The following is a 57,671-nucleotide window of genomic DNA, read 5'->3' as shown; positions in this document are numbered from 1 at the left end:
GGCATTAATAGGATAAACAGCTTTATCAGTACTGAGGCAAACAACGCGTTTAACTTCATTTACTATTGCCGCTTCAAGAACATTTTCAGTACCAAGAACATTCGTCTTTACTGCTTCCATTGGATGGAATTCACAAGAAGGAACTTGTTTAAGAGCTGCTGCATGGTAAATATAGTCAACTCCACGTGTAGCGTTAAGTATACTGGAGTAGTCGCGGACATCACCAATATAAAACTTTAACTTAGAGTTATGATATTTCTTACGCATATCATCTTGTTTTTTCTCATCACGAGAAAAAATACGAATCTCTTTAATATTCGTATTTAGAAACCTTCTTAATACTGCATTTCCAAAGGAACCTGTACCACCAGTTATTAACAATATTTTATTTTTGAACATATAATAATCTCTTACAACAAATCAAAAAAGTTTTTCCAACTACTAGTTTTTTCTTTGGGTATATTTAAAATAGGAGAGCAAACATCATTAATCTTTAAGCTATATTCATTTAATATTTTTCTACACCAATCATTTTCATTATCAAATATAGCAAATGATACGCCATTATAATTAACTAGAACTTCTCTAGCATAGGGTAAATCACTACAAATTATCTTTTTTCCTAATGATGCAGCCTCTAAAAGAGGCATACCAAATGTTTCGAGATAGCTAGGGAATAAGACAACATCTGATAGAGCATAGTAGTTTATCAGAGATTCATAATCAACATAGCCTAAATACTCAACTTTTCCTGAAAGTCCTAGTTGGCTAACTAATTTGTCAAACTTTAGGTACTTTCCTTTATTAAAAGTGACTTGAAACTTAAAGTTTTCAATAGGTAAAATAGCTAATGCTTTAAGTATTACTAAATGGTTTTTGTATGTCATAGGTGTTGCGGGATATAACAATCGAAAACAATCGCTTTGATCATCTTCTTTACATAAGAGTCTTCTTTTTTTAGGAAGAATAAAATCTGGTCTCATTACATGAATGTTATTTAATTTGACCTTATTATTTTTTTGTAACGCTAGTGCCATCCAATTTGTTTGAACAACAAATATAGTTTCTTTCTTTACATATCTAAATATAAAATAACTATAAAAAATCTTGTACAGAAAGAACTTAAATGAGAAACTATGACGATTTAAAAAATTTATATTGCTAAATGGTATAGATTGATGAAGATAAATGATTTGCCTTTCTTTTACATTTATACTTGTGTTCTGTAATGAGATGATATCACTAAAAAGTATAGATTGATGCTTAATGGTTTTAGGTAAGATATATGAATCCCATAGGATTCTTTTCAACCATCCCATTTTTTTTACTTTGATTAATTGTACATTTTTATAATCATCAAAATCAATATCGTCAGGAACATAGCATATAAACTCTCGGCTAGAAAATTTAGTACCTTCTAAGAATTGTTTCAGTATAGTCAAAGCTCCGCCAGTTGAAAGAGCTGTAGCGTTAACTAAAATCTTTTTATTCATAAATTTCGCTATTATACGCAATTAACTTGAAGATGCAGGAATTAAAGTCTGGAAACTATCTGTCAGTCGGATAGTCAATTCCTGTGCTTTTTCTGGTAATGTAACATGAAAAAAATGATGAAGTGTTTCACGGAAGGTTTTCGCATCCGGGAAATAGACGTTATTTCGCACTTGTTCGTTCACGTATTTCCATAATCGCTCAATGGGATTGAGATTCGGGCTATAAGGCGGCAAATAATGCAACTCAATATTCAGGACTTCTGCGAAAAATTGCACTATTTCAGAGCGATGGTAACCGGCTCCATCCAGAATAATGTGAATTTTTTTGCGAAAGCTGTAGGTTTCCCGTATTGAGCTAAAAAAGACGACACTTTTAGCGTTAATACTCGAATATTCACGAATCATGGTATTTTCAATCCGCGTTAAATTGAGAGCTCCAATCACGTTTAGGCGGGTTTGCCCGCCCGTGGTTTCGACCATTTGGACAGGTTTCTTCCCGGATTTCATCCAGCCGTAGCTTAATTTGGTGGATCGTGAAGGATGTACGGTATCAATAAACAGAGTCGGCTCATTTTCACCTATTTTGTTTTTCAGTGCGTTGTCGTCACCAATAAATTGTTGCTGTTTACCTGCATCGAATTTATAAGGAACGCACATCGGCTTTTTATAACTGAATCCATGACGGTGAAGCCATTTCATCATCCCTGCGACGGTGAAAGTAACCTGCCCCCGTGCCCAGACATAGGCCACAATTTGCGCCGTGGTGTGCATCAAATTTGCCGTCAGATACTCAACCAATTCTGTGGGTTGTTCGGCAAACGGCTTTCAGAACCCCCGTTTTCAGAGGAGAGCTTTTCCTGAGAGAAGTGCTTTTTCAGATGATGGCTCACCGTACTTTCATTAATCCGCAAGATCTGAGCAATCACCTGAGCAGTCCAGCCTTCTGATGCCAAAAGCACGGCCTTGATGCGGTCATATATTCGGCTATCACGAGTCGTATCATGCATCAATTTGAGGGCTTTTTTTGGTCTTCTGTCAGATGAATTTTCATGGTCGCTAGCATGATCTGATTGGGATAAAAAATCAATTATCTTCAATGACGACAGGTATAATTATTGGAGATATGACCGCCGAATATATGTTTGTGATTACCTTTGTCAGAAAATTTATTCATCAACTTGAATTTAGTTGGTGTCCATATAGCTTATTTATAAAAACCATTACCATATTGTAAAGTTTTATCTATAAATTCCATAGACTGAATGGTAAAATAAAAAACAATTAATAATGTTGGTATATTTAAACCTTTATTCCGTTGAGATGAATAATAAAGATATATAAAGAAATGGAATATAAATATTCTATTTGCTCCCGCAATCAAATCGAATATTATCAATATTATTGTTATAAGCAGATAATTTAAATTAATTTTTCTTGTGCAATATATAGATAATAACCATAAAATAAAAAACTTCCAAATATTACCATAATCATTTTCTCCTTGATTATAGTATGCATTTAGTTTGATTATTAAAAAATCCCATGAAAATATAAAAAAAACAACAATTAATGTGATTGCGATGAGTTCTAATTTTGAGACTTTCAATGATGTGATTTTTTTAATGAATGAAGTCAAGTACATTGTAATATAAATAATTAACATTTGTAAATGACCAACAATAGATAATGCCATTAGTAATATGTTTTTTTTATTTGATTCAAACAGAAATGAAAAATATAAAAAAAAGAATATAAAACCGAATTTGAGCCTTTCTGCAGATAAATATAATATTAAAAAGTAATAAGTTGTAGTGACAAGAAAAATTGCTAATATAGGGTGTAAATTTATTGATTTAGAATATCTTAAAAATGAAAATGCCAACACAGTGTTTGCTAAAGAAATGGATAATTCTTTTGATAGCAAGTAGCTTGTTAGTTTAATATAAAAAAAGTAGACTACTTCATATTTATTTAATACTTCAGAGTAATAAGCATAGCTAGATGGGAAGTCAAGTCTTTTTATTTCTTTATACCATAAAATATAATGATATTGGTCTCCATTAATATAGTAAGGAAGAAGAATTGAAGATAGTGTAAAAACGATTATGCAACTTAATGCAACACTAATAAAATAAATTTTTTTGTTTCTGAATGTCATGTGTTATTTAACCTGAATTTCGTTTAAGAAAGGAAAGGAAAAATGAACTAAGTGCCGGAGGCACGATCAAATTTTTATCGCTTTGGGACAAGGCTATGTTAAGAAAACGTTTTTTGCTAGAGACCGTCAATGACCAATTGAAAAATATTTCTCAGATAGAACATTCAAGGCACGGGAGCGTAGTCGGCTTTTTACTGGAGGTTGTATCAGGACTCATTGCTTATACCTTCCAGCCGAAAAAGCCGAGCTTAGGTTTACGTACCCATGAAATTGCGGTGCTTAAACAAAACTGAGGTAAAGTAACCATAGCCTGGGGATCTCCACGATTTTATTTTCTAAGCAAAAACTTTGATCGTGCCTCCGGCACTTAGTTCATTTTTCCCTTCCTTTCTTAAACGAAGTTCAGGTTATTACTGCAATCTTCAACATAATGATTGCCTATCTTTTCAACACGCTTACCTACCTTTATAGGTAAAAATCCATCATCGTTAGGGAATGTATATTCCCTGTGACTCACGATATAAACCTTCATACAATCAATAGCCTTCAGACTTAAAATTAATGCGAATCATCATAATATCAATGAAATAAACATTCACGAACATAACTTTTATTGAAAATAAATTAAGTGATATTAGTTTAAATATAAACATGCAAGAATGTAATTATATTTAAATTCAATCGCCATTTTACTCTGTGCTTTCTAATTTCCAACTTTCACACATTCTTCTAAACATATTTTCGAGATCCATTGATGGTTCCCAACCCAGGTCTCGCAATTTATCTGAATTTAGCTTTAATTTAACTGTGGGAGCGTAGCCATAATTACTCAAATCTTCAGGAATTCTCACTTCAACTTTAATTTTATTGTCTGCTAATTTTTCATTAACCAATCTCGCCATATTAATGATGGTGCTATGATTATGCGCAACATTATAGCTTTGTCCTTTCTCGCCTTTAAATAACAGTAAGAAGATTGCATAGACAGCATCTGCGGTATAACAATAATTCCCTTCAGACTCTCCTGTTGTATGCAGGACAATATTGGTGTCATTGAGCGCGCTCTTCGCAAACTGAGCAAATACGCGATTATCAGAAAAGGGAACTCCAGCCCCAAATGTTTGAGCTAATCTTGCGCTGCACACGCTAAGATCATACTGCGCGGCATAAGCATTACATAAAGATTCACACACTCGCTTACTCTCAGGGTAGCAGCTTCTCGGTTTGTTCAAATCGATGTAACCTAGTTTATCTTCCGTTACATTGCTAAACTCATCAGTAACCTGTCCATAGTATTCCATTGATGATATGTAGACCATTTTACAGTGAGGATGAGCTTTAACATAGTCAAGAAGGTTTTTAGTGCTTTCAAATGCTGTGAACAGCACGCCCGTAGGATTCTCAACCATCTCTTTGGATGCAGTAATACTTGCCGTATGGACAATGAAATCAACTTTCTGCTCAAGATTAATCGGCTCCAGTAAGTTCGCAGTCACAAATTCCAGATTGGTATCGGATATGAAGTCTGTGAAGGTGTTCCTGGCTTTCTCTGTATTACGAACACTTGCCAGCACGTTGATATTTGTGCCTAAAGCTTTATTAGCATATAGCATGCTTTTAACAAGAAATGACCCTACTAAGCCTGTAGCCCCTGTCACCAGTACGGAAGAATTCGAGAAATGGCCACTTTTAAAAATTTTAGCTGCAATAAATTCAAGGTCTTCTAATAAAATGGTGTCTCTAATCATTTTTCATTCTCACGCTTGAAACCATAAAGTTGTTCATCTTCTTCTAAGGAAAACATCGCTTTTGCCAGATAAAAATCTTCCTGAGTTGTAATTTTAATATTTTCAGAACCACATTCTACGATGTGGAAATCAGATTCAGGGAAATAATGCTTCACAATGGCACAAGAATCTACAAACGAAAAATCATTGTCTACAATTGCCTTGTGATGAGCAGATTTTAATAATTTAAGATCGAAAGCCTGAGGCGCTCTGGCTATGTAAGATACTTCGCGTTTTAACACTCCATTGATTTTATTATCTTCAACGGACACTAATGTTTCTTTTGCCTTTACACAAGTAATTGCAATTTTTTTAGTTTGAGCAACAGCAATATTTTCTTTAATTAGCTTACTTGTAATAAACGGACGAACACCGTCATGTACCAACACTACCCCGTCATCTAATTCTCCCAGCCCATTGTAAATAGACTGTTGCCCAGTTTCGCCCCCAGAAACGACCTTTTTGACCTTAGTAATGCGATATTGTTCAAGCAGTTTCTTTAGATAATCTTCCCAACCTTTAATAATTACAACGACAATGTTATCAATAGCATCGCAATTTTCAAAAACTTCTAAGGTATGAATAATAACTGGTTTTCCATAGATTTTTAAAAATTGTTTTGGCAGGTTCCTCGAATTCATGCGAGATCCAGTTCCACCGGCAAAAATAACTGCGTGATTCATATAATCTCCTAATTTTTTATTAACTTTTTTTTATTTGATTTAGTACCGATAAGATAAACATTTCCTTCATAATCAGCAGCATTAAGAAATAACAGATGAAAAACATACTAGCGCTTATCAAGAAAACAATCACCTCGCTATACTGGAGATAATTATTTAAACATATAGAAAATATGCTAGCCAAACCCAGACTTATTATCAGCTTAATATAATTAATTTTGCCAAAAAGTATGTAGCTAAACTTTCTTAAAACATAAATCTGAATTAAAAGAATGCTAAGCTCAGCAATTGCAACTGAAATTGCAGTCCCCACAGCACCTAAGCGGGGAATGAGTACTATATTCAATGCCATATTAATAATGGCGGCCCAAACAACAGAATAGCAGAGGTATTTTTCTTGTTTTAACGGGATCAACATTTGGATTCCCGTTAAATTAGATATGCCGACAATAAATATAATAACAGAAAGGACTTGGAGTGGTACAACAGAACCTTCATAGGCTGAACCGACCAGAATTAGCACTGCTGACTTTGCAAAAAGTATACAAAATACCACAAGAGGCAGTGACATTATAAATATAAACTGCATAGATTTTTCTATTACGTCATTGAATTTATCTTGCATATTATTTTCGACGTAATAGCTTAAACGAGATAAAAGCACAGCTCCAAGCGAGGTAATAATACTCACCATTACGTCTTTTATACGATAAGCAGCACTATAATACCCCACTTCCTCATTACCTTGCATAAAACCTAACAAAGCAACGCTGACATGCACGTAAAAAGCTACAGCTATAGTGATTATAAAAAATATGGCCATTGGCTTAATATGCTTTTTAAGGTCATATTTTGCATAACGTTTAATATGAATTATATTTTTTAAATTATATAAATTAACAACACCTGAACCTACAGTGGCAAAAATGATAATAAATGCATATATGCTATAATCTTCGGGTGATTTAATAAAAGTAAAAATAAGAAAAAATGCAATTAATTTAAAAATAATAGAGCGAATTGTAATATAAAAGTATTGTTCAACACCTTTATATAGCCATTCGACACCAACAATTGTAAATAAAATATTTACACCAGAAATAAGAAACAACTCTTTCTCAACATTCAACTCTGGAACAAAATAAACTCCTGTTAAATAGAGAGCATAGACTATCACCATCAAAAAAATATTAATAGCTAGAATTTCTTGAACTGTTTTGGAGAGTTTTTCCTTGTCATCTCTCACTTGGGCACAAGCCCGAATGCCATAATTTGTCACTCCAAATGCAGCCAAAATTGTGAAGTAAGATACAATAGAATAGGCGAAAGCTACCTTGCCTGTACCAACCGGGCTCAGAACACGCGATACATAAGGAAAAGTAATCAACGGAAACAAAAAGTTCGAAACCGTTAGAAGCATGTTCATTGCAAAATTAAATTTTAACGTTCTTATTCTCATGATTTTTATTTAAATAAATTATCTTTATACTGACCTAATCCATAATAACCCAGGCATAATAGGAAAGGATTGAACTCTGGCGACATTAACTGTGGATCAGTCATTGAGTGAATAAAAATAAATATCAAAACAACACCAAAGTAGTTGTCATTTCGTTTAATAATATCTTTACCAATTTTAGTATAGGCAAGCATTACCAGGAAATAAATAATTTCCCATAAACTAAAAGCAATTGCACGTAAGCTGAGTTAATATAAAATAATTTATTTGTTTTATTTGTTTTATTTGCATCCAATATTGAGACAAATTCAATTAAATTACCAAATGGTTTAATTCCATATAATTCAAACCCCCGGTCATGACATTAATTTATTGAGTCGTGTATAGTATGCCTATTTGGAGAACATTCCGATGGCAAAGATTGATGTGGCCTGCCCATCTTGTTGTGCAGTGAAAGGAATTCATCGAAATGGGCGTTCCCGCTCAGGTCATCAACGTTATCTTTGCCTATCCTGCCGCCATTCTTGTCTTGGCAACTGGAATTTACTTATACCGCCTGTCGCCCTGGTACACATAAGCAAATTGTCGATATGGCGATGAATGGCATGGGATGTCGGGCTACAGCACGTGTCATGGGGATTGGCCTGAATACTGTACTTCGCCACTTAAAAAGCTAAGACCGAAATCCGTCACGGAAGTCATTATTCCCGGCTCCGAAGTCATTGTCTGTTGCGAAATGGATGAACAGTGGTCATATGTGAAATCAAAGAGTCAACCTAGTTGGCTCTTTTATGCCTACGACAGGATAAAACGCAAGGTGATCGCTCATGTTTTTGGCCCAAGAACAAAGAAAACATTGATGCGCCTGCTGGCGTTACTTGCTCCTTTCAAGATTGTGATCTACATGACCGATGGCTGGAAAAGCTATGAGAAAGCGTTAATCGGGAAACTCCATGTGGTCAGCAAACGTTATACTCAACGTATAGAGAGACATAACCTGAACCTTCGCCAGCATTTGGCAAGATTAACCCGCAAAACATTATCTTTTTTAAAATCCATTGAAATGCATGATCGAATTATTGGGCATTATCTGAACATTCACCACTATCAATAAATTGGGAGCATGACCAACGGAAGGGTAGTGTATTCAAAGTGTTGATTGGCCTTAAACGTAATATTTTCTTTCAATGAAAGTGCCAATAATTTTGTCATGCATTTCAGGGGATTTTAAATAACCCAACGTTTTCCGGTTTAATCGCTTAGTGCGATTACGCAGGGTCAGATTTTCACGCTCAATACGTTGTATAAATACAAGCATTAACTTAATAGTAGACATCTAATTAATTCCTAACTTACTTAAGAGTTGAGATGTTGAATTTATATTTTCAAAAGAATTGAAACTTCGGTGCATTTTTTCGATATTCTCTCTATATATCCCAGGTACAAAACCTCTTATAGCGTCATATAATTCTTCAGATGTTTGGCAAACATCAAATCCCCAACTACGAATAGGAGTATAAAATCCCCTTATATCTTCATAGTGTTTAAGATCTGGTGCATACAAGAAGCATGGCTTAGCTAATAAAGAAAAATCCCAAATAGATGAACTGTAATCTGAAATTAACATATCCGAAATTAAAAGTAACTCTTGCATATCAGGATATGTTCTGACGTCACTGAAATTGCAACTTAAATCATTTTTTAATTCCTGACAGTGATGACTCCTTAATAATAAAATAGGTTCTTTATTAAATTTAGCTCTCACTGTTTCCAATATTTTGTTAAAGTCAGGAAATTCATAAATGCTACCATCATCACGCCAAGTTGGTGCGTATAAAATGATATAATATTTTTCGAGTGAATTTTCAAAATTATTTTTTATATTATTTATAAATTTTTCATTTGTTTTATTTCTAAGCAAAAATTCATTTCTCGGCATCCCTGTGTTTAAAATATTATTTTTGTATACTGAGTCCCTGATAAAATAGTCAGTAAAATATTGAGAATTAGAAATAAAATCAGTTATCGTACGATCATGTTCATTATCAAGTAATCTCTGCAATGCGTTTTTATCCTGATTTAACGATCTTCTTTTTTTATAAGCCCCTCCGCCATGCCAGGTCTGAACAAATCTTTGTCCCTTTCTGATAAAAAAGAAATGATTAAAACCATTATTGCTAAAGTAAAATTTACTTGTTATCACAGTATATAAATATCTAATTGAAAGATATTTAACTTTTTTTATTGAGGAATCCAAAAAGTATTTATCCGGTTCTTTAAATACCCAAACTAACTCATAATCATTATGATTGTCCTTAAGGAAATCAGATATATATTTAGGATTACAAGAATATTGCAAACCTGAATAACTCATAAATACAATTCTTTTATTATTTATAGGGAATAAATAAAAAGGTAGCAATATGATCTTTAGCAAATAATTAATTACTATTTTAAGTAAATCTTTCACCATTTTGAATTTCCTCTCGAACTTTGCACTGTAGTTATTAATAAAACGAAATTTTATCTTTATATCAATCCACTTATCGCTATCTGTAAACGAGATTTATTGGATTAAATCATTTTAGATTTCATGCAGTCACTAAGCCTGAAACACAATAAGCATTCGACCACGAATGCAGTTTTATAAAAAAACACGCTACCGCTCTTGGCTTAGCAGCTACCAGCGCTCTGAGTTGTTCCCAAATGTACAGGAGGCCTCGTTAACCCAAACGAGGCTTAAAGGCAATTGTCTTACCAAATGAATCCAGAAACAAGGAAAACTACCACAAAACGGGGTCAAAATTTGGTAGCTAACTTACTGTTATTCCATTATTTATATAATTAAAAACGGCAGTAACATCCTATTAGCGTCAAGTATCGCTGCTCAGAATGTTCACTGCCGCTATCATTTTTGAGTGTTTTAGTTTGAGTTTGATTTTAGGATTGATACTAAATGGGAAAGAAAGTTTTATGAAATATAAATTGTCATACGTAACCAAAGCTACCGCACTAGGTTACGGCTCCCAGAGTGCCTGTTGTGTGTAACAATTTGACTTATCCAATTAATATAAAAGTAATTTTCTGCTTAACAAAAATTAACATATCAACAATTTGTGTTAAGCAGCGACGAGATTAGTCCCTCGCCGCATTGAGGTCAAGTATAATAGATTTTTTCTTTAATTGTTACATCTTGTAACTAACTAAATTTCAAGGCGAAAGCCGCCTATCTTATCTTCCATGCAATGGCAGCCAAATCATCAACCGTAGTCCCCCCAATGGGCTATCTTCTGCTTTCACCCAGCCGCGATGATGGCTGACTGCTGTTTCAACTATCGCCAACCCTAATCCGGTTCCACCGGACTCTCTATCCCGAGCTTCATCCGTTCGATAAAACGGGCGGAAGATATGTTCGCGGTCTTCTGGGCTGACTCCTGGTCCATCATCATCAACGCTAATCGTCACGCCTTGGTTATCTGCCGTAAATGCAACGGCGATATGGTTGCTGGAGTAACGCAGTGCATTGCGGACGATGTTTTCCAGTGCGCTGCCGAGTGCGGCCGGGTTACAGTAAATTATCCAGTTTCCGGGAGGTGATACGATATCCAGCGTCTTGCTCATCTGCTCGGCTTCAAATTTCGCATTTTCCAGGATGTCAGACCATATATCGTGGGCTTTGATATTCTCGCGCAGTAACTCGTTCTTATGTTGATTGCGGGAAAGTACTAGCAGGTCATTAATCATGCCATCTAAACGTTGGGTCTCTGTTTCGATACGCCCCAGCTCTTTGCTTTCACCGTGACGGCGGCGTAGTAAAGCCGTCGCTAATTGTAAGCGGGTAAGTGGTGTACGTAGTTCATGGGAGATATCGGAAATCAGCCGCTGTTGGGCGGTGACCATCCTTTCCAGTGCACTGATCATCTGGTTGAAACTACTGCCGGTCGCTAAAAACTCTTGTGGGCCGGATTCCAGCTCAGGGTGTTGCCGTAAGTTGCCTTTCGCAACGTCATCGGCGGCGTTTTTGAGTTTACGAGCGGGTTTTGCCAGGCTCCATGACAGCCACAAGAGTAATGGCGCACTGATTAACATGGTGGCCGCAGGTAGTAAAAATGGTCGGTCAAACATCAAATTAATAAAATCTGATTGTGGGCTGCCTGCTGGTCTAATGATGTAAAGGTGGTAATGGTCTTCTCCATCACGGACAGAAAAAGGGCCGAGTATTTCCGAACGGCCATATTTTTTCTTTTTAGGGTGATCTGCATTATCGGATTGGCCGATAAAGTTGCGGATCACTTGTTGTTGGTGGGTCGGGGTATTGATGTCACTGATAAGCCCTTCACTGGAGACGAGGATCAGGCGCTGGCCTGGTGGAGTCCACAAGGCAATAGCGCGATCCAGACGTAGCCACCAGAATAGGTCATTCCCAGAGTCGTGTATTAATTCTTCTTCTACTTGTTTTGCCAGTTTTGTTCCCAATTGATATTCACTGTCCAAAAGAGGCGTTAACTGCCGTGAGTCCAGTTTGGGCGCCATTAAGGCGATCATCAGGACAAGTGCGAGCGTGAACCAAAAAATTGCGAATATACGGGCCGTCAAGCTATTGATCATTTTGAGGAAACCATTAAGTATCCACGGCCGCGTAATGTCTTAAACCATGGTAGTCCATCTGTTCTGTTTGGTAATTTACGGCGTAGATTCGAAATATGCATATCAATAGCCCGATCAAAAGGTGTTAAGCGTTTTCCCAATACTTCCTGGCTTAAATGTTCACGGGAAACAACTTGTCCCAAATGTTGTGCGAGTAAATAAAGCAGGGTGAATTCCGTGCCAGTGAGATCTAAAATCGTACCACCAAAACTGGCTTCCTGGCGTCCGGGGTTAAGTTGCAGTTTATCGATCTCCAGTATCGGTGTTCCAACGTCAGCTTGTTGTTCACTCCAGTTGGAACGGCGCAAAATGGCACGTATACGGGCGACCAGTTCACGATCGTTAAACGGTTTGGGGAGATAGTCATCCGCTCCCAGTTCTAATCCCAAAACGCGGTCTAAATCGCTGCCACGAGCCGTTAACATGATAACGGGGGTCTGATGGTATTGCCGTAGCTCTTTCAGCGTCTCAATGCCGTTCTTGCGCGGCATCATGATGTCCAGCAACAATAGGTCAATTGAAGAATCTATGTATTGTAAAGCCTGTTCGCCATCGTAGGCGATGACAACATTGAATCCTTCCATTTCGAGCAATTCTTTTAATAGCGATGTCAGCTCGCGGTCATCATCAACTAATAAGATTTTATGCATTAATTCTTCCTCCAAGAGCAAAATACGATAACAAACTTCGCTATTCCATGACTTTACGTTCTTTTACACGCTCTGACGCTAGTTTGCAGCCGTAGGGTTATAGTTATCCGCACTGAATCGAATGCTGCTGTTCGAGAAAGCGAGGAAATTTAATGCGTAACATAGCAATATTGGCTTTAGCGTCAATGATTGTCGTCGGAACAACGGAAGCTTTAGCTAAAACTGCTGATACGGATCATATTCCTGAGGTTAGTTCCTACACTCCGCACCCATATTGTATGTCATATGGTTATAAGAGGAATTTTAATCATCATCGGGATGGTCAATATAACTATAGTTATATCTTCGGTGGAATAGCGTTAACTGAACAGCAACGTGAACAGATGTGGAATTTAGTCAAACAGCAGCATCAGTATGAGCAGCCGCTGATTGATATGCGAACTGAGCATCGTAAGTTGAATGCGCTTTTGACAGCAGAGGATTTTGATGAAGCTGAGGTTCGTTCGCAGCTTGAAAAAATAGCCGAAAAGAATGTTGCTCTGAATGTAGAAATTGCGCGTGTTAGTAATCAGGTTTATCAACTGTTAACACCCGAGCAGAAAGAGCTGCTAAAAGATCGTCTAAAAAAACGAATACGAATGTGACGCTCGAAAAGTGAACTGACTTTTTGTTACGCCGTAGCAGCAATAACGATTTTCCTTGCCATAGACACCATCCCTGTCTTTCAGCCCCCTTGAGGGGCTTTTTTTTGTCATAAATTACAGTTTACTTGCATAAACTGGCCTTTTTTTATCTAATCCGATGAATGATTTCTACTGACTGTTTTCTCATGAAAAAATTTGTTTTTGTTGCACCTGAATTTCATTCTATTCCCCCAAACTATGCCGCCGCAGTAGAGTGGTGGATTTATAACGTAGCCAAAATCAGTCAGGCTGATAATTTAATTATTTGTAAAGGGGAAAGAACAGAGGAAACAGTAGAGAAAATCAGTGAATATGCCACCATTCACAGAATACACACGAGTGCAATCTATAAACGTTTTTTTAGAAAGTGGTCTCGCTTAGATCCTTACCCTTATGCCAAAAGGGTGATAGATATTGTTATGCGTTATCACAGTCCAGATGATGAGAGGCCGATTCTGATCATTCAAAATTCTATTGCACTTTATAATTCTTTGAAGCAATTTTACCCAGAAAAACTGATGGTACTTCATCTGCATAACAAACATAAAGTGGTTGATTTAGGGTCTGAAACAAAGCTCATTACGCCAAGTCATTTTTTAGCTGATTTTTTTCGTTCAGAAGCGAAGATTGAGAATATCAAAGTAGTTCCGAATGGTATTGATAAGGAATTATATAAACAGGGAGTTAGCTGGAAAAGAGACCGTTTTGGACTAAGAAGTGACGAAACCGTCATCTTGTATGCTGGCCGATTAGATAAGGGTAAAGGTGTTATTGAACTCATGGATGCAGTCAATTTGCTGCACAAAAAAGATCAAAATATCAAGCTGCTTTTGATTGGTGATCATACAACGGTTAAAAAAGGCGAACGCGAAGATTACCGGAAAAAAGTGTTGGATAAAGCCGCAAAAATGGCTGATAGCTGTATTCTTGCAGGGAGTATACCGCCGGCAGAGATGCACCAAGTATATCCACTGGCTGATTTAACGGTGGTTCCCTCATTGGGAGAAGAAGCCTTTTGTATGGTCGCCCTGGAGTCAATGGCATGTGGTGTATCCGTTTTGGTCAGCCCCAGAGGAGGAATAAAAGAGTTTGTGATCCCCGAAAGTATGGGATTTTTACTGCAAGAACCCTTGTCTCCAGAAAGCATTGCCAAAGATATTTCGGATACGTTGTTGCAAGATAATTTAAACATGGTTGCTGAACATGCCAAAGAAACAGTAATAAGCCAATACGATTGGCGTAATGTCAGTGTGTCTTTATCAAAAGCGTTAGCTGAGTGGTTTTAACTATTTTAGCGTCATTTTGGGCTATCCAAAAAATTGAATAGCCCTCAGGGCAGTTAAGCTTTATTCCATCTTTTTGAGCACAATGCGGCCAGTAAGCCAAGGTAAATCCCCAAAATGTTCAAATGAACACTTTCAAAGTTCCCTCTGACAATAAAATATCCAAAGAAAGAGATAAGTAAGATTAGCCCAGCTTGCTTATTGCAGCCGGTGCTTGTGTTCCACTCTTGAACCGATTGTTTCAGATAAAAGTAGATTAAAAATAAAAAGGCGCCTATCCCCAATAGGCCGGCAGAAAACCAAATTGTCAGGAAAATATTATGAGGCCCCAAGGAAGTTTGATATGTCCAATCAGGGTAATTTTTAGCGCTCTCATTATAAATCTGGTCATAGATCTTGTTGCCAGCACCATAGCCTTTGATAGGATTTTCCAGAATTAAGGTAAGTGCTGAACCTTGTGTTCCATTGCTATATCGGTGACTGCTATCAGTTTGCTCCAGCTTGTAAGTCAAAGCAGAACCCTTACCAAGGTAATCAGATTTGATAGCAAATATGGCGGCGCAGATAAAAACAATGCTGGCAATGAACGTTTTCCAATTTTTATTCATGATTATCATCATGAAAAACATCACAAAAACGGCGAGCCATGCCCCTCTGGAAAGCGTTCCCAGTAACACAAAGAGTACGGATAAGATAAGTAACGTTGTCAGTACCAAGCGAACATAATTTTGGGGTTTTTGAAAATGCCAAAGAGCCACTAGTGCGGGAAAGAAGAAGACAATGCCATCTGACACACTGCGGTGATTATAGTTGGTGAATGGCATGATATTGTTCTGATAATCCAGATAAAACAGGTACATTTCTTTCAGCGTAATGAATGACAACCCAAGCAGAAAGGAACCCATAATCATTTTCTGGATTTTAAGTGTATCCGTATGACTTAATGCTAATGTAATGATGATACTGGAGAGAACGACATCTCTGAAAAAAGGTGTTTTTATTTCACTGAAACTAAGTATGGGATCAGGTGAAATAACAATCGAATAGAGATAAGCCAAAGTTAATATTCCCAAAGCCAGTACGATATTGTTCTTCAACGCAGAGAGGCAGCCTTTGGGGTTTTTAATAAGAAAATAGAGTGCGATTAATGCTATCAATGCAAAGAAGAGGTTTTTATAACGCGTGATGCCTGTTACATAAACAAATGCGATGTAACCACCGACGAAAAAAGTACCCCAAGACAAGTGATTTTTGATAGTTTCTTTAAACATGGCCTTACCAGAATGGAAAATGGATTTCTGGCTGGTATTTTGTACCATTTTCACCAGACAGGCACGAATAAAAATACGATGTTACCTGTTGTCGTTCTGGGTAACGCCTTTTTCCCCTTGGGAGGCGGGACTGATGTCGTTGGCAATCACCCTGCTGGGATTTATGGGGGGATTATGTATGTCGGCGATTAAACGAGACAGTGGAGTGAAGGATTTTGGTGGAATAATTGCAGGTCACGGTGGAGTGTTGGATAGAATCGACTCACTTTGCTTTGCCGCCCCTATATTTTTCTATCTGACGCGCTATTTTTATACCTAAGACAGAATAACCGAAAGGTGGTAGTCATGAGTATAAATTATGGGCGATGGGTCAGTTCCGCTGCGTTGGCGGCAACGGTACTGGCGAGTGTATTGTTGATCGTGAAAATTTTTGCCTGGTGGTTGACGGGATCGGTGAGTTTATTGGCGGCGCTGGTGGATTCATTGGTTGATCTGGCTGCGTCTTTGACGAATTTTTTTGTTGTGCGCTATTCACTTCAACCTGCTGATGACGAACACACTTTTGGGCATGGTAAGGCTGAATCACTGGCGGCTTTGGCGCAAAGTATGTTTATTTCCGGTTCGGCAATTTTTTTGTTTTTGACGGGCTTCCAGCATCTTTATTCCCCCCAGCCACTGGAACATGCGGCGATAGGCATATGGGTCATTGTCATTGCTCTGATTTCCACGTTATGTTTAGTCACGTTCCAGAAATGGGTGATCAGTAAAACGCAAAGTCAGGCGATCCGTGCGGATATGTTGCATTATAAGTCCGATCTATTGATGAATGGGGCAATTTTGCTGGCGTTGCTTTTGAGCCTGTATGGTTTTAAACGTGCGGATGCAATCTTTGCCTTGGGTATTGGAGTCACTATCCTCTATAGTGCGTTACGGATGGGCTATGATGCTGTACAGTCTTTACTTGATCGCGCCTTGCCAGATGAAGAGCGACAGGAGATTATTGATATCATCCAAAATTATCCAGGTATAGCGGGTGGGCATGATCTGCGAACCCGTCAATCTGGCCCGACGCGTTTCATTCAGTTCCATCTGGAGATAGCTGATAATTTGCCACTAGTGCAAGCGCATGCTTTGGCCGAAGGGATTGAAAATAAATTGCGGAGTAGATTTCCCGGTGCCGATATTATTATTCACCAAGATCCTTGCTCTGTCGTGTCTGAAGAGCATAAAAACCGCTGGGATTGAAGGGGAATTTATTCATAATCAAAAGAACATCAAAAAACAGGCATAATCTTGATGCAGACTGGGTGTTTTTCCGTATTATAGTTAGAGTTGAATCAATTCAGCTAATGCAGTGACAATCAGGTTTTTCAAATATTATATCTACAAGTCAGAGGTCATCATGATCAACAAGATTAAAAGAATCGGAGTCTTAACGAGTGGCGGTGATGCGCCTGGCATGAACGCCGCTATTCGTGGTGTTGTTCGTGCCGCTTTAACCGAAGGGTTGGAAGTTTATGGCATTTATGATGGCTATCTGGGGTTGTATGAAAACCGCATGAAAAAGCTTGATCGCTTTAGTGTTTCCGACATGATTAACCGTGGTGGTACGTTCTTGGGTTCAGCCCGCTTCCCAGAGTTTAGGGATGATAAGGTTCGGGAAATTGCTATTGAAAACATGCACAAAAATGGGATTGATGCGTTGGTGGTGATTGGAGGAGACGGCTCTTATTTAGGCGCGAAAAAGCTGACCGAAGCGGGTTTCCCTTGCATCGGTTTGCCTGGAACCATTGACAACGATGTTGCGGGTACAGATTACACCATTGGTTATTTCACCGCGCTGGAAACGGTGGTTGAAGCGATTGACCGCTTGCGCGATACGTCAACTTCCCATAAACGAATTTCGATTGTTGAAGTGATGGGGCGTTATTGTGGTGATTTGACCTTATCAGCGGCAATCGCGGGGGGATGTGAATTTATTGTTCTGCCTGAAAATGAAGTTCCATTTGATCGTGAGGAATTGCTGGCTGAAATTCAGGTTGGGATTGAAAAAGGCAAGCGTCACGCGATTGTTGCTATCACTGAGCATGTCTGTGATGTCGCTGAACTGGCGAAATATATTGAGACAGAAACCCACCATGAAACCCGTGCGACGGTATTAGGGCATATCCAGCGTGGCGGTGCGCCTGTTGCTTATGACCGCATTCTGGCTTCCCGTATGGGGGCGTATTCTGTTCAACTCCTGCTGGAAGGACACGGCGGTCGTTGTGTTGGTATCCAGAACGAGAAACTTGTTCATCACGATATTATTGATGCGGTGCAAAATATGCAGCGTGTCTTTAAGAAAGAGTGGCTGGAAACCGCGAAGAAGCTCTACTAATCCTTTCCTACCGGTAAGATCCTCTTTTGGAGACAGCCATATGATTTGGCTGTCCCGTTCCTCATATTCTTCTTATGCATAAGCAGAAATTTAAAATTATTTCTGCGTTATAACGCTTTCTGTCAGTTTTTATGGAGAAATCATAATAACTTAGAGGAAATATTATCGTGGATGCAAGGGGTATAAATAGAGGCCCAAAATGGGCAATGACAAAAGAGTATGTGGTATCGACGTTAGTCTTGGTGGCGTTGGCGATGACACTGATGACTAACAGTGCATGGGCAAAAGAGCGGCAATTATTGAACGTCTCGTATGATCCAACGCGTGAATTTTACCAGCAATATGATGAGGCATTCCGCGAATACTGGCATAACAAAACGGGGGATGATGTAAAAATCCGTCAATCACATGGCGGTTCCGGTAAGCAGGCAACTTCCGTTATTAATGGTCTTCAGGCGGATGTTGTGACGCTGGCCTTGGCTTATGATGTCAATGCCATTGCAGAGCATGGACGCATTGATAAGAATTGGATTCAGCGTCTACCGGATAATTCAGCACCTTATACATCAACCATTGTCTTTTTAGTGAGAAAAGGAAATCCTAAACAGATTAAGGATTGGTCGGATTTGATTCGCCCGGATGTTGCAGTGGTTACGCCGAATCCAAAAACCTCCGGTGGAGCACGTTGGAATTATCTGGCTGCCTGGGGATATGGCCTGGCGCATAACAATCAGGATCAGACTAAAGCCAAAGAATTCGTGAAAGCACTTTATAAAAATGTTGAAGTGCTGGATTCCGGCGCCCGCGGTGCAACGAATACGTTTGTGGAGCGCGGCATTGGCGATGTATTGATTGCCTGGGAAAATGAAGCCTTATTGGCAATTAATGTGTTGGACAAAGGTAAGTTTGAAATTGTGACGCCCGGCATTTCTATTCTGGCAGAGCCAACGGTTTCTGTTGTCGATAAGGTGGTTGATAAACGAGGAACACGCGAACTGGCAACCGAATATCTGAAATATCTTTATTCTCCGGTTGGGCAGGAGATTGCCGCCAGGAACTATTATCGTCCTCGTGATAAAGCAATCGCAGAAAAATACCGCGCGGTTTTTCCTGATTTGACGCTTTTTACGATTGATGAGGTCTTTGGTGGCTGGGATAACGCCCAGAAAGCGCATTTTGCCACAGGCGGAACTTTTGACGACATTATCCGACGTTAATTATTGAGCCGATTGGGGATGAATTGAATAGTCAGAATTAAGTGAGAAACAACCGCCACAAATAGAGCTTTGTGGCGGTTAACTTATTAAAAAATTAAGATTTTTTCGCTTCTGCGGCGGCTTTCACGATAACCGCAAACGCATCGGCTTTCAGTGATGCACCACCGACCAAAGCGCCGTCGATATCCGGCTGGGTGAACAGCTCTGCTGCATTGCTGGCGTTAACCGAGCCACCATATTGAATAATGACCTGTTCAGCGATAGCGGCATCTTGTTTTGCAATATGGTCGCGGATAAATTTATGCACGGCCTGAGCCTGAGCCGGCGTTGCAGATTTGCCGGTGCCGATTGCCCAAACTGGCTCATAAGCAATAACCGTCTCTTTGAATGCTTCGGCACCCAGCGTGTTCAGAACGGCATCGATTTGGCGTGCGCAGACGGATTCAGTCTGACCGGCTTCATTCTCTTGCTCAGTTTCGCCAATGCACAGAACAGGTATCAGGCCTTGCTCTTTCAGAATAGCGAATTTCTCCGCGATGAATTCGTCGCTCTCTTTGTGGTAAGTACGGCGCTCAGAATGACCGATAATGATATATTTGGCCCCGACGTCTTTCAGCATTTCTGCGGATGTTTCGCCAGTGAAGGCACCCGAAAGATTGACACCAACATTTTGCGCACCCAGGGCGATACGGCTACCCGCCAGGGCATTTTTTGCCAGAGAAACATAAACTGTTGGTGGTGCAATAGCGACGCCACAGCCGTCAACGTTGCTCAGTTCTTTACGCAGGCCTGCAATCAGGTCGTTAACCATGTGGGTACTGCCATTTAATTTCCAGTTACCCATAACTAATGGATGTCGCATATTTTTCCCTCCAACCAGAAAATAATCAAATTGCGAAATGAATGAATACTCGTTCTTTGGATGACATTATGGTGATGTCATTCCCCTGTAAGCGGAATCCCGACAGTATAAAGATCATCAACGCGAATAGCTCTGCGCTGTGTCACTAATTTTCATTTGCTGCTGTGTCAGATAACGATAGCTTAATCGGTTCAATTGCGAAGGTCATTATATTTTCGTGGCTGTTTACGATGATATAGCGCATTGCTCCCATTTTTTGACTGAAAGCCGGGCGGTTTTCTGCTGCCCGCAATAGCCTTTCCAATTGAAACCGAGATTGTTCAGCGGAAAGCGTCGGTTCGAATTGGCTGATCAGGGCCGTGATATATTGTTTTGCCAGTATACGGTTTCGTTCATTTTGTTGTTCACTTTGTGATGGCAGCAAGGTAAGTTGCAGGCTTTTAATCTTTTCGCTGCCTCGTTCCAGTACCGCTGAAGAGTAAATATTGTCATTGATTTTACTGGCGGCGCGGATAAAAGGCTGAGAAATATCTTTGCTTGCAATCACCCGATATTCGTACAAGGGAATGTCGGGGTGTCTTTTGTTATATTTTTCCCGAAAGGCAGGGATGGTTTCTTCGAAAGTCGGGGAATCCGGCAGCAGGTAGACTAACGGTGAGTTTATTTCTGGTGTGACAGAAAGCTTATCGGCAGAGGCTGATAATGGCAAACCGATGCCAAAAACGATTAATATGGCCATCAGAAATTTATTCATGCCTGTTTTCATCTTATTACTCACTGAGTTAAATCCTGGAAAAACAGCATCCACAATTGGAAAAGAGTACATGACATTACAACAATGGGGATTTTCATTCAAAGGCCGAATTGGACGACGAGAGTTTTGGATCGGTATCGGAATTTGTTTCGCCTTGATCTTTATACTCCTGACACTGCATGGAATGAATGTTCTCCCCATGAATTATGCAGCGGTTGGGGTTGCTTTGCTATGGTATCCGACCACGGCGATTTTTTCGAAACGCCTGCATGACCGGAATAAACGTGGTGGCTGGGTGTTGTTAATTGCACTGGCCTGGGTATTGCTGTCGCTGGACTGGAGTGCAATGGCACCAATATGGCAGTGGGGAATTGGTCGTTTTGTCCCGACACTGATTTTTGTCATGATGATATTAGATTGTGGTGTATTCCGTGGTACGGAAGGCACCAATCGTTTTGGTGAGATGGCAGAAACGGTTGATTATATTTCTGCCAAGGAAAACTGATTACCAGTATTGCTCGCTGGTGATATGGCCGGGTTTACGGCGCAGATGTTTTGCCATATTACGCTGCTCTTTTAATAGTTGTTGGGTATCCCTGACCATCTGGGGATTCCCGCACAGCATGACATGGCTGTTTTCTGCCTGAATGGGTAAGCCGACAGCCGATTCCAATTCGCCATTTTCAATTAATGCCGGAATTCTGCCCACGCATGAATCAGGCCATTTTTCCCGGCTGACGATGGTCTGTATTCGCAGCTTACCCTGAAATTTTTTCTCTAATTCCTGCATCATAGGTAAATAACTTAAACCCGTTCCCCATCTGGCGGCATGAACCAAAACGATATTTTCGAATCGTTCCAGATCCGTTCCTTGCTGGAGAATGGAAAGATAAGGCCCAATGGCGGTTCCGGTGGAAAGCATCCAGAGAGTTTGGCAGTCGGGGATTTCATCAAGAACAAAAAAACCCGCCGCTTGCTCTGTTACCAGCAATTCATCACCGGTTTTTAGTGCAGCTAATCGGGAGCTGAGTTTTCCTTCAGGCACGGACACCAAATAAAATTCCAGATTATTGTCATCGGGAGCGTTGACGTAAGAGTAAGCCCGTTGGATGCGCTCTCCTTCAACTTCCAGTGCAAGTTTTGCAAATTGCCCGGCGGTGAATTTTTCTATTGGTGCATGAACGTTGATGCTGAAAAGCGAATCTGTCCAGTTGGTTATGTCAGTAACTTTTCCTGTAACCCAATTTGCCATTACGATTAACCTCTCTACACGAATTGATGATTTTTTGTAACGATTCTACGTGATTACTTGAGATAGCATTATCGATTACGTGTTACAGTTCGATTAACTGGATTTTTGCCAATTTTATGGTTTGATATGTACATTTTTATTGACATATCCAGATAATATATCTGTAATTTTTTCTTCGTGTAAAATTGTATACTGCAAAGAAAAAATATAGATTTACCAAGAGGATCATATCTAATGAAGTCAATTCATCAGGTTCTTTATTAAGAGCTTGGGGGTTCACTACGGCTGTTTGCAATGAGTGATTGCTTTATGGGTTATTGTTTTCAATGGGTGATTGAATAAAGCGCGATGAGAAAAATAGAACACTTTAATTTATTGTTGATGTTAATTGCCCTGGCCGCTGTAGGGCAGATGACGCAAACAATCTACGTGCCAGTTATTGCTGATATGGCAAGTGATCTTAATAAGCCTGCGGGAGAAGTTCAGCAGGTAATGGCGGCATACCTGTTTTCTTACGGGTTTTCACAACTTTTTTATGGGCCACTATCTGACAAGGTGGGACGCCGTCCTGTGATTTTGGTGGGCATGTCGATTTATTTGGTGGCGACAATATGTGCTTTTTTTGCTCCAAACTTGTTGGTACTGGTGATTGCGAGTGCATTACAGGGATTGGGCACCGGGGTCGCAGGTGTGATGGTGCGTACCATGCCGCGAGATTTATATACTGGACTGACGTTGCGTTATGCCAATAGCTTGCTGAATATGGCTATATTGGTTAGCCCTCTGGTCGCTCCCATGATTGGTGGGATGGTTGCCTACTATTTTGGTTGGCGCTCCTGTTACTTGTTTCTATTGATGCTAGGGGCTGTTGTTGCCTTCTTACTGGTCCGGCATTTACCGGAGACGCGTCCCACAGGGACTGCACATAGCACGATGCTGATCTCTTTCCACCAATTACTCTCGCAGGGTTCTTTTGTCTCTTACCTGATCATGTTGGTGGGAGGGTTGGCTGGGATTGCCGTTTTTGAAGCCAGTAGCGGTGTGTTGATGGGCGCTGTTTTGGGATTGGATAGCCTAACAGTCAGTATTTTGTTTATTCTGCCAATTCCGGCAGCGTTTTTTGGGGCATGGTATGCGGGGCGTGAAGGGAAAACATTTTATCGGCTGATGTGGCGCTCTGTGAGCTGTTGCTTGCTGGCGGGGATCTTGATGTGGTTGCCCGGTTGGTTTGGCATCATGAATATCTGGACTTTGTTGATACCGGCCGCATTATTCTTTTTTGGTGCAGGTATGTTGTTCCCACTGGCGACGACGGGAGCGATGGAACCCTTCCCTTATCTGGCAGGAGCCGCAGGTGCTTTGGTCGGGGGATTGCAAAATGTAGGTTCAGGTATGGCAACGTGGCTGTCGGCGATGCTACCGCAAAATAGCCAATTTAGTGTTGGGATGTTGATGTTTTCCATGTCATTGCTGATCCTATTTTGTTGGCTGCCCGTTTCCCAGCAGTTCCAGAGTCAGAAACATACGATTTTGTAAAATGGATAAACCACGGTGTTTTAAAAAGGCCCTGGCAAAGTACATAAAATGTCAGAATGCCGGAGCCTTTAATTGGCTATATTTCGCGGTTAGGCGCGATCTTCCCACTCTTGGGCACGGGCGACGGCTTTTTTCCAGCCATTGTATTTATGGTTGCGTTCAGTCGTTTCGATACTTGGACGGAATTCTTTTTCGACTACTGCCTTACTTTTCACTTCATCCAGATCCCGCCAGAAGCCGACGGCTAAACCCGCAAGGAAAGCCGCGCCTAACGCTGTGCTCTCACGTATTTCAGGACGTTCCACACGCGTACCGAGAATATCGGACTGGAACTGCATCAGGAAGTTGTTGGCGACAGCACCGCCATCGACGCGCAGGGCTTGCAGACGTGAACCCGCATCAGCCTGCATAGCGTCCAATACATCGCGGGTTTGGTAAGCGATGGATTCCAATGTAGCACGAATAATATGGTTGCTATTGGCACCACGGGTCAGGCCAAAAATAGCGCCACGGGCGTAAGGGTCCCAATATGGTGCGCCAAGGCCAGTAAAGGCGGGCACAACGTAAACACCATTGCTGTCTTTGACTTTGGTTGCGAAGTATTCTGAATCTGTGGCATCCGCAATGAGTTTCAGTTCATCACGCAGCCATTGAATGGATGCTCCTCCAACAAATACTGCGCCTTCCAGTGCATAATTGACTTCACCGCGTGGACCACAGCAAATAGTTGTCAACAGGCCATGATTGGAACGGACGGCGTCTTTACCTGTGTTCATCAGTAAGAAGCAGCCAGTGCCGTAAGTATTTTTTGCCATTCCAGCGTGTACACACAATTGCCCATACAAAGCGGCTTGTTGGTCGCCTGCGATACCCGCAATAGGAATGCGGGTGCCGCCTTTACCGCCGATATTGGTTTGGCCATAGATCTCCGAGGACGCAGCCACTTTAGGCAGCATAACGCGAGGTATGCCCAACTCTTCAAGGATTTTTTGATCCCATTCCAGATTATGGATATTAAACAGCATGGTACGGGAGGCATTGGTGTAATCGGTCACATGTACACGTCCCTGAGTCATTTTCCAGACCAGCCATGTATCGACTGTACCGAATAAAAGTTCACCATTTTCAGCGCGTTGACGGGCACCTTCGATATTGTCCAAAATCCATTTTATTTTCGTACCGGAGAAGTAAGGGTCAATCACCAAACCGGTATTGTGGCGGATATATTCTTCCAGACCCTCTTTCTGTTTCAGTTTGGTACAAATATCTGCTGTCCGGCGGCATTGCCATACGATCGCGTTATAAATGGGTTTACCGGTTTCTTTTTCCCAGACAATGGTTGTTTCTCGTTGGTTTGTAATACCAATGCTGGCAATTTGATCAGAGCGAATATCGGCTTTTGCCAGTACTTCCACTAAGGTAGAGCTTTGGCTTGCCCAGATTTCCATTGGATCATGCTCTACCCAGCCTGGCTTGGGATAGATTTGTGGGAATTCACGCTGTGAGATGCAGACAATATTGGCATCGTGATCAAGTACAACGGCGCGTGAACTGGTCGTGCCCTGATCCAGAGCAACAATATATTTTTTTTCTGTAGTATTTTCTGTTGTCATAACTATTAACCTGGTTTTATGTATTTTAAATCTCGCGTGGTAAATGGCGAGTAATCAGCTGGCGGTAGCCAAAAGCACCTAAAATCGCGCCAACGATAGGCGCCACTAATGGAACAAGGCAATAAGGAATATCTCGGCCCCCAGTGAGGGCAATGTCTCCCCAGCCAGTCAAGTAAGCAACTAATTTGGGACCGAAATCACGGGCTGGATTCAGGGCAAATCCGGTCAGTGGGCCAAACGCGCCACCGATAACTGCAATAAGGATCCCAATTAACAAAGGGGCCAAAGGTCCTCGTGGGATACCATTGCCATCATCGGTCAGGGACAGGATCAGGCATAACAGAACGGCGGCGATAATAACTTCAACGATAAATGCATGAAATACGGAGAGCTGGGCCGCTGGATAAGTGGAGAAAACTCCTGCCGTAAAGAGACTTTCCTGCGAGCCGCGCACGATGTTATGAACTTGCTCATAATCGAGGAAAAGGTTGTAATACATCATGTAGATGATGAGTGCTGCGACAAAGCCACCAAGCATTTGGGCAATGAGGTAAGGCAGCACTTTTTTTCTGTCAAAGTTGGCAAATAGGCATAACGCAATGGTCACTGCGGGGTTAAGATGTGCGCCTGAAATTCCGGCAGTGAGATAAACTGCCAGCGCGACGCCAAAGCCCCAGATAATGCTGATTTCCCATAAGCCCAGTTGTGCTCCGGCGATTCGGGCAGCAGCAACGCAGCCTAAGCCAAAAAAAACGAGCAACGCAGTACCGAGAAATTCGGAAATGCATTGACCTGATAATGTTGGAGTTGTGGTCTGGCTCATTTCTATATCCTATATCCAATAACAAAGTACAGGGGGAGAGTGATTAATTATGAGTCCTTTTTTATGTATTAAGAGAAAGGTGCCTGTGAATTTATCGTTAATGCGCGTAAACGAGAAATAGCGAAATTGAAATCTGCGTGTTGCGTCAACAAAATGAGCGAATTCGCATTTATTTGCAGTTTTATTGAGCCTGGAAATGTGATCTTACAGACATTTGGGTTTGGTCGTTATATTTCGCGTTATGCCGCACATTGCAAGGATGAAACTAGACAGACGTCAATAGGCTAAATACAATCAATAACATTGCTTACAAGAGGGGCCCCAGAATGTCATTTGAAGTTTTTGAGAAGCTAGAATCTAAAGTTCAGCAGGCGATTGATACCATCACTTTGCTGCAAATGGAAATTGAAGAATTAAAAGAAAAGAATGCAGTCTTATCTCAGGATGTCCAGAATATGGCAGATAGCCGTGATGCTCTGGTACGTGAAAATGAGCAGCTCAAACAAGAACAATCGGCATGGCAAGAACGCTTACGCACTCTGTTGGGTAAGATGGAAGATGTACAATAAGGTATCCAATGGATTAGCTGAAAAAGGGCGATAATTGCGCCCTTTTTATATACCCTTTAACTTAGCTCTTCATCAATCTCCAGAGGGAAATCTGATAAGACAATGCCGGTATTATCGGCGTAGAGATAGTCACCAGAGAAGAATGTGACGCCACCAAAATTCACCCTGATATCACTTTCTCCCCCCCCTTCGCTATTGGAGCCAGCAGGAATAGCAGCCATTGCCTGAATTCCAATATCAAGTTCTGCGAGGTAATCGACTTGACGCACTGCGCCATAGACGACAATGCCTTCCCACTCATTATTGACGGCGAGTTGAGCCAGTTCTGCATCAACGAGTGCCTTGCGTACTGATCCACCACCATCAACGAGCAAAATGCGGCCATGGCCGTTTTCTTCAAGTAAATCATAAAGGAGGCCATTGTCCTCAAAACATTTCACTGTGATGATCTGACCACCAAATGAAGTCCGCCCACCAAAGTTGGTGAAGATTGGCTCTACCACATTTATATCTTCTTGATAGATATCACAAAGTTCGGAAGTATCATATTTCATGGGATTTACGTCTGGTTTATGCAAGGAACGAACAGTATATCCTTTTAACGCCAGTGTTGGCAAAACCATCAATCTTGAAACCTATGGGTAAAATCGATGCTTACCCGCTTAATTCAGTACCAATCCAATGGAAAACAGAATATTGGTCAATAATGCTGCTTTGACCATTTGTACCAATCTGGGACGCATACCTTCAGCGGTTGGATCACGCAGCACTTGTATCATATGTTTTAACAGCATAGGAAAAGCGAGCAGGAATAACCAATTAAACCAATTATTCAGGTATAGAAGCGTGAAGGTGATAAGGCAGAGCATGGCAGTTAGCAGAACGGCTGCATGGTAATAGCGAGCCTTTTTTCCGCCTAACCGGACAGCCAGCGTATTTTTGCCGTTTTGGCGGTCATTTTCGATATCGCGTAGGTTATTAATGTTCAAGACGGCCACGGAAAGTAAGCCACTGGCCGTTGCGGGCAAAACGGTGCTTATGGAAAAAGTACCGGATTGCAGATAGTAAGTGCCAAGAACGCTCAAGTAGCCAAAAAAAATCAGGACAGAAATGTCTCCCAGCCCCAGATAACCATAAGGACGCGTACCCACTGTATAAGTGATAGCAGCGACAATCGCCAGTAATCCCAGGATCAAGAATCCGATAATGTCGTTTGGGTTATTGCAAGCTACAGCAATCAAGGAACTTCCTGATAAACAAGAGAGTAGTACAGTGAGCTTCAATGCACTTTTCATCTGCTTTGCGGTAATCAGGCCTTTTTGCATACCGCGACTTGGACCAATGCGATTTTCTGTGTCACTGCCTTTGGTGACGTCACCATAATCGTTGGCGAGGTTAGAAAGAATTTGCAGCAGGGCCGCAGTGAATAAAGCCAGTAATGCGACAGGCCATTTGAAATGTCCTGTCCATGATGCAAGGGCTGAACCCGTTATGACGGCAGCAACGGCCAGTGGGAGCGTTTTAGGGCGTAAACTTTCCAGCCATGCCTGCATCTGACTGATAGACGTTGTTAAGCTCATATTGTCACTGTTTGTCATTATGATTGATGTAATAAATTTTATACCATCGAAAATCGCAAAATGGGAGGCTAAAAGCCTCCCATTTTGCATAAGTCCGGCGAATTATTGGCGCTAATCAAACCAATAATATGACTGATTATAAAATAAACCGACTCAAATCTTCATCTGCAACCAGTTCATCCAGATGCTCTTTGACGTAACCGGCATTGATTTCGACGGATTGTCCTTGACGTTCGCTGGCGTTGAAAGAGATGTCTTCCATCATACGTTCAAGCACGGTGTGCAAACGACGGGCACCGATGTTTTCAGTGGTTTCATTGACTTGCCATGCTGCTTCCGCAATTTTACGGATACCGTCAGCCGTGAATTCAATGCCCATGCCTTCCGTTGCCATCAGGGCCTTGTACTGTTCAGTGAGCGAAGCATTAGGCTCAGTCAGAATACGCTCAAAGTCTTCGGTGGTCAGAGCTTGCAACTCAACACGGATTGGTAAGCGGCCCTGAAGCTCTGGGATCAGATCAGAAGGGCTGGCAACCTGAAATGCGCCGGAAGCGATAAACAGGATGTGATCCGTTTTGACCATGCCGTGTTTAGTGGAAACGGTGCAACCTTCGACAAGTGGCAGCAGATCGCGCTGAACACCTTCACGGGAAACATCCGGGCCAGAAGTTTGACCACGTTTACAAATTTTATCGATCTCATCAATAAAAACGATGCCATGTTGTTCAACTGCATCAATGGCCTGTTGTTTCAATTCTTCAGGGTTGACCAGTTTCGCGGCTTCTTCTTCGATCAGCAGTTTGAATGCGTCTTTGATTTTCATCTTACGATTTTTTTGACGCTGGCCTGCCAGATTTTGGAACATGGATTGTAACTGATTCGTCATCTCTTCCATACCCGGCGGGGCCATGATTTCAACACCAACCGGAGCGGCTGAAACTTCGATTTCAACTTCTTTATCGTCTAACTGGCCTTCACGTAATTTTTTGCGGAAGGTCTGACGGGTTGAAGACGGTTCAGCCTGAGTTTCAGTCTGTCCCCAGTTATTTTTGGCCGGAGGCAGCAGGACATCCAGAATGCGCTCTTCGGCCAATTCTTCTGCACGATAGCGGTTTTTCTCAATGGATTGCAGGCGCACCATTTTGACAGCCGCGTCAGTCAGATCTCGAATGATTGAGTCGACTTCTTTACCGACATAACCCACTTCAGTGAACTTAGTTGCTTCAACTTTGATAAAGGGGGCGTTGGCCAGTTTTGCCAGACGACGGGCAATCTCGGTCTTACCGACACCGGTCGGGCCTATCATCAAAATATTTTTTGGTGTGACTTCATAACGCAGTGATTCATCTAACTGCATGCGACGCCAGCGGTTACGCAGGGCAATAGCAACGGCACGTTTTGCTTTATCCTGACCGATAATATGATTATTTAATTCGCTGACAATTTCGCGAGGAGTCATTTCAGACATACTATCTATCCTTACGCTTTCGAAGGCAGTTCTTCGAAGTTGTGATTATGGTTGGTGTAGATGCAGATATCGCCAGCGATAGTTAAAGCGCGTTCTGCGATTTCTCTGGCGCCGAGTTCGGTTGTTTCCAGCATCGCGCGGGCAGCCGCCTGTGCGTATGATCCACCGGAACCAATGGCGATAAGGTCATTCTCTGGCTGAATCACATCACCATTGCCTGTAATGATCAGAGAAGCATTTTCATCTGCGACAGCAAGCAGGGCTTCCAGCTTACGTAGCATGCGATCGGTTCGCCAGTCTTTGGCGAGTTCAACGGCTGCTTTGGTCAGGTGCCCTTGATGCATTTCGAGTTTCCGTTCAAACAGCTCGAACAGCGTGAAAGCATCGGCAGTACCGCCGGCAAAACCCGCGATGACTTTGTCATGGTAAAGGCGGCGTACTTTGCGGACATTGCCTTTCATAACGGTATGACCCATTGTTGCTTGTCCATCACCACCGATGACAACTTTGCCATTCCGGCGGACACTTACGATTGTAGTCACGAGTTAGCCCCTGGTTACAAAATAGAAAAGGGTACACACGGAGCATTAATTTGTTATCCCACAATTGCTTGCGCACTGCTGATAAAATCACCATGTGTATATTATTAGAGATTAAGATGGGGGGGCTTTCTACTTTTTCAACCCCCGGTAGGGCGGAGAATACAGCCAGGTACGCCAGCACCTGCGACCCGTTCGCGCATTTTCTCAGCGCTGGCTTTATTTTTATAAGGGCCAAGTACAACACGGTTCCAGTTGTCTTTCGTGGTAATCTGACTCTCAATGCCGGCGAATGCAAGGCTGGCACGGACGGATTCTGCCTGTTCCATTGTGCGGAAAGAACCGCATTGTAGCATCAATTTCGCCTCTTTTACCTCAGACTGTGTACTGGTTTGGGAAGACGAAGACGTTGAAGGCTTTTTTTCCGGCACGGCGGCCGACTTTTGTTCTGGCGAATATTGTTCAGTATGCTGCTGCGCCGGAGGGGTGATCAACACACGTGAACGTGGAACAGGTTCACTGTTATAAGGCACCTCTTTCAATGAAATAGGCGGTTGGCGCATATCTGCTTGTATTTGTTCGAGGAGCTGTTTTTGTTCAGACGTTAATTGAGGCGGTTGGTTTAGCGGTTTATTTACTGTTGCATCGCTTTCCTGGATGGACGATTCATTAACAGGGCGATTTTCCAATTCTTTGATGTAACTCCAGCGCTCTTCTGGTTTTGGTGGCAGGCCGTGCCCTTTGGTTTGATGATGAGCCTGTGAGGCATTTTGTGCACTTCCTTCCTGCTTATTTTCTTCCTGTTTATTGTGTACGATGAAATAAAGCCCACCAATAAACATGACCACTAAGGCCACGGCAACGGCTAATGTAGTTTTGGGTAATCCTTGAGCCTGATTTTTTTTCTTACCAGTACTTTTCTGACGGGGATTGCTGCGCCCGCGACTCACATAATCTCGTTGTGCCACTGTTTAATTCACTGAGTTATTTAAAAAATTAAAGGATAGGTAACTAATGTTACTTAAGCTGTCGTTATTTGCCTAGCTTTTAGGCGAACAAGTACTCGCACGAATGATCAATTCTGCCTCCAATAATTTTGAACCTTTAAAAACCAAACGGCCTTGAAGCTGTTCCAGCAATAACAGAGTGGAATGATATCCAATCTCATAACGGGGATGTTCCACCGTGGTTAGGGCGGGTTCGCAGTATTGAGCCAGATTTAAATTATCGAAACCGACAACAGAGAGATCTTCTGGTAATTTTAATCCCATTTTTTTAGCTTGCCACATTGCGCCCAGTGCCATGACATCACTATGGCAAAAAATAGCGCTTGGAGGCTCTGGCAGGTTAAGCAAGGTTTCTGCCAATGTTGCTCCGTTTTCATGAGTGAAATCACCACGGATAATATATTCTTCGCGAATTTCTTCTCCTGTGCGCCGCAATGCCTGGATGTAACCTTGTAAACGGTAGTGGCACAATGGCATGGTTTCCGGCCCGGTAATGCAGGCAATGCGTTTGTGCCCCAGTTTTTGCAAATGATGAGTGGCATTGAAGGCGGCTGTCAGGTTGTCAATATGGACAGTGGGTAGTTCCAGTTCTGGCGTGAATTCATTGGCCATAACCATGGGAGGCAGGTTTTTCTGTTCTTCTTTGGAAACATCGAAAGGAATGTTGGAACCCAGTAGCACCATACCATCAATGCGTTTGGTGATCAGAAGATTGATAAACGCATGTTCTTGTTGCTGTTGATGCTTGCAATCACCAATCAGAACCAGATAACCCTGTTCAGTGGCGGTTTCTTCAATGCCCCGAATAACCTCAGTAAAGAAAGGATCACTGATATTAGGCACAATAACCAGGATGGTTCTGGATACATTACGCCGTAAATTTTTGACCAGTTTGTGGGGATAATAACCCACTTCCAACACCGCATTCTCGACTTTCTGGCGTGTACGGACAGAAACCTTGTCAGGATTCATTAATGTTCTTGATACCGTTGCAGTAGAAACACCAGCCACTTTGGCAACATCTTTCATGGTTACCAGTGCGCACTTCCTTTTTTCCATAGTCCACTCCTCGCTCTCCACAGGCGGCGAAACGATTGCTATCCGGCTGTTAAAAAACGCCAGTCTTGCCTGAGAAGGGCGTGCTGGCGCATTGTTTTCTACAATTATATTAATAATTTCATTTTAAGCTGATTAACCGATCAATCTGTTACTTTGTTTGCATAAAAAGTGTGATATGAATCATTTCTTAGAGGTGCTTCGCAAATTAAAGAAATAATTATCAACTTTCGCTGGGATCAACATCAATGTTCCATTTCACTTTACGTGCTTGTGGCAGTGTCGTGATTTGGGGATAGACCCCGGCCATCATTTTCTGGAGAAAAATGCGGGAAGGGTGCTGAATCATCAACTGCCAACGATAACGACCGCTCCGTTTGGCCTGTAATGCGGGTACAGGTCCCATGATCCATAAATGATTATCAGACTGTGCATGATGTTCAAACAATTGACGCATGTGTTGCAAAAATGCGGGGGCTTGCTGATTGTCGTGATCTTCTGCGCGGAGCAGGATATGGCTCACAAACGGTGGCAGGTGAACTTGCTGACGCTCTTCCATTGCCTGCTGGGCAAAGGCATCGTAGCCTTTCTCCAACAATATTTGCAAAAGTGGATGCTCAGGATGGTGGGTTTGCAGGACGACTTCTCCCCGCTTTCCTGCCCGTCCTGCCCGACCGGAAACCTGGGTATAGAGTTGGGCAAAACGTTCGGCGGCTCGAAAATCAGCGGAAAACAGGGCACCATCGACATCCAGTAAGGCGACCAGTGTAACATCGGGGAAATGGTGACCTTTCGCCAGCATTTGCGTACCAATTAAGATACGGGCGCCACCTTGATGGACTTCGGCCAGTTGCTGTTCCAGTGCGCCTTTGCGGCTGGTGGTATCACGGTCGATACGGGTAACGGGAGTGTTGGGGAACAGTGTTGTAATACCATCTTCAAGTTGTTCAGTGCCTAAACCAACGGGAATTAAGTTAGTGGTGCCACATTGCGGGCATTGGCGTGGGATTGGGCGCTGGCTGTCACAGTGATGGCAACGCAGGTGGCGATGATTTTGGTGCAGGGTGTAATAGTGATCACAGCGTTGGCATTCTGCTATCCAGCCGCATTCGTGACAGAGCACGGCGGGGGAATAACCACGACGGTTCAGAAATAGGATGACCTGATTATCCGCCTTGAGATGTTCACCCATGCGATTGATGAGCGGCTGGGATAACCCAACCGTCAATGGCAATCCTTTCAGATCTAATAAATGCTGAGTGGCTACTTGGGCGTGGCCTGCCCGTTGAGTCAAAGTTAGTTGGCGATATTTCCCCTGTTGCACATTATACAGTGTTTCCAGTGCGGGGGTGGCAGAACCCATAATGATCGGAATCCCCTCTTTTTTCGCCCGAAACACCGCCAGATCGCGGGCATGATAGCGCCAGCCTTCTTGCTGTTTGTAAGAGCTGTCATGTTCTTCATCGATAATAATGACACCCAGATGGGCAAAGGGAGTAAACAAAGCCGATCGTGTACCGATAACGATGGCATTTTCCCCTCTTTTCGCCCTCAGCCAAACTGTCAGCCGTTCGCTGTCATTCAAGGCGGAGTGCAGAACATCAACTGGCGCGTTGAAACGTTCCCGGAACCGACGGATAGTCTGTGGGGTCAAGCCAATTTCCGGCACTAAAATAAGAGCCTGTTTGCCTTGTGCAAGAATGTTCTCCAGTACACTGAGATACACTTCCGTTTTACCCGAACCCGTGATTCCCGCCAATAACCACGGAGAAAAGGTTTGATCTTCTGCACGGATGGCGCCTATCGCAGTAGCTTGTTCTGTATTGAGCTTTAACCGTTCGCCAATGGTTGTAAAATGCTCACACCAATTTTCCGCTTCTGGTTGGATGGGATGCAGGGCAATCAGTGATTTCTTTTTCAATGATTGCAGTGCGCTTTCACTTAACTCCAATTCAGAGACTTGGTGACGATAAACAGGGCGTTGGCGCAAAACAGCTAATGCCTTTTGCTGTTTGGCGGAGCGCTTGAGTTGAGCAAGTGGAAGTTCACGGCCGGCTTCGGTGACTTGCCATTGCCAGAGTGGGGAAAATTCTGCCGGTTTTCCCTGCCGTAGCAAGACAGGTAAGGCATGGAACAACACTTCGCCCAGCGGATAGTGATAATAGCTGACGGCCCACTGAAGCAATTGCCAGAGATTGTTAGGAAAAAGGGGGGAGATATCAAGAATGGTGGCAATAGACTTGAGCTGCTCAGAAGGAAATTCGCTGCTGTCTGCGATACCCGTGACGATACCTATCGCATTACGCTTACCAAAAGGCACGCGCACTCGAACACCAATAGCGGGTAAAGGTAACCCTGTAGGTAATAGATAATCAAACGAGCGGGTTAGGGGAACAGGCAATGCAACCTGGACAACTGTCATAAGGTGATTTCCAGATAATTAATGACCAGATGAAAGAACGTATAAAAGAACATATGGCGATCAGGGTATCATAGCAAATCGGCAGATTTCATTGCGCAATAAACAGATATTCTGTATGATCCGCCGCCTTTGGTATAGAAATTACCGATACATATTTTTTATCAACACGACGTGTGGTGTCTGGCAGCAAAACAAGGCTGGATAGCGACACGGCCTGAACAGAGGTTTCCCATGAAACAAGGTATCCATCCTAAATACGAAGCAATTACTGCAAATTGTTCTTGCGGTAATGTCATCAAAATCAACTCTACTGTAGCTCACGATCTGAACCTGGACGTCTGTGGTGCATGTCACCCGTTCTACACTGGTAAGCAGCGTGATGTTGCAACTGGTGGTCGTGTTGATCGCTTTAACAAACGTTTCAGCGTTCCAGGTGCTAAGAAGTAATGATTTTCTCCTGCCTGTCATCAATACAGGCGGGTCAGAACAAAAAAATGCCCGATGTTTTGCATCGGGCGTTTTTTTTTGTTATCAATATTCCCATGTATCAGGATCAATGCCTTTCTCACGCATCATGACCTTCGCTGCTTCTGGGATTTCATCATGGCGTTCTTTGCGTAAATCGTTATCGTCAGGCAGAGGCTGTCCGGTGAACGCATGGAGAAAAGCTTCACACAGCAATTCACTGTTTGTTGCATGACGCAAATTGTTTACCTGACGGCGGGTGCGCTCATCAGTCAGGATTTTCAATACCTTTAGCGGGATTGAAACTGTAATTTTTTTGACCTGTTCACTTTTTTTGCCATGTTCAGCATAAGGGCTGACATACTCACCATTCCACTCAGCCATGAGATACCTTAAATAATTTTTGAATCAAGTAATTGAGATCAGAAATTGGAAGGAATTCCTGATCTGTTTTCATGTCGATAATTCAGTAGTCTAACATAATTAGCCTGTCGACTATATCGCCCCACCTGCACTAATTTATAAAATATAACCAGAAGACATATAAAGTGTAATGACAGCCATAGAATTGTGGTATTAAACCGCAAAATAATTTGGATGTCTAGATGTATTGACGTCCATCTTTTCAGTCGTTATTCTTGCGGGACGCTAATAATAACGACGATGGGGAAAGGTTATGGGATGTAAGCAAGCGACAATTGCGGTTCACAGTGGTTTAAATGTTGATGAACAATATGGTTGTGTTGTTCCGCCTATCTATCTTTCCAGTACATACAACTTTACCGGTTTCAATGAACCCAGAGAGCATGATTACTCACGCCGTGGCAACCCTGGCCGTGATGTTGTCCAACAGGTTTTGGCCGAGCTGGAAGGCGGAGCGGGCGCAGTCATGACCAGCAGTGGCATGTCAGCGATTCATCTGCTCTGTACCGTATTCCTGAAACCGGGAGATTTATTGGTGGCACCCCATGATTGTTATGGCGGGAGTTACCGGTTGTTTGACAGTCTGAGCAAACGTGGTGCATACAATGTGATTTTTGTTGATCAGTCAGATGAACAGGCATTGAAACAGGCGTTGGCCCAAAAGCCCAAACTGGTGCTCATTGAAACACCGAGTAATCCTTTGTTGCGGATCGTAGATATTCAATACATTTGTGGATTGGCCCATGAAATTGGGGCATTGGCTGTCGTCGATAACACGTTCTTAAGTCCTGTACTGCAAAAGCCGTTGGATTTGGGGGCAGATTTAGTGGTGCATTCCTGCACGAAATATTTGAATGGGCACTCTGATCTGATCGCAGGCGCCATTATCGCTAAGGAGCCATCCATCGCGGAAGAGTTGGCATGGTGGGCGAACAATATTGGTGTGACGGCTGCGGCGTTTGATAGCTATCTGCTACTGCGTGGCATTCGTACATTATCTGCCCGTGTGTTGCTCCAACAAAACAATGCTGTTGCCATTGTGGATTATTTGCAACAGCAGCCCCAAGTGAAAAGGCTCTTCTATCCTGCGTTGAAGAACCATCCGGGGCATGAAATTGCTGTTAAGCAACAGCAAGGTTTTGGGGCGATGCTCAGTTTCGAACTGGAGGGTGATGAACAGGCCATGCGTCGTTTCTTATCTGCGTTAAAATTATTTACCTTGGCTGAATCTCTCGGTGGTGTGGAATCGTTGATTTCTCATACTGCAACCATGACACACGCGGGAATGTCGGCAGAAGCAAGGAATCAGGCAGGGATTACGGATTTGCTTCTTCGTGTCTCTGTAGGAATTGAAGATAGTCAGGATTTAATTGCTGATCTGGACAATGCCTTTCAGGCAGCGGTAACGAGGTAATCATTAATCATGAGTATACTGGCAACAGCGGGGGCGGAATCTGGCCGTCAGTTACATAAATTTGGTGGCAGCAGCCTGGCTGATGTGAAATGCTATCAGCGGGTGGCTGAAATTATGGCGAACTACAGCCAGCCGGGTGATTTGATGGTGGTATCGGCTGCGGGGAGTACGACCAACCAGTTGATTGATTGGCTTAAATTGAGTCAGAATGACCGGATATCAGCCCATCAAATACAGCAGTCTTTGCGGCGTTACCAGCAAGAATTGATCCGTGGCTTGTTGCCCGAAACCGTTGCAGAAGAACTGAACGCAGCCTTTATCGCTGATCTGGAAAGATTGAGCGTATTGTTGGATAAACCCGTCACCGATATCACATATGCCGAAGTTGTCGGTCATGGGGAAATCTGGTCTGCCCGTTTAATGGCGGCGGTGCTGGAAAATCAGGGTATCCCCAGTGCATGGCTGGATGCGCGTCAGTTCCTGCGGGCAGAGCGCATTGCTCAACCGCAAGTTGACGTCAGTTTATCTCAACCGCTACTGAGCCAATTACTGATCCAAAACGCCAATAAGCGTTTAGTGGTTACCGGTTTTATTTCCAGTAATCAGAAGGGGGAGACGGTATTGTTGGGACGCAATGGCAGCGACTATTCTGCTACCCAAGTTGGAGCTTTGGCGGGAGCCAAAAAAGTCACAATTTGGAGTGATGTGGCGGGGGTTTACAGTGCCGATCCGCGTAAAGTCAACGATGCCTGCCTGTTGCCGTTGCTGCGTTTGGATGAAGCCAGTGAACTGGCACGTTTAGCCGCACCCGTTCTCCATACCCGTACATTGCAGCCAGTTTCTCTCAGCGATATTGATCTGCAATTGCGTTGCAGTTACCAACCTGAACAGGGTTCCACACAGATTGAACGGGTGCTGGCAACCGGGACAGGGGCAAAAATTGTCACCAGCCATGATGATGTTTGCCTGATTGAATTGCATGTTTCTCCAGCCCACGATTTCAAGCAAGTCTATAAAGACATTGATTCTTTGTTGAAACGCGCCCAAATCCGGCCATTGGCAACAGGGCTGCACGCAGATTGCAACCTGATCCAACTCTGTTATACCTCTGAGATTGTGAATAGCGCCCTGGATGTTTTGCAGGATGCCCCCTTGCCCGGCAAACTTTCTTTGCGTGAAGGTTTAGCGCTGGTGGCATTAGTCGGGGCGGGGGTATGCAAGAATCCACTGCATAGCCATCGTTTTTATCAACAATTAAAAGATCAGCCCGTTGAATTTATCTGGCATGCAGAAGATGACATTAGTCTGGTTGCTGTACTGCGTTCGAATCAGACATCACATTTGATTCAGGGATTGCACCAAAGCCTGTTCAGAGCAGAAAAACGTATCGGTTTAGTGCTGTTTGGCAAAGGGAATATTGGTTCTCGTTGGCTGGAGTTGTTTGCCCGTGAACAGAAGAACATTTCTGCTCGCAGTGGATTTGAATTTATCCTGGCGGGGATCGTCGATAGTCGCCGGAGTTTGCTGAATTATCAGGGCATTGATGCCAGTCGTGCGTTGGCCTTTTTTGATGATGAAGCAACTGAACATGAAGAAGATGCCCTGTTTTTATGGATACGGGCACATCCTTATGATGATTTGGTTGTACTGGATGTCACGGCAAGTGAAGAACTGGCTAAAGAGTATATCTACTTTGCCAGCTATGGATTTCACGTTATCAGTGCCAACAAAGTTGCCGGTTCTTCCGACAGCAATACATATCGTATGATCCGAGATGCCTTTACAAAAACGGGGCGTCATTGGTTATACAACGCCACAGTGGGGGCAGGGCTGCCGATTAACCACTCTGTCAGGGATCTGCGGGAGAGCGGTGATACCATTTTGTCCATCAGTGGCGTTTTTTCTGGCACATTATCCTGGCTGTTCTTGCAGTTTGATGGTTCTGTGCCTTTCAGTGATTTAGTAGAACAAGCCTGGCAACAAGGGTTGACGGAACCTGATCCGCGTATTGACCTTTCTGGTCAGGATGTGATGCGTAAGCTGGTTATTCTGGCACGCGAAGCGGGTTATGAGATAGAGCCTAATCATGTGCGTGTTGAGTCTTTAGTACCGAAAGAGGCTCGGAACGGTTCTATCGAAGAGTTCTTTGAAAACAGTGCTGCCATTAATGAGCAAATGCGGCAACGGTTGCAAGCGGCACAGGAAATGGGCATGGTACTACGGTATGTCGCACGTTTTGATGCCAGTGGTAAGGCGAAAGTGGGTGTGGAAGCGGTGCGTAGCGATCATCCATTGGCTTCATTGCTGCCGGCAGATAATGTCTTTGCGATAGAAAGCCGCTGGTATCGTGATAATCCGTTAGTGATCCGTGGGCCAGGAGCGGGGCGAGATGTTACTGCGGGGGCAATCCAATCGGATTTAAATCGTCTGTCACAACTTCTGTAACCTAATTTCTCTGTCGGAGAGATATTGAGCAATCAGGCTTTAAAATTCGCCCAAGTGGTTTGTTTTCTGATATGAATAGAATGCTAGAGATAAACAGAACAACACTCTCTATAGCAAAAACATGAAATATTTGGACAGAAAATAGGGTAAATGCCGATTAAGCCAGTTTATTGGTGAAATAGGTGACATACAGCAACACAAGGCCAGGAACCACATGAATCAACAATATTCCGCAATGCGAAGTAATGTCAGTATGCTCGGTAAGTTGCTGGGCGATACAATTAAGGAAGCTTTAGGAGAAGATATTCTTGATAAAGTTGAAACGATCAGGAAGTTATCTAAATCATCCCGTGCAGGTAATGAGGCTCACCGTCAGCAGCTTTTATCAACGCTGGAAAATTTATCCAATGATGAATTATTGCCTGTTGCCCGTGCGTTTAACCAGTTTTTAAATCTGACTAACGTTGCCGAACAATATCACAGTATTTCTCCACACGGCGAAGCGGCAAGTAATCCGGTCGCGCTGGCCGCGCTGTTCAACCGGCTCAAAGACAAACAATTCAGCAATGACGATTTGATTAAGGCAGTCAATGAACTGGCAATTGAATTAGTTCTGACCGCTCATCCGACAGAAATTGCCCGCCGTACTCTGATTCATAAGTTGGTTGAAGTTAATGGCTGTCTGGCACAGCTTGATCATGACGATTTGGCCGATTATGAACGCAATAACATCATGCGCCGATTGCGGCAGCTGATTGCCCAATCATGGCATACTGATGAGATCCGTAAGAACCGTCCCACCCCAATTGATGAAGCAAAATGGGGCTTTGCTGTGGTTGAAAACAGCTTATGGGAAGGTGTGCCGGCCTTCCTGCGTGAATTCAATGAACAACTGGAAGGATCCATTGGTCATAGCTTGCCAGTGGAAGCCGTGCCAATACGTTTCACTTCCTGGATGGGGGGGGATCGCGATGGTAATCCTAACGTTACCGCTGAAATTACCCGTCATGTTTTACTGTTGAGCCGTTGGAAAGCCGCCGATCTGTTCCTGAAAGATATTCAGGTTTTAGTCTCTGAACTCTCCATGTCGGAATGTACACCTGAACTGCGTCAAATGGCGGGAGGTGAGCAGGTTTTAGAGCCTTACCGTGAAATTGCCAAACAATTGCGCACGCAATTAAATAACACACTGGCTTATCTGGAAAAACGCCTGAAAGGCGAGCAAGTTCTGCCACCTGCGGATCTACTCCTGCATAACGAACAGTTATGGCAACCGCTATATGCCTGCTATCAATCCCTGAAGGATTGCGATATGGAAATTATCGCCAACGGGCAATTGCTGGATACCTTGCGTCGCATCCGTTGCTTTGGTCTGTCTTTGGTGCGTATTGATATCCGCCAGGAAAGTACCCGCCATACCGATGCGATTGCTGAACTGACGCAATATCTGGCAATGGGTGATTATGCGAGCTGGCCTGAAACCGAAAAACAGGCGTTCCTGTTACGCGAGTTGCAATCAAAACGCCCTCTGACCCCGCGTGATTGGCAGCCAAGCGCAGAAACGCAAGAAGTTTTCGCTACCTGCAAGGTGATTGCTGAATCACCCCAAGATTCGATTGCGGCTTATGTTATTTCTATGGCGAAAGTCCCTTCTGATGTCTTGGCGGTAAAATTGTTGTTGAAAGAAGCGGGATGCCCATTGTCACTGCCTGTCGCGCCCTTGTTCGAAACCCTTGATGACCTGAACAATGCAGAAGGTGTTATCCGGCAACTATTGGGCGTTAAGTGGTATCGCGATCTGATTCAGGATAAGCAGATGGTGATGATCGGTTACTCCGATTCAGCCAAAGATGCAGGGGTGATGGCGGCATCTTGGGCACAATACCGGGCACAGGATGCGTTGATCAAATTGTGTGAACAAGAAGGTGTAACATTAACCTTGTTCCACGGACGCGGCGGCACGATTGGTCGTGGTGGTGCGCCAGCACATTCAGCTTTGCTCTCTCAGCCACCGGGCAGTCTGAAAGGGGGATTGCGTGTCACCGAGCAGGGAGAAATGATCCGCTTTAAGTTTGGTTTGCCGCAGGTAACGATCAGCAGTCTGGCCTTATATGCCAGTGCAATTCTAGAAGCCAACTTATTGCCGCCACCAGAGCCGAAACCGGAATGGCAGCAGATTATGGATACGCTCTCCGATGTTTCCTGTGACATGTATCGTGATTATGTCCGTGAGCAACCGGAATTTGTGCCTTATTTCCGGGCAGCAACACCGGAACAAGAGTTGGCAAAACTGCCTTTGGGTTCGCGGCCGGCTAAACGACGCCCGACAGGAGGCGTTGAAAGTTTGCGAGCAATCCCGTGGATATTTGCCTGGACGCAAAACCGCTTGATGTTGCCGGCATGGTTAGGCGCGGGTGCAGCGCTGCAACGGGTGATCGATGCTGGTAATTTGTCCGTTTTAACGGAGATGTGTCGCGCCTGGCCATTTTTCAATACGCGTATTGCCATGTTGGAGATGGTATTTGCCAAAGCAGATTTGTGGTTAGCGGAATATTACGATCAGCGTTTGGTCGAACCGAAACTGTGGTCATTAGGGGTCAAATTGCGTAACCAACTTGCAGAGGATATCGAAACGGTATTGACCATTGCACAGGATGAGCAATTGATGGCGGATTTGCCGTGGATCGCCGAATCTATTGCTTTGCGTAACGTGTATACCGATCCGTTGAACGTACTCCAGGCCGAATTATTACAGCGCTCCCGTCAGCAGGAAAATCCTGATCCGCATCTTGAACAGGCGCTGATGGTGACGATTGCCGGCGTTGCGGCAGGCATGCGTAATACAGGATAGTTTACATATTTTTTAATCATAGAAGCCGAATAAGGAAACTGTTCGGCTTTTTGGGTTTTAACAAGGACGTACTCCCAATGTATGGCAGATGGCATAACTCAATTCTGCCCGATTCAGGGTATAAAAATGAAAATCTTTCACACCTTCACGACTGAGAATTTTCACCATATCCATCGCAATAGAGGCGCCGACTAAGTTGCGACTTTCCGGATCATCATCTAACCCGTCAAACATTCTGGTCATCCAGCTGGGAATACGGACATTGGTCAGCGTGGCAAATCGTTGTAACTGACGGAAGTTCGAGACTGGTAAGATCCCTGGTACAATTTCCACGTCAATCCCTGTTGCGACGCAACGATCACGAAAACGCAGGTAGCTTTCCACATCAAAAAAGAATTGAGTAATGGCACGATTAGCGCCGGCATCAATTTTACGTTTTAAATTGATCAAATCTGCCTGTGCACTTTTCGCTTCTGGATGCACTTCTGGATAAGCGGCAACGGAGATATCAAAATCCGCTTCTTTTTTTAAAAGCTCTACTAAATCAGCACCATACATTTCTGGCTTGCAACCGTGAGTCGGTAAATCACCACGTAATGCCACAATATGACGAATGCCGTTTTGCCAATAATCATGGGCAATGTCGCGTAGCTCTTCACGGTTGGCATCAATACAAGTCAGGTGTGGGGCGGCATCAAGGCCGGTTTTTTCTTTAATCCCCTTGATAATGCTATGAGTGCGATCACGTTCGCCAGAGTTAGCACCATAGGTGACAGAAACAAATTTAGGTTTCAGCTTGCTCAAGCGATCAATGGATTTCCACAGAGTTTGTTCCATCTCAGCCGTTCTGGGTGGAAAGAATTCAAAGGAAACACGAATTTGCCCTTCAAGTTCAGCCAGATTCTGGTTCAGCGCTTCTCGCTGATTCGCGTGAAAAAAACTCATACCCTGTGCCCTCATGAATCTATTTTTAGATGTTTAAGTGTTTAAATGTCTATCCGTTTAGATGTCTAAATAGGATGGGCGAAGCGGGATTTTTAGTCAATCGGGAAATAGCTTATTTCCAGTGAGGAATATTCAAAGCGATCAGGAAAGAAATTCATGTTGGGGAGGTGGTATGAAACCCCGATGTACTCATCGGGGTGATAGGCAGTGAAAATCAACCCGCATTCAAGCAAAAATGCGTCACAAGTTGTGAAAGTAGCGTTCTTGTTGGCTCAATAAATGCCATATCTAAAAATTCATCAGGCTGGTGCGCTTGTTCAATTGATCCCGGTCCTAAAACCAATGTTGGGCATAATGCCTGAATAAAAGGCGCTTCCGTACAGTAATTGACGGTATCTGCTTTGGTTCCCAGCAGTTTTTCAATTACACCCACCAATTTATGGTCTGTTGGGCATTCATAACCCGGAATCGGGGGATGGAGTTCCGTTACGTTCAGGCGACCGGGCCAGCGTTGTTTTACGGGTTCCAGTGCCTCATTCAGCAATCCGTTTAAATCCTGCAAAGTCAATCCGGGAAGCGGGCGGATATCCATATGCAGCTCGCAGCAGGCACAAATACGATTTGCAGCATCACCGCCATGAACATGGCCGAAATTCATGGTTGGGTAAGGGATGACGAATGCCGGATTGTGATAGCGTTCTTGTAAGGTGTGGCGTAGTTTTATGAGCTGGGTAATGGATTCGTGCATCAGATCAATGGCATTGACACCTCGTGCTGGATCACTGGAATGTCCTGATTTTCCTTCAATGCGGATAGCCTGGGCTATATGCCCTTTATGGGCGCGGATTGGCTGTAATGATGTGGGTTCGCCAATGATGGCAAAATCAGGCCGAATATGGGCATTGGCAGCAAAGTAACGTGCACCTGCCATCGATGTTTCTTCGTCAGCGGTGGCCAGAATATAAAGGGGATGAGAGAGTTTACTGACATCGATATCCCGCAGAGCATCAACGATAAAGGCAAAAAAGCCTTTCATGTCAGCCGTCCCAAGTCCATATAATTTGCCATCGCGTTCGGTCAGTGTGAAGGGATCTTGTGTCCAGCGGCCCGCATCAAAAGGAACGGTATCTGTATGGCCACATAGCAGCAACCCTCCCGAACCCCTGCCCAATGTTGCCAGCAGATTGAATTTACCTCGCGTTTCAGGAACGCCTTGAATTTCAATGGCAAACCCGATCTCTTTTAGCCATTCCGCCAGCAGATTGATAACAACTTCATTGCTTTGATCGAGTTCAGCATCAGTTGCACTGATAGAAGGTGCCGCAATGAGCTGATGATATAATTTAATAAAAGACGGTAATTTAAGATTCACTGTTGACAGCCCTTACTCATAATAGTATCAATATTAATGCAGATTTATTGCATATAAATTCAGTAAAGTCATTGAATTAATATTATTGGGTTAATACTATAAGGTGAATAAATCCCATGTTGAATACGCTGATAGTTGGTGCCAGTGGTTATACCGGAGCTGAGTTAGCAGCATATCTGCAACGTCATCCCTATGTCCATCTCTCCGGCTTGATGGTTTCTTCTCAAAGTTTAGATGCAGGGAAATGTTTTTCAGAACTTCATCCACAATATCAGGGTATTGTGGATTTGTCCTTACAGCCGCTGACTGATGTGAGTGAAGCGGCAAAAGGGATTGATGTGGTCTTTCTCGCCACAGCCCATGAAGTCAGCCATGATATTGCCCCGATATTTCTGGCAGCAGGTTGTATCGTGTTTGATTTATCGGGAGCCTATCGTGTACAAAATACACAGTTCTATAAAAAATACTACGGGTTTGAACATAAAAATACGCTGTGGTTGGAGCAAGCGGTATATGGATTAGCCGAATGGCAAGCAGAAAAAATCAGGCAAGCGCAATTGATTGCTGTTCCTGGTTGTTACCCTACTGTTTCCCAACTTTCCTTGAAACCGTTGCTTGAACAAAATTTATTAGATACAGAACATTGGCCTGTTATCAATGCGATCAGTGGTGTCAGTGGTGCTGGCCGGAAAGCATCGATCACCAATAGTTTCTGTGAAGTGAGTTTGCAACCGTATGGGATTTTTAACCATCGTCATCAACCTGAAATCACCGCCCATTTAGGTGCAGAGGTGATTTTCACCCCCCATTTGGGCAATTTCTCACGCGGTATTCTTGCCACAATTACCTGTAAATTGAAATCTGGTGTGACAGAAGCACAAATCAGGGAAGCTTATCAACAGGCCTATCATGATAAGCCGTTGGTGCGGTTATATAGCAAAGGCGTTCCCGCGTTGAAAGCTGTTGTTGGTTTGCCATTCTGCGATATTGGTTTTGCTGTTCAGGGGCAACACCTGATCATCGTAGGGGCTGAGGATAATTTGTTGAAAGGGGCAGCGGCACAAGCAGTACAGTGCATGAATATTCGTTTTGGGTATGAAGAAACTCAGGCACTACTTTAATTTCTAACCTACAGAGATGAATACCGACAGAGGATAAATCCGATGGAGCCGTTAGTTATCAAGTTGGGTGGTGTGTTATTAGACAGTGAAGAGGCGCTGGAACGGTTATTTACTACATTACAGTTATACCGAAAAAACCATAAACGTCCACTGGTCATTGTACACGGCGGTGGTTGCTTGGTTGATGAGTTGATGCAGCGATTACAGATGCCGATTTTGAAGAAACAAGGTCTGCGGGTGACGCCAGAGGATCAAATCGACATCATTACAGGGACGTTAGCCGGCACTGCCAACAAGAAATTGCTGGCGTCGGCAACAAAATATCGTTTGCCTGCGATCGGATTATGTCTGGGTGATGGGGGAATGGTTAAAGTTTCTCAACTTGATGAAGAGCTTGGTCACACTGGAAAAGCTCAACCAGGAACGCCTGATCTCCTGAAAATTTTGTTGGATGTGGGCTATATGCCGGTTATCAGCTCAATTGGTATCACTGGGCAGGGTGAATTGATGAATGTGAATGCCGATCAAGCGGCGACAGCCATCGCACAAGTGCTGAATGCAGATTTGATCTTGTTGTCCGATGTCAGCGGTATTCTGGATGGGAAAGGGAAAAAGATCCCAGAAGCCACGGCAGAGCAGATCGGGCAGCTTATCGATCAAGGCATTATCACTGATGGCATGATAGTGAAAGTGAATGCGGCGCTGGAAGCGGCAAAAACACTCGGACAACCCGTGGATATAGCGAGTTGGCGTCATGCAGATCAATTGATTGCGTTATTTAATGGCATACCGATTGGCACACGAATTTTGGCATAAACAAAAATTAAAAAGGTTACCCCTATGACTAAAAGCATTAAGAAAATCGTTTTGGCATATTCAGGTGGTTTGGATACATCCGCCATTATTCCGTGGTTGAAAGAAAATTATGGCAATTGTGAAGTGATTGCGTTTGTCGCTGATGTTGGCCAAAGTCGTGAAGATCTGGACGGTGTGGAGCAGAAAGCATTACGTTCCGGTGCTTCCGAATGCCATGTCGTTGATCTGCGCGAAGTGTTTATCAAAGAGTATGTTTATCCTGTGTTAAAAACCGGCGCTCTGTATGAGGGAAGCTATCTGCTTGGTACGTCAATGGCTCGTCCAATTATTGCCAAGGCGCAGGTGGAGCTGGCACTGAAAGTAGGCGCGGATGCCGTCGCCCACGGTGCAACAGGTAAAGGCAATGATCAGGTTCGGTTTGAAAGTACTTATACCGCGTTGGCACCACATCTGAAAGTTGTCGCTCCGTGGCGGGAATGGGATCTGCGTTCCCGTGAAGCGCTGCTGGATTATTTGAAGGTTCGTGATATCCCGACAACCGCAACGCGGGAGAAAATTTATAGCCGTGATGAAAACGCCTGGCACATTTCAACCGAAGGTGGGGTTCTGGAAAGTACGTGGAATGCTGCTGATAAAGATTGTTGGGTGTGGACAGCCGAACCAGAAGAGGCACCTAATGAACCGGAATATATCACGGTGACGATTGAAAGGGGTGAGGTGGTTGGCGTGAATGGTCAGGCGCTTTCCCCCTATCAATGCCTTGCTGAGTTAAATAAGTTGGGAGCCAGGCACGGCATTGGCCGGATCGATATCGTAGAAAACCGTTTAGTCGGCATGAAATCCCGCGGTTGTTATGAAACACCGGGGGGAACCATCATGATGGCAGCACTGCGCGGCATCGAACAACTGGTTTTAGATCGCGATAGTTTCAAATGGCGTCAACAACTGGGGCTGGAGATGTCTTATGTGGTTTATGACGGCCGTTGGTTTGCGCCATTGCGTCAATCAATTCAAGCGGCAGCTGAAATGTTAGCGGCCAGTGTCAGCGGTGAAGTTGTCCTGAAACTTTATAAGGGGCAGGTAACAGCGGTGCAGAAAAAGTCAGCCAATAGCCTCTATTCTGAAGAGTTCGCCACTTTTGGCGAGGATGAAGTTTACGATCATCGCCATGCAGAAGGGTTTATCCGCCTCTATTCGCTTTCTTCACGTATTCGTGCACTGAGCAGCAAAAAGTAATTTTGGGATTATTAATTCTTGGTAATCAGCAAGTAGAAAAAACAGGAACGATATTATGGCACTTTGGGGTGGACGTTTCAGTCAGGAAGCCGATCAGCGGTTCAAGCAATTCAATGATTCACTGTGTTTTGATTATCGTTTGGCGGAGCAGGATATTATTGGCTCGGTTGCATGGTCAAAAGCGTTGGTGACGGTGGGGGTGTTAACTGCCGAAGAGCAGCAAAAGCTGGAGCTGGCTTTAAATGCGTTACTGGATGAAGTGCGAACCAACCCCAAGGCCATTTTGCAAAGCGATGCGGAAGATATTCATAGTTGGGTAGAAGGGCAACTTATCACGAAAGTGGGCGATTTGGGGAAGAAACTCCATACGGGACGCAGCCGTAATGATCAGGTCGCAACTGACCTGAAGTTATGGTGTAAAGATCAGATCGTCCACATTCTGAAAGCATTAGATGAGTTGCAACAAGCGTTGGTACTCACTGCTGAAAATAATCAGGATGCAGTCATGCCAGGTTATACCCATTTACAGCGGGCGCAACCTGTCACTTTTGCCCATTGGTGTCTGGCCTATGTGGAAATGCTGAGTCGTGATGAAAGCCGATTGCAGGATGCATTAAAGCGGTTGGATATCAGTCCGTTGGGATGCGGGGCGCTGGCAGGAACAGCTTATGATATTGATCGTGAGCAACTGGCGTCATGGCTTGGCTTCGCCTCAGCGACACGCAATAGTCTGGATAGTGTTTCGGATCGTGATCATGTTTTGGAGCTACTGTCAGATGCGGGCATTAGTATGATCCATCTTTCGCGTTTTGCTGAGGATTTAATTTTCTTTAATAGCGGAGAGGCCGGCTTTGTTGAATTGTCGGATCGGGTAACTTCCGGCTCTTCCTTGATGCCACAAAAGAAAAACCCGGATGCGTTGGAACTTATCCGTGGCAAGTGTGGACGGGTGCAAGGGGCATTGACGGGGATGATGATGACGTTAAAAGGGCTTCCTCTCGCCTACAATAAAGATATGCAGGAAGATAAGGAAGGCTTGTTTGATGCACTGGATACCTGGTTGGATTGTTTGCATATGGCGATACTGGTGTTAAATGGCATTCAGATAAAACGCCCCCGTTGCGAGGAAGCCGCAAAGCAAGGATATGCTAATGCGACTGAGCTGGCTGATTATCTGGTCGCAAAAGGTGTTCCGTTCCGCGAGGCACATCACATTGTTGGTGAAGTTGTTATTGCGGCAATTGACAGAGGTAAGGCGCTGGAAGAGCTTTCTCTATTTGAATTGCAAAAATTCAGCAACGTCATTGCGGTGGATGTCTATGATGTTTTATCGTTGCAATCGTGTTTGGACAAGCGACGGGCAAAAGGGGGGGTAGCGCAAGAACAAGTGAAGCTAGCGATTGCTCAGGCCAGGCAGCGATTTCGCTAAAAACATTAATAATCACACGCAGTTGATAGTTTTTTCCCCTCGTGGATATAATGATTTATTGGTCAATACTATCATTGATATCAAATGCTGAGGTTGGGAATGAATATCCGCGATCTGGAATACCTTGTAGCACTTGCTGAATACCGGCATTTTCGCCGAGCCGCTGATGCAAGTCATGTCAGCCAACCGACACTGAGCGGGCAAATCCGCAAACTGGAAGATGAGCTTGGCGTGATGCTGCTGGAACGCACTAGCCGCAAGGTATTGTTTACCCAACAGGGAATGTTGCTAGTGGAACAGGCCAAAACCGTTTTGAGGGAAGTGAAGGTTTTGCAGGAAATGGCCTCCCTTCAAGGTGAAAGTATGTCTGGGCCGTTGCATATCGGTCTTATTCCAACAATCGCTCCCTATCTCCTGCCGCTGATTATTCCTGAACTGCATACATTGTTCCCCAAATTGGAAATGTACCTGCATGAGGCACAAACCCTAAACTTGTTGGCTCAACTTGATAGTGGAAAGCTTGACTGCGCTATTTTGGCGTTGGTGAAAGAAACCGAAGCATTTATCGAAGTGCCGTTGTTTGAAGAACCCATGAAGCTGGCGGTATATGAGGAGCATAAATGGGCCGGGCGGGACAACATTAAGATGGGTGAGCTATCCGGCGAGAAGTTATTGATGCTGGAAGATGGGCACTGTTTACGTGATCAGGCGATGGGATTTTGTTTTCAGGCGGGAGCCAAAGAAGATACCCATTTTAGGGCGACCAGTCTGGAAACCCTGCGTAATATGGTCGCAGCGGGCAGCGGCATTACATTATTACCTGATTTGTCAGTGCCGAATGAGAGAAGGCGGGATGGGGTTTGCTATCTGGCGTGTCATGAACCGGAACCTAAGCGGACCGTCATATTGGTTTATCGTCCCGGCTCACCTCTGCGTGGTCGCTATGAGCAATTGGCAGAGGCGATCCGGACTAAAATGGGCAATTATTTTGAAATACCCGGAAAAACATCAAAATAATCGGTTTAGCCCATTGAGTGCCGCAACACGGTAGGCTTCCGCCATTGTTGGATAATTGAAGGTAGTATTAACGAAATATTCGATATTATTGCCTTCACCTTTTTGTTCCATAATGGCCTGACCAATATGAATGATCTCTGCGGCACGTTCGCCAAAACAGTGGATGCCTAAAATCTGTTTTGTCTCACGGTGGAACAGGATTTTGATGCTGCCAACATTCATACCGGCAATTTGCGCTCTTGCCAGATGCTTGAATTGGGCGCGACCCACCTCATAAGGGATTTTCATGGCGGTTAATTGCTGCTCGGTTTTGCCCACCGAACTAATTTCAGGAATGGTATAAATCCCGGTCGGGATATCTTCCACCAGATGCAGATTAGCATTGCCTGTGGTCATCGCTCTTGCAGCGATGCGTCCCTGATCATAGGCCGCAGAAGCCAAACTTGGATAGCCAATAACATCACCCACTGCATAGATGTTTTCATTGTTGGTCTGGTAGACGCGATTGACTTTCAGTAACCCGCGGTTGTCTGTTTCCAGTCCGACATTTTCTAAACCTAGCGTGTCTGTATTACCTGTTCTGCCATTGGCATACAACAGGCAATCCGCTTTGACTTTCTTGCCAGATTTCAGGTGAACAATAACACCATCATCAAGGCCTTCAATTTTTTCATATTCTTCGTTATGACGGATGACCGTACCACTATTCCAAAAATGGTAGGAAAGGGCATCAGACATTTCTTGATCAAGAAAGGACAGAAGATAATCACGGGTATTGATCAAATCCACCTTAACACCCAATCCACGGAAAATGGAGGCATATTCACAACCAATCACGCCGGCACCATAAATAATGACATGGCGAGGTTCGTGATCCAGTTGCAATATGGTATCGCTGTTATAAATACGGGAGTGGGTGAAATCGACGTCAGGGGGACAGTAAGGACGGGAACCGGTGGCAATGATAATGTTGTCTGCGCTCAAGACATCAACACTATCATCGGCATAACGCACACTTACCCGATGTTCATCAATGAAAGTGGCTTCTCCTGCAAACATTCGACAGCGGTTACGTTCATAAAACCCCTGGCGCATTTTAGTTTGCTGGTTAATCACGACGTCAGCATGGCGCAGAATTTCTGAAAACGAGGAACGAAGAATGCGGGAGTTATCACTGTAGAGGGGATTTTGATTAAATTCGATAATACGACTAACAGCATGGCGGAGCGCTTTCGAGGGGATTGTACCCCAGTGAGTACATCCACCGCCGACATTATTATAACGTTCTATAACAGCAACGTTTTTGCCTTGTTTTACTAACCCCATTGCTGCTCCTTCCCCACCGGGACCAGAGCCAATCACAATGGCATCAAAATGAGTATGTTGCATAGAGGAAAGACCTGTTTTTACACAAAATAACAACGCTATCTTAACATTACTCGATGCAATAACCCAATGAGCATGAGGTTTTTATCTCACTGTTTAGAAATAGATCGGGAAAACATCGAATAATATCTTTAAGAGAACAATCACAGCAAACTTAGCAGAATCTGTTATATTTGCCCGATTAAAGTCGAGATAGATCAGGATTGTTGTGAGTAACGTAACCGGCGTTAGAGCAAAACAGAAAGAAAAAACCCGCCGCTCCCTGATTGAGACGGCATTTCGCCAACTCAGTGCTGAACGCAGTTTTACCAGCCTTAGCCTACGGGAAGTGGCTCGGGAGGCGGGTATTGCACCAACTTCTTTTTATCGACATTTTCGTGATGTGGATGAACTGGGGCTGACGATGGTCGATGAAAGTGGTTTGATGTTGCGTCAGTTAATGCGTCAGGCACGTCAGCGCATCGCCAAAGGCGGCAGTGTCATCCGTACTTCGGTTTCAACCTTCATGGAGTTTATTGGCAACAATCCTAATGCGTTCCGGCTGTTGCTGCGTGAACGCTCCGGTACATCGGCTGAATTTCGTGCGGCTGTAGCACGGGAAATCCAACATTTTATTGCTGAATTGGCAGACTACCTTGAGCAAGCCAGCCATATGCCCCGCCATTTCACTGAAATACAAGCCGAGGCGATGGTGACAATCGTGTTCAGTGCAGGTGCAGAAGCGCTGGATATTGATGAAGAAAAAAGGCGTCGTCTCGAAGAGCGTTTGGTTTTGCAACTCCGCATGATTTCCAAAGGCGCTTATTATTGGTATCGTCGTGAGCAAGAAAAAAACACTGTCTCTAAAGCGATCCCTAAACCCTCTGAATAATAATGAAAGGAGAATAATACGATGGAACAATACCGCCAAGATAAAAGCACCATGTTGCTGGCTCTTATCGTTGGAATGGCAACACACGGAACTTTCTCAATATTTTTTAATTCATTTGTCCCTTTTTCTATTTTCCCTCTTATTGCCTTGGTACTTTCTTTGTATTGTCTCCACCAACGTTATTTGAATTATCCGATGGCAGACGGATTACCCAAGCTGGCTGTGGGATGCTTCTTTTTAGGTATGTTTGTGTATAACGCCTTTATTCGGATGGAATATCCAGCAATTGGCTCTAATTTCTTGCCTGTCGTTATTGGTACTGTCTTGGTGTTTTGGATCTACCTAAAGATGAAAAAACGCAAGCAGCAAGTAGCGCTTACTTCAGAAAGCCAAAGCTAATCGCTTTTATCGAGAACGATTCAATAAAAAACGCCACAAAGTCAATTGGGTGGCGTTTTGATTTTTAATGACGACTATGTTCTTTTTTCCAGTAGGACACCACACTCCATATGGTGGGTATAAGGGAATTGGTCAAAGAGTGCCAGTTGGCTGATTTTGTGGGTTTGTGTCAGCGTCTCCAGATTTTGGCAGAGTGTTTCTGGATTGCAGGAAATATAAAGAATACGTGGATACGCTTGGACCATTTTTAGCGTTTCTTCATCCAGTCCGCTACGCGGTGGATCAACAAAAATGGTTTCACATTGATAACGGCTTAAATCAATGCCTTGCAATCGGTTAAACTCACGCACTCCGTTCATCGCCTGGGTAAATTCTTCCGCTGACATGCGGATAATCTGTACGTTATCAATTTTGTTCGCTGCGATATTAAATTGGGCAGCAGCTACGGAAGGCTTGGCAATTTCTGTCGCTAATACCCGTTCAAAATTCTGCGCCAGCGCCAGGGAGAAATTACCATTGCCACAATACAGCTCAAGCAAGTCACCTTTCGAGCCTTTAGTAATATCAATAGCCCATTCCAACATATGAACATTGATACTGGCATTCGGTTGTGTGAAGCTATTTTCGACCTGACGGTAAATCATCGTCTTACCGGCAACAGACAACGCTTCATCTATATAGTCATGGTCAAGCATGATCTTGGTTTTTGCAGCGCGTCCAATAAGTTGCACATCAAACCCTGCGGCGATGAGTTGAGTACGCAGAGCGGTTGCATGTTCACGCCATTCATCCCCCAGTTTTTTGTGGTAAAGCAGGGAGACAATAATTTTGTTACTGCGGGTAGAAAGGTAATCCACCTGAAACAGTTTATGGCGTAATACGGGATTGTCTTTTACGCCAGCCATGATGGCTTGCATCATTTTATTGATGAGCTGATTGGCCACTGGAAATTGATCAATGCGGATACGCTGTTTGGTCTGTTGATCAAACATAATGTGGTAGAGGTCATCTTCCTCATGCCAGATACGGAATTCTGCGCGCATTCTGTAATGTGATGCCGGGGAACGGAAAACTTCAGGTTCGGGTGCGCTAAAGGGGAGCATCATTCCTTTTAGACGATAAACTTTCTCCGTCAATTGATTTTCATAATTTTCCGTTGGCAAGGCATTCTGCATTATCGGGTTCTCGTATGGTCACGTTAAGAAAAATTTCCGTGCGGCATTGTAGGGCAAGTGCAAAGGATGTCCAGTTTTCTAGTTTATCCGCGCTTTTTTTGATAGAGGGGCATTCTGGACACGCTAAAGCCTTCATCGTAGCATGACGCTTTATAGTTAATATAGATAGCCAGATACCACACTCATTCTCATCACAAATCTTATGGCAAATAAAAAACAGATTTTTCTATCTGCTGCGTCCGTGGCGATATTTTCTGGTTGGAACCATTTTGCAGTGGCTGATAATCCAGATACGTTGGTGGTTACAGCTAATCGCTTTAAGCAGCCGATTTCTTCAGTGTTGGCGCCAACGACGGTAGTGACTCGTGAAGAGTTAGATCGTTGGCAATCCAGCAGCCTGATGGATGTTTTTCGCCGGTTGCCGGGTATTGATATTGCGCAGAATGGGGGGATTGGGCAGCACTCTTCTTTATTTGTTCGTGGTACGAACTCAAATCATACACTGGTGCTGGTGGATGGTGTCCGTTTGAATCAGGCAGGCATTACCGGAGCCGCCGATTTTAGCCAGATCCCAATCTCCATGGTGCAAAGAATAGAATATATCCGTGGCGCACGTTCTGCTGTATATGGTTCTGATGCCATTGGTGGCGTGATCAATATCATCACAAAACGGGAACAACGCGGGGTAACACTGAATGCGGGTATCGGCTCAAACGGATACCAGAACTATAATGGTTCAACACAGCAAAAACTCGGTGAGAATACTTTATTCACTACAGCCGCAGGCTATACCTACACCAAAGGGTTTGATGTGATAGTTGATGGTAAAACGGGGGGATATCGTCAGCCAGATCGTGATGGCTTTATGAGTAAAATGCTGTGGTTGGAAATAGATCATAAAATAAGTGAGCAAATAAGCGGATTTGTCCGAGCCTATGGATTGAATAATCGGACGGCTTATGACGCATGGAACATCGGCGAAGCAGACACTCGCGAACTGTTCAATCGTTCCTATGATGCGGGTATTCAATTTAATCAAGGCCGTTATTCTTCTCAATTCATTGTCAGTTACGGTCATGTCAAAGATTACGATTATGTTCCTAAGCATGGGCGTTATGGCAATAACGCCAGTCTGAGTGATTCCAAACAGTACAATGTGCAATGGGGAAATACGTGGCAGGTTGGTCATGGGGCAATCAGTAGTGGAATTGATTGGAAAAGAGAAGGGGTTGCCGCAGGCTCTAATAACATTCCTGTACAAAAACATGTTGATAATACGGGACTCTATTTAACTGCACAGCAAAAGGTGCAGAATGTCATTTTAGAAGGTGCTGTACGTTCAGATCACCATTCTGATTATAACTGGAATACGACAGGGCAAATCGGCATCGGCTGGGAATTTGTTGATGGTTATCGTTTTATCACTTCGTATGGAACGGCATTCAAAGCACCAACTTTGAATCAGCTTTATAGCAAATGGGGAAATGAAAACCTTAAAGCAGAAAAAAGCAAGCAATGGGAAATCGGAATTGAAGGATTGACCGGGCCACTTAATTGGCGTCTATCTGCTTATCGTAACGATATTGAACAGTTGATAGATTTTGCCAATAATCGCTATGAGAACGGTGATAAGGCAAAGATAAAAGGTGTTGAGTGGACGGGAACAATGGAGACTGGCTTATTCCAGCATCAACTCACATTACAGTTCACTGACCCGCGTGATGGCCGTGGGCAGCAATTAACTCGCAGAGCTAAACAGCAAGTTAAATATCAATTGGATTGGGACGCTTTTAATGTCGATTGGGGAATAACCTACCAATATATTGGTCGGCGTTATGACCAAGACTATAATGTATATCCTGCGAAAACAGTAAAATTAGCGGGCGTAAGTCTATGGGATATCAGCGCCGCATATTCGATCACTGACCACCTGACAATCCATGCTAGAATAGCCAATCTGTTTGATAAGCATTATGAGACAGCCTATGGCTATCGCACCCCAGGAAGAGAATACTACCTCACTGGAAGCTACAACTTCTGATTTAAACAAGACCGCCCGTCCAACGATCCTGGTTTTTGATTCTGGAGTGGGTGGTTTATCTGTCTATCAAGAGATTCGGCAACTCTTGCCAGATCTCCACTATATATATGCTTTCGATAATGAAGCATTCCCTTACGGCGAGAAAACGGCGGAAGTCATTGTAGAAAGGGTTGTTCAGATTGTTGATACGATCCAGAAAAAACACCCTTTGGCAGTTGTCGTGATTGCTTGCAATACTGCCAGTACAGTCAGTTTGCCCGCCTTGCGTGAACGTTTTTCTTTTCCTGTGGTTGGTGTTGTGCCCGCGATCAAACCTGCGGCGAAGCTAACCTGTAACCGTGTTGTGGGACTATTGGCGACAAGTGCCACAGTGAAGCGCGACTATACCAAAGAATTAATCGCAAGGTTTGCTACGGATTGCCAGATGTATGCAATTGGCTCTGCTGAATTGGTTGAGTTAGCTGAACGAAAATTACATGGTAAGGACGTTCCTCTAAAAGAGTTAGAGAAAATACTGAAACCGTGGCTAAGAATGAAAGAGCCACCAGATACAGTTATTTTAGGATGTACACACTTTCCTCTGATAGCAGAAGAAATTGCTCAAGTTTTACCGGATGGAACAAGATTGATTGATTCGGGAGCGGCAATCGCTCGCAGAACTGCATGGCTTATCAAAAATCGGGAAGATTTGTTTTTAACAACAGCGAATAACTTAGCCTACTGCACAAAGATCGAGCCAGAGAGTGAAACATTACATCCCGTTTTACGCGAATTAGGCTTCTTAACGCTGGAAAAACTACCAACTTAAGTGCAATTTGGTGTAATAATCACCGCTTGGTCATTTTTTTCAAAAAAACTATTGTCAGCGCTGAAAAACTCCCTATAATGCGCCACCACTGACCGACGCCGAGCTGAAACAGACCGCGAAGGACGGTGAGAGAAAAGCGAAAATAATCGCTTGACTCTCGAGGCGAAAAGCGTAAGATACGCAGCCTCGCAACCCGGAAGAAACGCCCGGTTGCCAACGCTCTTTAACAAATTAATCAGACAATCTGTGTGGGCACTCACAAGAC

Annotated in this window: 49 protein-coding genes and 5 pseudogenes (1 of these 54 running past the window's edge); 24 read left to right on the top strand and 30 right to left on the bottom strand. The window is 43.6% G+C overall.

Annotated elements, in window-relative coordinates; all coding sequences use genetic code 11:
- The 4 genes and pseudogenes from fnlA to AAY47_RS08105 all read right to left on the bottom strand — a co-directional run.
- Positions 1 to 399, bottom strand: partial view of a UDP-N-acetylglucosamine 4,6-dehydratase/5-epimerase gene (fnlA, locus tag AAY47_RS08120; RefSeq protein ID WP_047768667.1) — the 5' portion only. Its footprint begins 636 nt before the window's first position; the window shows 399 of its 1,035 coding nt (coding positions 1–399); it begins with the start codon at positions 397 to 399; its stop codon lies beyond the left edge, outside the window.
- Between the two features lie 11 nt (positions 400 to 410).
- Positions 411 to 1,493 carry a glycosyltransferase gene (locus AAY47_RS08115; protein WP_047768665.1) on the bottom strand — a complete coding sequence of 361 codons (1,083 nt, stop codon included), beginning with the start codon at positions 1,491 to 1,493 and terminating at the stop codon, positions 411 to 413.
- A 21-nt stretch (positions 1,494 to 1,514) separates the two neighbouring features.
- Positions 1,515 to 2,544 (bottom strand): annotated as a pseudogene (locus AAY47_RS08110) (IS630 family transposase).
- 153 nt (positions 2,545 to 2,697) lie between these two features.
- On the bottom strand, positions 2,698 to 3,651 hold the full coding sequence (locus AAY47_RS08105) for a hypothetical protein (protein WP_047768663.1): 954 nt from the start codon (positions 3,649 to 3,651) through the stop codon (positions 2,698 to 2,700).
- A 74-nt stretch (positions 3,652 to 3,725) separates the two neighbouring features.
- On the opposite strand from AAY47_RS08105, the pseudogene AAY47_RS08100 reads away from it, so the two are divergent.
- Positions 3,726 to 3,944 (top strand): annotated as a pseudogene (locus AAY47_RS08100) (transposase); the annotation flags it as partial.
- Positions 3,945 to 4,340: 396 nt separating this feature from the next.
- Here the strand turns inward: AAY47_RS08100 and AAY47_RS08095 are convergent.
- Genes AAY47_RS08095 through AAY47_RS08085 form a run of 3 tightly spaced genes read right to left on the bottom strand, consistent with a single transcriptional unit; the run spans position 4,341 to position 7,547 of the window.
- Entirely contained in the window at positions 4,341 to 5,399 is a 1,059-nt protein-coding gene (locus tag AAY47_RS08095) for an NAD-dependent epimerase/dehydratase family protein (RefSeq protein ID WP_047768659.1), read from the bottom strand.
- Positions 5,396 to 6,121 (bottom strand): IspD/TarI family cytidylyltransferase, encoded by a 726-nt coding sequence (locus AAY47_RS08090; RefSeq protein WP_047768657.1) that lies wholly within the window; start codon positions 6,119 to 6,121, stop codon positions 5,396 to 5,398. Before AAY47_RS08090 ends, AAY47_RS08095 begins: the two co-directional genes overlap by 4 nt.
- A 19-nt stretch (positions 6,122 to 6,140) precedes the next feature.
- Entirely contained in the window at positions 6,141 to 7,547 is a 1,407-nt protein-coding gene (locus AAY47_RS08085) for a flippase (RefSeq protein ID WP_255334737.1), read from the bottom strand.
- 444 nt (positions 7,548 to 7,991) lie between these two features.
- Here AAY47_RS08085 and AAY47_RS20545 point away from each other — a divergent pair.
- A pseudogene (locus tag AAY47_RS20545) lies at positions 7,992 to 8,694 on the top strand (IS1 family transposase).
- Positions 8,695 to 8,745: 51 nt separating this feature from the next.
- Here AAY47_RS20545 and AAY47_RS08070 read toward each other — a convergent pair.
- From AAY47_RS08070 to cpxR, 4 genes and pseudogenes are all read right to left on the bottom strand, one after another.
- Positions 8,746 to 8,892, bottom strand: a pseudogene (locus AAY47_RS08070) (IS1 family transposase); the annotation flags it as partial.
- Between the two features lie 24 nt (positions 8,893 to 8,916).
- The gene (locus tag AAY47_RS08065; protein ID WP_047768649.1) at positions 8,917 to 10,053 is read right to left on the bottom strand and encodes a CDP-glycerol glycerophosphotransferase family protein; all 1,137 of its coding nucleotides are present in this window, start codon (positions 10,051 to 10,053) and stop codon (positions 8,917 to 8,919) included.
- Between the two features lie 758 nt (positions 10,054 to 10,811).
- Positions 10,812 to 12,188, bottom strand: a complete 1,377-nt coding sequence (gene cpxA / locus AAY47_RS08060) for an envelope stress sensor histidine kinase CpxA (RefSeq protein WP_047768647.1) — start codon at positions 12,186 to 12,188, stop codon at positions 10,812 to 10,814.
- The gene (cpxR, locus tag AAY47_RS08055) at positions 12,185 to 12,877 is read right to left on the bottom strand and encodes an envelope stress response regulator transcription factor CpxR (RefSeq protein WP_047768645.1); all 693 of its coding nucleotides are present in this window, start codon (positions 12,875 to 12,877) and stop codon (positions 12,185 to 12,187) included. Before cpxR ends, cpxA begins: the two co-directional genes overlap by 4 nt.
- A 152-nt stretch (positions 12,878 to 13,029) precedes the next feature.
- On the opposite strand from cpxR, the gene AAY47_RS08050 reads away from it, so the two are divergent.
- Both AAY47_RS08050 and AAY47_RS08045 read left to right on the top strand, forming a co-directional pair.
- Positions 13,030 to 13,521, top strand: a complete 492-nt coding sequence (locus AAY47_RS08050; protein WP_047768643.1) for a Spy/CpxP family protein refolding chaperone — start codon at positions 13,030 to 13,032, stop codon at positions 13,519 to 13,521.
- Between the two features lie 185 nt (positions 13,522 to 13,706).
- Positions 13,707 to 14,846 (top strand): glycosyltransferase, encoded by a 1,140-nt coding sequence (locus tag AAY47_RS08045; protein WP_053014231.1) that lies wholly within the window; start codon positions 13,707 to 13,709, stop codon positions 14,844 to 14,846.
- Between the two features lie 53 nt (positions 14,847 to 14,899).
- Here AAY47_RS08045 and rfaL read toward each other — a convergent pair whose 3' ends face one another.
- Complete coding sequence (gene rfaL, locus AAY47_RS08040; protein ID WP_053014230.1) at positions 14,900 to 16,162, bottom strand: O-antigen ligase RfaL; 1,263 nt, start codon at positions 16,160 to 16,162, stop codon at positions 14,900 to 14,902.
- Positions 16,163 to 16,208: 46 nt separating this feature from the next.
- Here rfaL and AAY47_RS08035 point away from each other — a divergent pair.
- The 4 genes and pseudogenes from AAY47_RS08035 to AAY47_RS08020 all read left to right on the top strand — a co-directional run.
- A pseudogene (locus AAY47_RS08035) lies at positions 16,209 to 16,433 on the top strand (phosphatidate cytidylyltransferase); the annotation flags it as partial.
- A gap of 26 nt (positions 16,434 to 16,459) precedes the next feature.
- A complete protein-coding gene (fieF, locus tag AAY47_RS08030; RefSeq protein WP_047768638.1) occupies positions 16,460 to 17,359 on the top strand; it encodes a CDF family cation-efflux transporter FieF in 900 nt (299 codons plus the stop codon).
- A 157-nt stretch (positions 17,360 to 17,516) separates the two neighbouring features.
- Positions 17,517 to 18,494 carry a 6-phosphofructokinase gene (gene pfkA, locus AAY47_RS08025; protein WP_047768636.1) on the top strand — a complete coding sequence of 326 codons (978 nt, stop codon included), beginning with the start codon at positions 17,517 to 17,519 and terminating at the stop codon, positions 18,492 to 18,494.
- Between the two features lie 206 nt (positions 18,495 to 18,700).
- Positions 18,701 to 19,711 carry a sulfate ABC transporter substrate-binding protein gene (locus tag AAY47_RS08020; protein WP_047768634.1) on the top strand — a complete coding sequence of 337 codons (1,011 nt, stop codon included), beginning with the start codon at positions 18,701 to 18,703 and terminating at the stop codon, positions 19,709 to 19,711.
- Between the two features lie 94 nt (positions 19,712 to 19,805).
- On the opposite strand, the gene tpiA is transcribed toward AAY47_RS08020, so the two are convergent.
- Positions 19,806 to 20,573: a triose-phosphate isomerase gene (tpiA, locus tag AAY47_RS08015; protein WP_047768632.1), complete on the bottom strand. Its 768-nt coding sequence runs from the start codon at positions 20,571 to 20,573 to the stop codon at positions 19,806 to 19,808.
- A gap of 145 nt (positions 20,574 to 20,718) precedes the next feature.
- Positions 20,719 to 21,351, bottom strand: coding sequence for a DUF1454 family protein (locus AAY47_RS08010; RefSeq protein ID WP_235428318.1), 633 nt, complete (start codon positions 21,349 to 21,351; stop codon positions 20,719 to 20,721).
- 46 nt (positions 21,352 to 21,397) lie between these two features.
- Here AAY47_RS08010 and AAY47_RS08005 point away from each other — a divergent pair, with 46 nt between their 5' ends.
- Positions 21,398 to 21,832: a DUF805 domain-containing protein gene (locus tag AAY47_RS08005; protein WP_047768631.1), complete on the top strand. Its 435-nt coding sequence runs from the start codon at positions 21,398 to 21,400 to the stop codon at positions 21,830 to 21,832.
- Here AAY47_RS08005 and fpr read toward each other — a convergent pair whose 3' ends face one another.
- Entirely contained in the window at positions 21,833 to 22,579 is a 747-nt protein-coding gene (gene fpr / locus AAY47_RS08000) for a ferredoxin--NADP(+) reductase (RefSeq protein WP_047768630.1), read from the bottom strand.
- A 348-nt stretch (positions 22,580 to 22,927) separates the two neighbouring features.
- Between fpr and emrD the strand changes: the two genes are divergently transcribed.
- A complete protein-coding gene (gene emrD / locus AAY47_RS07995; RefSeq protein ID WP_047768629.1) occupies positions 22,928 to 24,115 on the top strand; it encodes a multidrug efflux MFS transporter EmrD in 1,188 nt (395 codons plus the stop codon).
- A gap of 89 nt (positions 24,116 to 24,204) precedes the next feature.
- Here emrD and glpK read toward each other — a convergent pair whose 3' ends face one another.
- Positions 24,205 to 25,728, bottom strand: a complete 1,524-nt coding sequence (gene glpK, locus AAY47_RS07990) for a glycerol kinase GlpK (RefSeq protein ID WP_047768627.1) — start codon at positions 25,726 to 25,728, stop codon at positions 24,205 to 24,207.
- A gap of 25 nt (positions 25,729 to 25,753) precedes the next feature.
- Complete coding sequence (locus AAY47_RS07985) at positions 25,754 to 26,551, bottom strand: MIP/aquaporin family protein (protein WP_047768625.1); 798 nt, start codon at positions 26,549 to 26,551, stop codon at positions 25,754 to 25,756.
- A gap of 326 nt (positions 26,552 to 26,877) precedes the next feature.
- Between AAY47_RS07985 and zapB the strand changes: the two genes are divergently transcribed.
- Entirely contained in the window at positions 26,878 to 27,120 is a 243-nt protein-coding gene (gene zapB / locus AAY47_RS07980) for a cell division protein ZapB (RefSeq protein ID WP_047768623.1), read from the top strand.
- A gap of 56 nt (positions 27,121 to 27,176) precedes the next feature.
- On the opposite strand, the gene rraA is transcribed toward zapB, so the two are convergent.
- The 7 genes from rraA to priA all read right to left on the bottom strand — a co-directional run bounded on the left by rraA (position 27,177) and on the right by priA (position 35,192).
- Positions 27,177 to 27,674: a ribonuclease E activity regulator RraA gene (gene rraA, locus AAY47_RS07975; RefSeq protein WP_047768685.1), complete on the bottom strand. Its 498-nt coding sequence runs from the start codon at positions 27,672 to 27,674 to the stop codon at positions 27,177 to 27,179.
- A 108-nt stretch (positions 27,675 to 27,782) separates the two neighbouring features.
- Positions 27,783 to 28,700 carry a 1,4-dihydroxy-2-naphthoate polyprenyltransferase gene (locus AAY47_RS07970; protein WP_047768683.1) on the bottom strand — a complete coding sequence of 306 codons (918 nt, stop codon included), beginning with the start codon at positions 28,698 to 28,700 and terminating at the stop codon, positions 27,783 to 27,785.
- A 136-nt stretch (positions 28,701 to 28,836) separates the two neighbouring features.
- Entirely contained in the window at positions 28,837 to 30,168 is a 1,332-nt protein-coding gene (gene hslU / locus AAY47_RS07965; protein ID WP_047768621.1) for an HslU--HslV peptidase ATPase subunit, read from the bottom strand.
- A gap of 11 nt (positions 30,169 to 30,179) precedes the next feature.
- Positions 30,180 to 30,710 carry an ATP-dependent protease subunit HslV gene (gene hslV, locus AAY47_RS07960; protein WP_047768620.1) on the bottom strand — a complete coding sequence of 177 codons (531 nt, stop codon included), beginning with the start codon at positions 30,708 to 30,710 and terminating at the stop codon, positions 30,180 to 30,182.
- A gap of 137 nt (positions 30,711 to 30,847) precedes the next feature.
- Positions 30,848 to 31,675, bottom strand: coding sequence for a cell division protein FtsN (gene ftsN, locus AAY47_RS07955; RefSeq protein ID WP_047768618.1), 828 nt, complete (start codon positions 31,673 to 31,675; stop codon positions 30,848 to 30,850).
- Between the two features lie 72 nt (positions 31,676 to 31,747).
- A complete protein-coding gene (gene cytR, locus AAY47_RS07950; protein WP_047768616.1) occupies positions 31,748 to 32,773 on the bottom strand; it encodes a DNA-binding transcriptional regulator CytR in 1,026 nt (341 codons plus the stop codon).
- A 220-nt stretch (positions 32,774 to 32,993) separates the two neighbouring features.
- Positions 32,994 to 35,192 (bottom strand): primosomal protein N', encoded by a 2,199-nt coding sequence (priA, locus tag AAY47_RS07945; protein ID WP_047768614.1) that lies wholly within the window; start codon positions 35,190 to 35,192, stop codon positions 32,994 to 32,996.
- Between the two features lie 231 nt (positions 35,193 to 35,423).
- Here priA and rpmE point away from each other — a divergent pair, with 231 nt between their 5' ends.
- Positions 35,424 to 35,639, top strand: coding sequence for a 50S ribosomal protein L31 (gene rpmE / locus AAY47_RS07940; protein WP_047768612.1), 216 nt, complete (start codon positions 35,424 to 35,426; stop codon positions 35,637 to 35,639).
- 84 nt (positions 35,640 to 35,723) lie between these two features.
- On the opposite strand, the gene metJ is transcribed toward rpmE, so the two are convergent.
- Positions 35,724 to 36,041: a met regulon transcriptional regulator MetJ gene (gene metJ / locus AAY47_RS07935; RefSeq protein ID WP_047768609.1), complete on the bottom strand. Its 318-nt coding sequence runs from the start codon at positions 36,039 to 36,041 to the stop codon at positions 35,724 to 35,726.
- Between the two features lie 292 nt (positions 36,042 to 36,333).
- Between metJ and metB the strand changes: the two genes are divergently transcribed.
- The 3 genes from metB (at position 36,334) to ppc (ending at position 42,790) form a co-directional block, all read left to right on the top strand.
- The gene (metB, locus tag AAY47_RS07930; protein ID WP_047768607.1) at positions 36,334 to 37,494 is read left to right on the top strand and encodes a cystathionine gamma-synthase; all 1,161 of its coding nucleotides are present in this window, start codon (positions 36,334 to 36,336) and stop codon (positions 37,492 to 37,494) included.
- A gap of 9 nt (positions 37,495 to 37,503) precedes the next feature.
- Positions 37,504 to 39,939 (top strand): bifunctional aspartate kinase/homoserine dehydrogenase II, encoded by a 2,436-nt coding sequence (locus AAY47_RS07925; protein WP_047768606.1) that lies wholly within the window; start codon positions 37,504 to 37,506, stop codon positions 39,937 to 39,939.
- A gap of 214 nt (positions 39,940 to 40,153) precedes the next feature.
- Positions 40,154 to 42,790, top strand: a complete 2,637-nt coding sequence (ppc, locus tag AAY47_RS07920; RefSeq protein ID WP_047768604.1) for a phosphoenolpyruvate carboxylase — start codon at positions 40,154 to 40,156, stop codon at positions 42,788 to 42,790.
- Positions 42,791 to 42,847: 57 nt separating this feature from the next.
- On the opposite strand, the gene metF is transcribed toward ppc, so the two are convergent.
- Together metF and argE are read right to left on the bottom strand one after the other, a co-directional pair.
- Positions 42,848 to 43,735, bottom strand: a complete 888-nt coding sequence (gene metF / locus AAY47_RS07915) for a methylenetetrahydrofolate reductase (RefSeq protein WP_047768602.1) — start codon at positions 43,733 to 43,735, stop codon at positions 42,848 to 42,850.
- Between the two features lie 214 nt (positions 43,736 to 43,949).
- Complete coding sequence (gene argE, locus AAY47_RS07910; protein ID WP_047768600.1) at positions 43,950 to 45,107, bottom strand: acetylornithine deacetylase; 1,158 nt, start codon at positions 45,105 to 45,107, stop codon at positions 43,950 to 43,952.
- A 116-nt stretch (positions 45,108 to 45,223) separates the two neighbouring features.
- On the opposite strand from argE, the gene argC reads away from it, so the two are divergent.
- From argC to oxyR, 5 genes are all read left to right on the top strand, one after another.
- Positions 45,224 to 46,228, top strand: a complete 1,005-nt coding sequence (argC, locus tag AAY47_RS07905) for an N-acetyl-gamma-glutamyl-phosphate reductase (protein ID WP_047768597.1) — start codon at positions 45,224 to 45,226, stop codon at positions 46,226 to 46,228.
- Positions 46,229 to 46,270: 42 nt separating this feature from the next.
- Positions 46,271 to 47,044, top strand: a complete 774-nt coding sequence (gene argB / locus AAY47_RS07900; RefSeq protein ID WP_047768595.1) for an acetylglutamate kinase — start codon at positions 46,271 to 46,273, stop codon at positions 47,042 to 47,044.
- Positions 47,045 to 47,068: 24 nt separating this feature from the next.
- Positions 47,069 to 48,280: an argininosuccinate synthase gene (locus tag AAY47_RS07895; protein WP_047768593.1), complete on the top strand. Its 1,212-nt coding sequence runs from the start codon at positions 47,069 to 47,071 to the stop codon at positions 48,278 to 48,280.
- A gap of 55 nt (positions 48,281 to 48,335) precedes the next feature.
- Positions 48,336 to 49,709, top strand: a complete 1,374-nt coding sequence (gene argH, locus AAY47_RS07890; RefSeq protein ID WP_047768591.1) for an argininosuccinate lyase — start codon at positions 48,336 to 48,338, stop codon at positions 49,707 to 49,709.
- 99 nt (positions 49,710 to 49,808) lie between these two features.
- Complete coding sequence (gene oxyR, locus AAY47_RS07885; protein ID WP_047768590.1) at positions 49,809 to 50,726, top strand: DNA-binding transcriptional regulator OxyR; 918 nt, start codon at positions 49,809 to 49,811, stop codon at positions 50,724 to 50,726.
- Here oxyR and sthA read toward each other — a convergent pair.
- The gene (gene sthA, locus AAY47_RS07880) at positions 50,718 to 52,115 is read right to left on the bottom strand and encodes a Si-specific NAD(P)(+) transhydrogenase (RefSeq protein WP_047768588.1); all 1,398 of its coding nucleotides are present in this window, start codon (positions 52,113 to 52,115) and stop codon (positions 50,718 to 50,720) included. The genes oxyR and sthA overlap by 9 nt on opposite strands.
- Positions 52,116 to 52,320: 205 nt before the next feature.
- Between sthA and fabR the strand changes: the two genes are divergently transcribed.
- Together fabR and AAY47_RS07870 are read left to right on the top strand one after the other, a co-directional pair.
- Entirely contained in the window at positions 52,321 to 52,983 is a 663-nt protein-coding gene (fabR, locus tag AAY47_RS07875; RefSeq protein WP_047768586.1) for an HTH-type transcriptional repressor FabR, read from the top strand.
- A 21-nt stretch (positions 52,984 to 53,004) separates the two neighbouring features.
- The gene (locus AAY47_RS07870) at positions 53,005 to 53,382 is read left to right on the top strand and encodes a YijD family membrane protein (protein ID WP_047768584.1); all 378 of its coding nucleotides are present in this window, start codon (positions 53,005 to 53,007) and stop codon (positions 53,380 to 53,382) included.
- A 74-nt stretch (positions 53,383 to 53,456) separates the two neighbouring features.
- On the opposite strand, the gene trmA is transcribed toward AAY47_RS07870, so the two are convergent.
- Positions 53,457 to 54,557, bottom strand: a complete 1,101-nt coding sequence (trmA, locus tag AAY47_RS07865; RefSeq protein ID WP_047768582.1) for a tRNA (uridine(54)-C5)-methyltransferase TrmA — start codon at positions 54,555 to 54,557, stop codon at positions 53,457 to 53,459.
- Between the two features lie 202 nt (positions 54,558 to 54,759).
- On the opposite strand from trmA, the gene btuB reads away from it, so the two are divergent.
- Together btuB and murI are read left to right on the top strand one after the other, a co-directional pair.
- Positions 54,760 to 56,598, top strand: coding sequence for a TonB-dependent vitamin B12 receptor BtuB (gene btuB, locus AAY47_RS07860; protein WP_047768580.1), 1,839 nt, complete (start codon positions 54,760 to 54,762; stop codon positions 56,596 to 56,598).
- Positions 56,543 to 57,406 (top strand): glutamate racemase, encoded by an 864-nt coding sequence (gene murI / locus AAY47_RS07855; protein WP_047768578.1) that lies wholly within the window; start codon positions 56,543 to 56,545, stop codon positions 57,404 to 57,406. Before btuB ends, murI begins: the two co-directional genes overlap by 56 nt.
- On the opposite strand, the gene AAY47_RS22635 is transcribed toward murI, so the two are convergent.
- Positions 57,403 to 57,671: hypothetical protein (locus tag AAY47_RS22635; RefSeq protein WP_235428317.1), on the bottom strand; the 269-nt coding region annotated here is incomplete at its 5' end. The genes murI and AAY47_RS22635 overlap by 4 nt on opposite strands.

The sequence above is a fragment of the Xenorhabdus griffiniae genome (assembly GCF_001028135.1).
GTDB lineage: Bacteria > Pseudomonadota > Gammaproteobacteria > Enterobacterales > Enterobacteriaceae > Xenorhabdus > Xenorhabdus bakwenae.
This window is presented reverse-complemented; position numbering and strand designations above follow the sequence as displayed.

Bases quoted from the DNA above. Each gene is read 5' to 3' on its own strand.
- AAY47_RS08115 (WP_047768665.1), bottom strand. From the start codon at position 1,493: ATGAATAAAAAGATTTTAGTTAACGCTACAGCTCTTTCAACTGGCGGA.
- AAY47_RS08105 (WP_047768663.1), bottom strand. From the start codon at position 3,651: ATGACATTCAGAAACAAAAAAATTTATTTTATTAGTGTTGCATTAAGT.
- AAY47_RS08095 (WP_047768659.1), bottom strand. From the start codon at position 5,399: ATGATTAGAGACACCATTTTATTAGAAGACCTTGAATTTATTGCAGCT.
- AAY47_RS08090 (WP_047768657.1), bottom strand. From the start codon at position 6,121: ATGAATCACGCAGTTATTTTTGCCGGTGGAACTGGATCTCGCATGAAT.
- AAY47_RS08085 (WP_255334737.1), bottom strand. From the start codon at position 7,547: ATGAACATGCTTCTAACGGTTTCGAACTTTTTGTTTCCGTTGATTACT.
- AAY47_RS08065 (WP_047768649.1), bottom strand. From the start codon at position 10,053: ATGGTGAAAGATTTACTTAAAATAGTAATTAATTATTTGCTAAAGATC.
- cpxA (WP_047768647.1), bottom strand. From the start codon at position 12,188: ATGATCAATAGCTTGACGGCCCGTATATTCGCAATTTTTTGGTTCACG.
- cpxR (WP_047768645.1), bottom strand. From the start codon at position 12,877: ATGCATAAAATCTTATTAGTTGATGATGACCGCGAGCTGACATCGCTA.
- AAY47_RS08050 (WP_047768643.1), top strand. From the start codon at position 13,030: ATGCGTAACATAGCAATATTGGCTTTAGCGTCAATGATTGTCGTCGGA.
- AAY47_RS08045 (WP_053014231.1), top strand. From the start codon at position 13,707: ATGAAAAAATTTGTTTTTGTTGCACCTGAATTTCATTCTATTCCCCCA.
- rfaL (WP_053014230.1), bottom strand. From the start codon at position 16,162: ATGGTACAAAATACCAGCCAGAAATCCATTTTCCATTCTGGTAAGGCC.
- fieF (WP_047768638.1), top strand. From the start codon at position 16,460: ATGAGTATAAATTATGGGCGATGGGTCAGTTCCGCTGCGTTGGCGGCA.
- pfkA (WP_047768636.1), top strand. From the start codon at position 17,517: ATGATCAACAAGATTAAAAGAATCGGAGTCTTAACGAGTGGCGGTGAT.
- AAY47_RS08020 (WP_047768634.1), top strand. From the start codon at position 18,701: ATGACAAAAGAGTATGTGGTATCGACGTTAGTCTTGGTGGCGTTGGCG.
- tpiA (WP_047768632.1), bottom strand. From the start codon at position 20,573: ATGCGACATCCATTAGTTATGGGTAACTGGAAATTAAATGGCAGTACC.
- AAY47_RS08005 (WP_047768631.1), top strand. From the start codon at position 21,398: ATGACATTACAACAATGGGGATTTTCATTCAAAGGCCGAATTGGACGA.
- fpr (WP_047768630.1), bottom strand. From the start codon at position 22,579: ATGGCAAATTGGGTTACAGGAAAAGTTACTGACATAACCAACTGGACA.
- emrD (WP_047768629.1), top strand. From the start codon at position 22,928: ATGAGAAAAATAGAACACTTTAATTTATTGTTGATGTTAATTGCCCTG.
- glpK (WP_047768627.1), bottom strand. From the start codon at position 25,728: ATGACAACAGAAAATACTACAGAAAAAAAATATATTGTTGCTCTGGAT.
- AAY47_RS07985 (WP_047768625.1), bottom strand. From the start codon at position 26,551: ATGAGCCAGACCACAACTCCAACATTATCAGGTCAATGCATTTCCGAA.
- zapB (WP_047768623.1), top strand. From the start codon at position 26,878: ATGTCATTTGAAGTTTTTGAGAAGCTAGAATCTAAAGTTCAGCAGGCG.
- rraA (WP_047768685.1), bottom strand. From the start codon at position 27,674: ATGAAATATGATACTTCCGAACTTTGTGATATCTATCAAGAAGATATA.
- AAY47_RS07970 (WP_047768683.1), bottom strand. From the start codon at position 28,700: ATGAGCTTAACAACGTCTATCAGTCAGATGCAGGCATGGCTGGAAAGT.
- hslU (WP_047768621.1), bottom strand. From the start codon at position 30,168: ATGTCTGAAATGACTCCTCGCGAAATTGTCAGCGAATTAAATAATCAT.
- cytR (WP_047768616.1), bottom strand. From the start codon at position 32,773: ATGGAAAAAAGGAAGTGCGCACTGGTAACCATGAAAGATGTTGCCAAA.
- priA (WP_047768614.1), bottom strand. From the start codon at position 35,192: ATGACAGTTGTCCAGGTTGCATTGCCTGTTCCCCTAACCCGCTCGTTT.
- rpmE (WP_047768612.1), top strand. From the start codon at position 35,424: ATGAAACAAGGTATCCATCCTAAATACGAAGCAATTACTGCAAATTGT.
- metJ (WP_047768609.1), bottom strand. From the start codon at position 36,041: ATGGCTGAGTGGAATGGTGAGTATGTCAGCCCTTATGCTGAACATGGC.
- metB (WP_047768607.1), top strand. From the start codon at position 36,334: ATGGGATGTAAGCAAGCGACAATTGCGGTTCACAGTGGTTTAAATGTT.
- AAY47_RS07925 (WP_047768606.1), top strand. From the start codon at position 37,504: ATGAGTATACTGGCAACAGCGGGGGCGGAATCTGGCCGTCAGTTACAT.
- ppc (WP_047768604.1), top strand. From the start codon at position 40,154: ATGAATCAACAATATTCCGCAATGCGAAGTAATGTCAGTATGCTCGGT.
- metF (WP_047768602.1), bottom strand. From the start codon at position 43,735: ATGAGTTTTTTTCACGCGAATCAGCGAGAAGCGCTGAACCAGAATCTG.
- argC (WP_047768597.1), top strand. From the start codon at position 45,224: ATGTTGAATACGCTGATAGTTGGTGCCAGTGGTTATACCGGAGCTGAG.
- argB (WP_047768595.1), top strand. From the start codon at position 46,271: ATGGAGCCGTTAGTTATCAAGTTGGGTGGTGTGTTATTAGACAGTGAA.
- AAY47_RS07895 (WP_047768593.1), top strand. From the start codon at position 47,069: ATGACTAAAAGCATTAAGAAAATCGTTTTGGCATATTCAGGTGGTTTG.
- argH (WP_047768591.1), top strand. From the start codon at position 48,336: ATGGCACTTTGGGGTGGACGTTTCAGTCAGGAAGCCGATCAGCGGTTC.
- oxyR (WP_047768590.1), top strand. From the start codon at position 49,809: ATGAATATCCGCGATCTGGAATACCTTGTAGCACTTGCTGAATACCGG.
- sthA (WP_047768588.1), bottom strand. From the start codon at position 52,115: ATGCAACATACTCATTTTGATGCCATTGTGATTGGCTCTGGTCCCGGT.
- AAY47_RS07870 (WP_047768584.1), top strand. From the start codon at position 53,005: ATGGAACAATACCGCCAAGATAAAAGCACCATGTTGCTGGCTCTTATC.
- trmA (WP_047768582.1), bottom strand. From the start codon at position 54,557: ATGCAGAATGCCTTGCCAACGGAAAATTATGAAAATCAATTGACGGAG.
- btuB (WP_047768580.1), top strand. From the start codon at position 54,760: ATGGCAAATAAAAAACAGATTTTTCTATCTGCTGCGTCCGTGGCGATA.
- murI (WP_047768578.1), top strand. From the start codon at position 56,543: ATGGCTATCGCACCCCAGGAAGAGAATACTACCTCACTGGAAGCTACA.